Source organism: Micromonospora sp. NPDC051300, assembly GCF_044455315.1.
Lineage (GTDB): Bacteria > Actinomycetota > Actinomycetes > Mycobacteriales > Micromonosporaceae > Micromonospora > Micromonospora robiginosa.
Genome location: NZ_JBITEP010000003.1, coordinates 131,415 through 187,987, shown reverse-complemented (window position 1 = coordinate 187,987; position 56,573 = coordinate 131,415). Strand labels below are relative to the sequence as shown.

The following is a 56,573-nucleotide window of genomic DNA, read 5'->3' as shown; positions in this document are numbered from 1 at the left end:
TCTGCCCCGGCGGCACCACCACCTCGGTGAACTGCCGGGACCGGCACTCCTTGGGATTGGGCGGCAGGTCGACCGGGGAGTCCTCGGAGACGTACGCCTGCTCCTCCAGCGGCGTGCCGTTGACCACGACCCGACCCTTGTCGCAGCACCAGACCTTGTCGCCGGGCACCCCGATGACGCGCTTGATGAAGTCCTTCTCGCCGGGCCGGCTGACCCCGACCAGGTCGCCGAAGGTGCGACCGATCTTCCCGGCCAGGTTGGTCGGCGGGGCCGGCGCCTCCTGGGCGACCCAGCGATCGGTGCCCCGGAACACCACGACCTCGCCGCGGATCGGGTCGCGCATGTCGTAGACGACCTTGTTGACCAACACCCGGTCACCGACGAGCAGCGTGTTCTCCATCGACCCGGAGGGGATGAAGAAGGCCTGGAGCAGGAAGGTGCGGATCAGCACCGCCAGGCAGAACGCCACCACGAGCAGCAGCGGCAGCTCCTGCCAGAGCGGCATCTGCCGGCGGGTGCGCCGAGCGCGTCGGCGCCAGGGATCGGCGGTGCCGTCCTCGTCAAGCATCTGCACCATGCCACTCTCCGGTCCGCGGAAACGACACTACCGCCCGGGAGTCTCCTCGCGGAGACCCCACGGGCGGCAGTGGACCGCTTCGCGCCGTCCGGCTGCGCCCGTACCGACCAGGGTAATGCGATCCGGTCGATACGACATCCGCGCAGCCCGGGCGGCGTGGCGAAGGGAAGGTCAGTTCGTCGGCAACTTCTCGCGCAGCTCCTTGATCTTGGCCTTCTTGCCGCGCAGCTCGCGCAGGTAGTAGAGCTTGGCGCGCCGCACGTCACCGCGGGTCACGATCTCGATCCGGTCGATGCCCGGGCTGTTCAGCGGGTAGGTCCGCTCCACACCGACACCGAAGCTGATCTTGCGAACGGAGAAGGTCTCGCGCAGACCGTCACCCTGGCGACGGATCACGACGCCCTGGAAGATCTGGACCCGGGACCGGCTGCCCTCGACCACCCGCGCGTGCACCTTGACGGTGTCACCGGCACGGAAGTCGGGCAGGTCGGAGCGCTTCGACTGGGCGTCAAGGGCGTCCAGGATGTTCATCGCGGTGTCCTCGTGAGGCTCACGGCGCATCGTCAGTCGATGCGCGAACGGGTGATTCTGACCCCCGGGTGGTGGCCGGCGACGCCGACCCCGGTCGAGGGCCCTCGCGGCCCCCCACGGCGTGGGCGGACGCGGCAACCCCTCTACTTTGCCACATGCCCCGGCGGCGGGGAAAATCCGCCCCGGTCCAGCGCCGCCCGGTCCCGCGCGTCCAGGCTCTCCGGGGGCAACGCGCCGGCCAGGTCGGGGCGGCCCGACGCGGTCCGCCGCAGCGACTCGTCGCGCCGCCAGCGGGCGATCCGGGCGTGGTCGCCGGAGCGGAGCACCTCGGGCACGTCCAGGCCGCGCCAGGTCGCCGGCTTGGTGTAGAGCGGGGCCTCCAGCAGCCCGTGCGCGTGCGACTCCTCGTCCAGCGAGCCGGCGTTGCCGAGCACCCCGGGCAGCAGCCGGGTGACCGCCTCCAGGATGACCAGCACGGCCACCTCGCCGCCGAAGAGCACGTAGTCGCCGAGGGAGACCTCGGTCACCGGCATCCGCGTCGCCGCGTGGTCGAGCACCCGCTGGTCGATGCCCTCGTACCGGCCGCAGGCGAAGAGCAGGTGCGACTCGGCGGCCAACTCGTACGCCATCGCCTGGGTGAACGGGACACCTGCCGGCGACGGCACGAGCAGCCGGGGCAGCGTGTGCCCATCCGGGCTCAGCTCGTCGGGGGCGAGGGCGTCCAGCGCCTCACCCCACGGCTCCGGCCGCATGACCATGCCCGGCCCGCCGCCGTAGGGCGTGTCGTCGACCGTGCGGTGCACGTCGTGGGTCCAGGTCCGCAGATCGTGTACGGCCAGCCGCAGCAGCCCGTTCGCGCGGGCCTTGCCGATCAGCGACAGGTCCAGCGGGGCGAAGTATTCCGGGAAGATCGACACGATGTCGACGCGCATGCGACGGCTCCAGCCGGCTACAGGTCGAGCAGACCGCCGGGCGGGTCGACGACGACGCGACCGCCGGCGAGATCCACCTCGGGCACGATCGCCTTGACGAACGGGATGAGCGCGGTGCGCCCACCGGGACGCCGTACGACCAGCAGGTCGGAGGCGGGGGCGTGGTCGACGCGGTCCACCTCGCCGAGTCGCTCCCCGTCCGGGGTGACCACGGCGAGACCGACCAACTGGTGGTCGTGGAACTCCTCCGGGTCCGCCGGGGCGTCGACGTCGGCGCTGTCCACGCCGACGAGCGTGTTGCGCAGCCCTTCGGCGACGTCGCGGTCCGGCACGCCGGAGAACACGACAAGCAGCCGGCCCTGGTGCCAACGCGCCGACTCGACGGTCAGCTCCGGCGGCACCTGCCAGGCGCCGGGCTCGGACGGGACCACCCCCGGCTCGGTGACCAGCACCGAACCGGGGGCGAACCGTGCTTCGGGCTCATCGGTCCGCACCTCCACGGTGACCTCACCGCGGATGCCGTGCGGCTTGCCGATCCGGCCGACGACGAGAAGCATCAGTACGAGTCGACGATGTCGACGCGTACCCCACGTCCGCCGATGGAGCCGATCACCTGGCGCAGCGCCTTGGCGGTCCGGCCGGACCGCCCGATCACCGTGCCGAGATCCTCCGGGTGCACGCGGACCTCGAGCCGCTTACCCCGACGGGAATCGACCATCCGCACCCGGACGTCGTCCGGGTGGTCGACGATTCCCTTGACCAGGTGCTCCAGGGCGGGACGCAGCGGCATGTCAGGCCTGCTCGCCGGACTCGGCGCCGGTCTGCGCCTCGGCCTTGGGCTCCTCCGCCTTCGGCGCCTCGGCGGCCTCCGCCTTCGGGGCCTCCGACTTGGCGGCCTTCTTGGCCGGCTTGGCGGGGGTGTCCGCCACGCCGGCGGCGGCCTTCGCCTCGGCCTCGTACGCCGCCTTGCGGTCGGCCCGCTCCGGGGCGACCTTCAGCGGCGGCGGGGCCGGCAGGCCCTTGAACTTCTGCCAGTCACCGGTCAGCTCCAGCAGGCGCTGCACGGCCTCGCTCGGCTGAGCGCCGACGGACAGCCAGTACTGGACCCGCTCCGACTTGACCTCGATCACCGAAGGGTCTTCCTTCGGCTGGTACACACCGACGAACTCGATCGCACGACCGTCACGCTTGGTGCGCGAGTCGGCGATGACGATGCGGTACTGCGGGTTGCGGATCTTGCCCATCCGCAGGAGCCGGATCTTTACGGCCACAGTTGTTTCGCTCCTGTTGCGATCTCACCGGCCCGTGCGGGCGGTGTGGCGGGTGAGCGCCGACCGGCACAGTGGGGTTTGGGCCGGAGACTGCTCGGTGAACTGGCGACGCGCCCGGGTTAGAGGGCGCCGGACGCGCGCCGGATACCAGCGGTCCATTCTGCCAGATCCGGCCCGGAACTCTCACACCGGACCCGCAAGGGGCGCCGGGATCGGCCCCGGACGTGACGGACGACACCCGCTCAACGCGCCGACGGCCGGTCCCACCCGGGCGGCAGCGCGTCCGGTACGTCCCATTCCGCCGGTGGGGTGAAGTCCTGCCACGTCCCGTCGAACGGGAACGCGCCCGCATCGGCGAGCCGAATAACCCGCTCCCCCTCCGCGCGGACCGCCTTCTCGTCGGGCACCCAGTAGTGCTCCGGATAGGCGAGCCGCTCGGCGAACTCGTCCTCGTCCTTCCACTCCCAGGTCAGGTCCGGATGGACCACCACGTCGAGGTCCTGGTCGACGATGTCGACCCCGGCCACCGCACCGTCGTCCCACCGGACGCCGGGCTCCTCCAGGTTCACGTACCAGTTCTTGAACCGGCCCCGCTCGTCGGAGAACCACCACACCGAGTGGGCGGCGCCGACGGGCAGGAACTTGAGCACCGGCGGCCCGTTCCAGGTGCCGACCGCCAGGGCGTACGACGAGACGATCCACTCGGCGAACGGCACCGCGCGCATGCCCAGGCCGGCCACGGTCACCTCGTGCGCCGCCGGCGCGCCCCGGGCCACCCAGAGCAGCAGTCCGCGCTCGTCGTCGGAGACCACGCGGGCCGACCGGACCCACCCGATCCGCCCGTGCCGCACGTTGCGGTGCAGGACCGGCCGCCCTGGCGCGAACCGCACGCTCACCCTCCCCGAGTGGTTAAAAGGGGCCCCCTCCTCTACCGGAGGCGTTAACAGGGGGCCCTTCCTTACACCTCAGTAGGCGCGGGCGAGGATGGCGACGAGGTCGGGCTCGTCCTCGGTGTCCGGCACCGAGCCGTCGGCGCGCAGCAGGCAGCGCACGGTCACGCCCTGCGCGTTCGCCTTGCCCTCACCCTCGACGCCGACCGCCGACCACGGCACCATCGCCCAGCCGGTGGCGGTCGCCTCGATCGCCTCGGCAAGCGTCGACACCTCGACGGTGCGGGACCGGCGGAACTCCAGCGCCTGGTCGTGCAGCGCCCGCTGGTCGGCGTCGAGCGCGGCGAGCACCGCGTCGACCACGTCGGCGACCGGCGTGGGGGCCTTCGAGCCGTCCGTGCGCCGGACCACCACCGCGTTGCCGGCGGCCAGGTCGCGCGGGCCGACCTCGACCCGGACCGGGTAGCCGCGCAGCTCGGCGTCGACGGCGCGGCGGCCGAACGCGGTGTCGGTCCGGTCGTCCAGCCCGACCCGGACGCCCGCGTCGCGCAGCGCGTCGACAAGCTTTCGGGCCGCCTCACCGACGCCCTCGCCGTCCTTGACGACCATCACGTACGCCTGGACCGGCGCCAGCTTCGGCGGCACCCGCAGCCCGTTGTCGTCGCCGTGGCACATGATCAGACCGCCGAGCATCCGGGTGGAAGTGCCCCAGGAGGTGGTCCACGCGTGCTCCCGGCCGCCCTCGGCCGAGGAGTAGCTGATGTCGAACGCCTTGGCGAAGTTCTGGCCCAGCTCGTGGCTGGTGCCCATCTGCAGCGCCTTGCCGTCACCCATCATGCCCTCGCACGTGTAGGTGGCGGTGGCGCCGGCGAAGCGCTCCCGGGCGGTCTTCAGGCCGACCACCACCGGGATGCCCAGCACGGTGACCATCAGGTCCTCGTACGCCTCGTGCAGGATCCGCCGGGCGTAGGCGCGGGCGTCCTCGCGGGTCGCGTGCGCGGTGTGCCCCTCCTGCCAGAGGAACTCGCTGGTGCGCAGGAAGATCCGCGGGCGCAGCTCCCAGCGGACCACGTTGGCCCACTGGTTGAGCAGCAGCGGCAGGTCCCGGTAGGAGTCGATCCACTTGGCCATGAACTCGCCGATCACCGTCTCGCTGGTGGGGCGGACCACCACCGGCTCGGCGAGCTGCTTGCCACCGCCGTGGGTGACCACGGCCAGCTCCGGCGAGAAGCCCTCGACGTGCTCGGCCTCGCGCTTGAGGTAGCTCTCCGGGATGAACAGCGGGAAGTACGCGTTCTCCGCGCCGGCCGCCTTGATCCGGGAGTCCATCTCGGCCTGCATCCGCTCCCAGATGGCGTAGCCGGCCGGTCGGATGACCATGGTGCCCCGAACCGGGCCGTTGTCGGCCAGCTTCGCCTTGGCGATCAGGTCCTGGTACCAGCGGGGAAAGTCCTCCGCACGGGGAGTGAGCACGCGTGCCATGACCGCACATCCTATGCGCTGCGTGACCCGCCGCTGCGCCGGGGAGCCGGGCCGCGCCGGGTGACCCCGGCGGGCCGTAGACTTCGACGGCTATGGGTGAGGCACGCAACGCGATCGTCGAGGCCGCCCGGGCGCAGGCGGTGGCCGGCGGCTGGGACGGCGTCCGGATGGGTGTGGTGGCCACCGCCGCCGGGGTGAGCCGGCAGACGGTCTACAACGAGTTCGGCACCAAGGCGGGCCTGGCCGAGGCGCTCGCCCGGCACGAGGTGGACCGGTTCGTCGGGGAGGTCCGGGCCGCGCTGGACGAGCACGGCCCCGACGTGCGCGCGGCCGCGTACGCGGCGATCCGCCGCACGCTCGCCTCGGCCGCCGACAACCCGCTGGTCAAGGCGATCCTGACCAGCGCCCGGGGTGGCTCGGACGAGCTGTTGCCCTACCTGACCACCCGCGCCGACCTGGTGCTCGCCGAGTCGACGGCGGCGCTGCGGGAGTGGGCGGGGCGGCACCTGCCGGGGGCCGACCCGACGGCGCTGGCGTTCGCGGCGGACAGCATCGTCCGGCTGGTGGTGAGCCACATCGTGCTGCCCCAGGCGCCGGTGGACGAGACCGCCGACAAGCTGGCCGACCTGGCCGTGCACCTCTTCCTCGCCGCCGCCACGCCACGCTGAGCGAGCCACCGGGCGCGGCCCGGGGCGGGGCGCGGCCGACGGGTCAGCGGACCACCCGGCCGCGCAGCACGATCCGGCTGGGCGACCGCACCACCCGCAGGTCACGGCGCGGGTCCTCGGGATAGACCACCAGGTCGGCGAGGCCGCCCTCGACCAGCCCGGGGAAGCCGAGCCACTCCCGGGCCCGCCAGGAGGCGGCGGCGAGCACGTCCTCGGCGGCCATCCCGGCCTGCTCGTGCAGCAGCAGCATCTCCTCGGCGGCGAGCCCGTGGTCGATGCCGCCGCCGGCGTCGGTGCCGACGTAGATCGGCACGCCCGCCTCGTGGGCGGCCCGGACCACCTCGGGGAAGCGGTCGCGCAGGGCGAGCATGTGGTCGGCGTACCCGGGGAACTTCGCCCGGGCCTGCTCGGCGATGTGGCCGAAGGTCCGAATGTTGATCATGGTGGGGACCAGCGCGGTGCCCTGCCGGGCCATCAGGTCGATCAGGTCGAGGCTCAGCCCGGTGCCGTGCTCGACCGAGTCGACCCCGGCGCGCACCATGATCTCGACGGCCGACTCGGAGAACGTGTGCACCGCGGCGCGCGCCCCGGCGGCGTGCGCGGCGGCGACCGCCGCGGTCATCGTGTCCGCGTCCCAGGCCGGCGCGAGGTCGCCCACCCCGCGGTCGATCCAGTCGCCGACCAGCTTGACCCAGCCGTTGCCGGCGGCGACCTGCGCGGCAACTGTCGCGGCCACCTCCGCCGCGCCGACCTCCACGCCGATGTCGCGCAGGTAGCGCTTGGGCGGCGCGACGTGCCGGCCCGCGCGGGCCAGTCGCGGCAGGTCCGGCTCGTCCTCCAACTCGGGGTACGGGTACGGCGAGCCGGCGTCGCGGATCGCCAGCACGCCGGCGTCCCGGTCGATCCGGGCCAACTCCCGGGCCTGGTCGAGCGAGGTGATCGGGGCGCCGCCCCGGGCGATGCCGATGTGGCAGTGCGCGTCGGTCAGGCCGGGCAGCACGAAACCGCCGTCGGCCACCGTCTCGGCGCCCGGCACCGGTTCGAAGGTGACCCGGTCGCCGACCAGCCAGACGTCCCGGACCTCGTCGTCGGGGAGGAACACGCCGCGCACATGCAGAGCCATGTGCACAGTCCTACCCGATCAGCCGTCCTCGCCGGCCAGCAGGTCGTTGCGACGCGCGGTCAGGGCCGGCAGGTCGACCGAGACCTTCCACGGCCGCTCCGTGACGAACAGGTCCTCGGTGTGGGTCACCTGCTCGTACTCGCGGGTGCCGCCGCCCAGCGTGTACTCGGTGAGCGCGATCCGCTCGTGCTGCGGGTCCACCACCCAGTAGGAGGCGACCCCGGCGCGGGCGTAGACCCTCGCCTTGTCGTAGAGGTCGCGGAAGTGCGACGTCGGGGAGACGACCTCCACCGCCAGCAGCGTGTCCTCGATCGGGACCGGCGAGCGACCGGCGTGCTTGCGCCGGATCACCACCACGTCCGGCCTCGGCTCGTTGCGGCGGTCGACCCGCATGGACAGGTCGATGCTCACCAGGAACTCCGGCGGGCAGTTGACTTCGAGCGCGAGCAGCAGGCGGACACACAGGTCCTGGTGCATGGCGGTGGGGGACGGCACGATCAACCTTCCGTTGATCAGTTCGTACGGAAGGTCCTTGGGCAGGTCGCCCAGGTCGTCGACCGTCCACTCGTGCCGCTCCGGCAGGATCGGGGCCGCGGTCATTGACATCTCCTTCCAGGGGGCGACGTCACCCTACGAGAGAACGACGTCGCCCACCGTCACCGACACGCGTCAGCGGGGGCCCTTGTCGCCGCCCTTGCCGAGCTTGTTGAAGTCGATCTTCGGCAGCTTGAAGCCGGGCGGCAGACCCTGGCCGCCGGCCAGGTCGCCCGGGTCCAGGCCCGGCGGGAGCTGCGGCATGCCGCCGGGGAAGCCGCCCGCCGCGCCGGCCCCGGTGCGCGGCCGGTTGCCACCCTTGGTGCCCTTGCGCTTGTTCTTCGGCGACTTGGTCGCCTTGCGCCGGCCGCCGCCTGGCAGGCCCATCATGCCGCCCATCTGCTTCATCATCTTCTGCGCGTCGGCGAAGCGGTTGAGCAGTTGGTTGACGTCCATCACGGTGACGCCGGAGCCGCTGGCGATGCGGGCCCGCCGGGAACCGTTGATGATCTTCGGGGTGGTGCGCTCGGCCGGGGTCATCGACCGGATGATCGCGGTGACCCGGTCGAAGTGCTTGTCGTCCAGCTCGGCGATCTGGTCCTTCATCTGCCCCATGCCGGGCATCATGGCCAGCACGTTGGCGATCGGCCCCATCCGCCGGACCGCGATGAGCTGATCGAGGAAGTCCTCAAGCGTGAAGGTCTCCCCGCCCATCAGCTTGGCGGTCATCTTCTCCTTCTGATCCGAGTCGAAGGCCGCCTCGGCCTGCTCGATCAGGGTGAGGACGTCGCCCATGCCGAGGATCCGGCTGGCCATCCGGTCGGGGTGGAAGACGTCGAAGTCCTCCAGCTTCTCGCCGGTGGAGGCGAACAGGATCGGCTGGCCGGTGACCTCCCGGACCGACAGCGCGGCGCCACCGCGCGCGTCGCCGTCGAGCTTGGACAGGACCACGCCGGTGATGCCGACACCGTCGCGGAACGCCTCGGCGGTGCGGACCGCGTCCTGGCCGACCATCGCGTCGATGACGAAGACGACCTCGTCGGGCTGGACCGCGTCGCGGATGTCCGCGGCCTGCTGCATCATCTCGGCGTCGATGCCGAGGCGGCCGGCGGTGTCCACGATGACGATGTCGCGGGCGGCCCGCTTGGCGTGCTCGATCGAGTCGCGGGCCACCTGCACCGGGTCGCCGACGCCGTTGCCGGGCGCCGGGGCGTACACCTCGACGCCGGCGCGCCCACCGAGCACCTGGAGCTGCCCGACGGCGTTGGGGCGCTGGAGGTCGGCGGCGACCAGCAGCGGCTGGTGCCCCTGGCCCTTGAGCCAGCGGGCCAGCTTGCCGGCGAGGGTGGTCTTGCCGGAACCCTGGAGGCCGGCCAGCATGATCACGGTCGGCGGGTTCTTGGCGAACTGGAGCCGCCGCCCCTCGCCGCCGAGGATGTTGATCAGCTCCTCGTTGACGATCTTGACGATCTGCTGGGCCGGGTTGAGCGCCTGGGAGACCTCGGCCCCCCGGGCCCGCTCCTTGACGTTCGCGATGAAGCCCTTGACCACCGGCAGGGCGACGTCGGCCTCCAGCAGCGCCATCCGGATCTCGCGCGCGGTGGCGTCGATGTCGGCGTCGGTGAGCCGACCCTTGCCGCGGAGCTTGGTGAAGATCCCGGACAGGCGGTCACTCAAGGTGTCAAACACGCGAACATCCCGTTTGTCGTTTTCGGCGGGCACAGCGGCCGGGCCGGCTGTCCAGCCCACCGTTAGGGTAGCCCGCCGCCCGTAGCCCCGCTCCGACCCGGCCGGAGCCTCAGGAGACGACCAGGCCCGACTGGTAGGCGAAGACCACCAGTTGGGCCCGGTCCCGGGCGCCCAGCTTCACCATGGCCCGGCTGACGTGGGTACGCGCGGTCGCCGGACTGACCACCAGCCGCTCGGCGATCTCGGCGTTGCTCAACCCCTCGCCGACCAGCCCCACCACCTCCCGTTCCCGGTCGGTGAGCGCGTCCAGCCGGGGATGCGGGCGCGGCACCCGGGTCGGCCGCGTGGCGAACTCCCGGACCACCCGGCGGGTCACCGACGGGGACAGCAACGCCTCCCCCTCGGCGACCAGCCGGATCGCCCGCAGCAGCTCGACCGGTCGGGTGTCCTTGGTGAGGAAGCCGCTGGCGCCGTGCCGCAGCGCGTCGAACACGTACTCGTCCAGCTCGAACGTGGTCAGCACCACCACCCGGGTGTCGGCAAGCGTCGGGTCGCCGACGATACGGCGCGTCGCCTCGATGCCGTCCACACCGGGCATCCGCACGTCCATCAGCACCACGTCCGGGCGTTCCCGACGGGCCACCGCCACGGCGGCGAGCCCGTCCGCCGCCTCCCCGACCACGGTCAGATCGTCCTCGCTCTCCACCAGCGCCCGCAGCCCGATCCGGACCAGGTCCTGGTCGTCGGCGAGCAGCACCCGGATCATGTGGCCTCCCCGGTGGGCAGCGTGGCGAGCACCCGGAAACCGCCGGACGCGGCCGGGCCGGCGTCGAACGTACCGCCGAGCGCGGTGACCCGCTCGCGCATGCCGGCCAGGCCGGAGCCGGTGGACCGGTCCACCGGGGCGGGCCGGCCCCGCCCGGTGTCGGTGACCTCCACGGTGACCTCGGCCGGCCGGTAGCCGACGCGGACCTCGGCGGTGGCCGGGCCGGCGTGGCGCAGCACGTTCGTCAGCGCCTCCTGCGCCACCCGGTAGGCGGCCAGGTCCACCGCCACCGGCAGCGGGCGCGGCTCGCCGTCGGTGGCGACGGTGACCGGCACCCCGGCGCCGGCCAGCCGTTCCCGCAGGTGCCCGAGCTGCGCCAGCCCCGGCACCGGCGCGCGCTCGTCGGTCATCTCCTCGCGACGCACCACGGTGAGCGTGACCCGCAGCTCGTCCAGCGCCTCCTTGCTGGTCCGGCTGATCGCGGTGAGCGCCGCCTCGGCCTGCTCGGGCCGGCGGGCCAGCAGGTGCAACGCGACCTCGGCCTGGAGGTGGATCGCGGCGAGCCCGTGGCCCACCACGTCGTGCACCTCCCGGGCCACCCGAAGCCGCTCCGCGTCGGCCAGCCGGCGCGCCTCGTCGGTCCGGCTCCGGGCGGCGGCCTCCCGGCTCAGCCGCACCGACACCCCGACCGCGAACGGCACCACCACCCAGGCGGCGACCGGCATCAGACCGGCCAGGCCGGGTGGCCGCACGCCGACGAAGACGTGGCCGACGAGCGCCGCCGTCGCGACCGCGCCGGCCACCGCCGCGGTCCGCACCGGCAGGTGCGCGGCCACCGTGTAGACCGCGACGAAGAACGACAGCAGGATCGGACCGTACGGCTGGCCGAGCATCAGGTACGCGGTGGTCGCCGCGACCACCACCGCCAGGGTGGGCAGCGGCCAGCGCCGGCGTACCGCCAACGCGAGCGCCGCCACCACCACCGGCGGGTAGGCGACTCCGCCCGCGTGCACGCCCTGGTTCTCCCCGGCCGGCGCGGTGCCGGCCAGCCCGATCGCCAGCAGCGCGGCACAGAGCAGGCCGTCGAGCAGCCACCGCCGCCGGTCGTCGCGCCCGCGGTCCACGTCCACTCCCCCGTCCCGACTCAGCCGATGTCCCGCCGGCGCAGCAGCGCCGCGCCGACCGCCGCGAAACCGACCAGGTACGCGCCCACCACCACGGCCGCCTGCCCGCCGCCGACGGTGGACGCCACGCCCGGAGTGTCCCCGGGCGCGCCCAGCGCCGCCGCCAGCGCACCGGCGTTGGGGCCCGGCAGTCCCCGCTGGGCGGTCGCCACCCAGTGGACGAGCGGTGCGGCGATCGCGGCGAGCAGGTTCTGCACCGCGAGCATCCACACCAGACCGAGGCCGACCGGAAGCGCCACCGCGCGCAACGCGACCGCGAGCACGGCACCGAGCATGGCCCACATCGTCGCGATGAGCCACCCCGCGCCGATGCCGACCACCAGGTCACCGACGGACGGCCAGCGCACCGGCTGGGCCTCGGCGGACGCGATGAGCGAGGCGGCCACCGCGCCGACCGCGAACACGGCGAGCACCACGGCCAGCGCGGCGAGCGCGAGGGCGAGCAGCTTGCCGGCGTACACCTCGATCCGGGTCGGCCCCTGGGTGAGCACGGTCTTCCAGGTGCCCCAGCCGTACTCGCCGCCGACCGTGAGCACGCCGAGGATCAGCAGGATCGAGCCGAGGAAGACCGGCAGGCCGCCGATCGAGTTGCCGACCAGGTGGTCGGGGAGCATGGCGGGCAGCGCCCGGTCGGTGTTCGGGCCGTCGGCGCCCCCGGCCGCCCCGGCGTACGGGAAGAGGTAGGTGAAGATCAGCGACAGCGCCAGCGTGATGGCCAGCAGCAGCCAGACGGCCGGCCGCCGGACCAACTTGACCAGTTCGGCGCGGAAACTACGCGACATCGGCCGTACCTCTTTCCACCAGGTCGAAGAAGATCTGCTCCAGGTCCCGCTCCCGGGGCCGCAGCTCGCGCACGGCGAGCCCGGCGCCGACCAGTTCGGCGTTCAGCCAGGCCGCCCGTTCCGGCTCGACAGCCAGTTCCAGCCCGCCGTCGACGACGCGTACCCGGTCCGCGCCGACGAGTTCCCGGGCCCGGCTCGCCGCCTCGTCCATCGGGTCGGCGAGCAACCGCAGCCCGGCCGCGCCGCGCAGCTCGTCGACGCTGCCCTCGGCCACCAGCTCGCCCCGGGCGATCACGCCGACCCGGTCGCAGACCTGCTCGACCTCGCCGAGCAGGTGACTGGAGACCAGCACCGTCGACCCGGCCGAGCCGAGCCGCCGGATCAGGGTCCGCATGTCCGCCATGCCGGCCGGGTCGAGGCCGTTCGTGGGCTCGTCCAGGATCAGCAGGCGCGGGTCCTTCAGCAGCGCGGCGGCCACCCCGAGCCGCTGCTTCATGCCCAACGAGTAGCCGGCGTACCGGTCGCCCGCCCGGCCGGCGAGGTCGACCAGGTCCAGCACCGTGTCGACCCGGTCCGCGCCGACCCCGGCGTAGCGGGCCATCACCCGCAGGTTGTCCCGGCCGGACAGGTAGGGGTAGAACGCCGGTCCGTCGATCAGCGCGCCGACGCCGGTGAGCCGCCCGGCGCCGGGGGTGCGGCCGAGCAGCCGTACCGTCCCGGCGCTGGGCCGGACCAGGCCGAGCAGCATGCGCAGCGTGGTGGTCTTGCCGGCGCCGTTGGGGCCGAGGAAGCCGTACACCTCGCCGGCCCGCACGGTCAGGTCGAGATTCCGTACGGCGGTCAGGCCGCCGTACCGTTTGGTGAGCCCTTCGGTCTGCACTGGCAGGTTCATGCCGTCGAGCGTCCCGCCGCCGGCCTTCCGGCGCGTCGGCCCGGCGACGGCTCCCCGCGTACGTCAGCGGGCGTAGCTCCGATGTCGAGCGGGGCGCGTTTCTCTACCGGAGGCGTTAAGAGGGGGCCCTTCCTTACACCGCGGCGAGCACGGCGGCCTCGATGCGGGCGCGCTGCTCGTCGGGGGGCCAGCCGCCGACCAGGTAGAACGCGTCGACCACGTCGCCGCCGAGGGTGGAGATCCGGGCGGCGCGCACCTGGGCGCCGGCCTCGTCCAGCGCGCAGGTGACCCGGTAGAGCAGGCCGGCCGCGTCGGCGGCCCGCAACTCCAGCAGCACCGCGTCGGTGGCCGCCTCCCGGTGCCAGACCACCCGGGGGGCCGCGCCCCGGCTCCGGGCCGCCAACGCCCGGCCCCGCAGCCGCTGGATGACCGACACGTCGCCGCCGACCGCGCGACGCAGGTCGGCGCCGAGCGCGATCGGATCGGGGGCCAGCCCGTAGCGCGGCTGCACCCGGCACTCGACCAGGGCCCGGCCGTCGACGGTGGCGGCGTCCGCGGAGATCACCTCCAGCCGGTGCAGGGCCAGGCAGCCGGCGACCGTGGCGAGCAGCCCCCGCCGGTCGGCGGCGGCCACCGCCACCCGGTCCTCCCCCAGGTGTACGACCGGAAGCGGCCCGGCGACGAGCGCCGGGTCGGGGGCCGGCGGGGCGGGCACCACGCCGGTGTCCAGCGTGGTGCGCACCCGGGCGACGAGGTCGGCGATCAGCCGGCCCTTCCAGCCGGACCAGGCGGCCGGGCCGGTGGCGGCGGCGTCGGCCCGCACCAGGGCGTGCAGCAGGTCCAGGGTGCCGGTGTCGCCGACCCGCTCGGCGACCCCGGCGATCGTCTTCGGGTCAGACAGGTCCCGTCGGGTGGCCACGTCGGGCAGCAGCAGGTGCAGCCGGACCAGCGTGCCGATCAGCGCCACCTCGGCCGGGGGCAGGCCGATCCGGGTGGCGACCGCCTCGGCCACCGGCGCGCCGACAGTCGAGTGGTCACCCGGGAGTCCCTTGCCGATGTCGTGCAGGAACGCGCCGAGCAGCAGCAGGTCCGGTCGGTCCACGTCGCGGGTGTGCCGGCTCGCCTCGTACGCGGTCTGCACCAGGTGCCGGTCGAGGGTGAACCGGTGCACCGGGTTGTGCTGCGGCAGGCTGCGCAGCCGGGTCCACTCGGGCAGCCAGCCGTCGACCAGCCCGTACCTGTCGCAGGTCTCCCACGCCGGCACCAGGCCGGGACCGGCGCCGAGCACTGTGGTCAGCGCGGCCCGGGCGGCCGGCGGCCACGGCGTCGGCAGCGGCGGGCAGTAGGCGGCCAGCCACTCGCAGGTGGCCCGAGCGATGGGCAGCCGGGTGGTGGCCGCCGCGGCCGCGATCCGCAGCGACAGGCTCGGGTCGGGGCGGGCCCCGATCGCGGTGCGGGCGAGCACCAGCTCGCCGTCCTGCTCGACAACGTCCCTGGCGACCGGGCGGCGCAGCGGCCGGCCGGGCGCGGCGCGGTGCCGGCCGGAGCGCAGCCGGTCGGCGGCCCGCCAGGCGTCGTCCAGGGCGTGGCTGACGGTCCGCGCGTCGCCGGCCACCAGCCGCAGCAGCGCGTCCCCCTCGTCCAGCGTGAGCTGCGCGGCCACGCCGTCGCGTTCCTGCGCGAGCAGCCTGTCGACCCGGCGGCCGACCTGCTGGTGCAGGGCGTCGCGGGTGTCCAGCAGGCGCCGGTGCGCGGCGTGCACGGCCGGGCGGAGCGCGTCGGTGACGCCGGCGGTGGCGATGGCCCGCAGGATGCCGACGTCGCGCAGCCCGCCGGCGGCCTCCTTGAGGTCGCCCTCCAGCAGGAAGGCCAGCTCGCCGTGCGCCTCCCAGCGGGCGGCGGTGATCTCGCGCAGGCCGGGGAGCTGGCGGATCGCGGTGCGCCGCCAGTGGTCGGTGGCGGTGCGGGCGAGCTGGTCGGTCAGGGCCGGGTCGCCGGCCACGTGTCGCGCGTCGAGCAGTCCGAGGGCGACCTTGACGTCGTCCTGGGCCACGGACAGCGCCTCGGCGACGGTCCGCACCGAGTGGTCGAGCCGCAGCCCGGCGTCCCAGATCGGATACCAGAGCGAGGCGGCCAGCTCGTCCACGCCGGCGACCCCGGCGTGCAGCAGCACCAGGTCGAGGTCGCCGTAGGGGGCGCACTGGCGGCGGCCGAGGCCGCCCACCGCGACAAGCGCGACGCCGGGCCGGGCCGGGAGGAGCCGGCGCAGCCAGGCGTCGAGCGCGTCGGCGCGGGCGGTCCGGGCCGCCTCGCCGATCCCCCCGGGAACGCCGACGACCTCGTTGACCACGGGCACGCCCGGCCCGGTGGGGCCGGTGGCCGTGGTCAACGAGGTCACGTCGGCGGGTTCCGTCGTCAGAGGGCGTCGAGCCCGCGCTCGCCGGTACGCACCCGGACGACCTCCTCGACGCCCGTCACCCAGACCTTGCCGTCGCCGATCTTGCCGGTCCGGGCGGCACTCACGATCGCGTCCACGATCTTGTCGACGTCGATCTCGTCGGTGAGCACCTCGACCCGGATCTTGGGCAGGAACTCGACCGTGTACTCGGCACCCCGGTAGACCTCGGTGTGCCCCTTCTGCCGGCCGTAGCCCTGCACCTCGCTGACGGTCAGCCCGGCCACGCCGAGCGCGTGCAGGGCCTCCTTCACCGCGTCCAACTGGTACGGCTTGATGACCGCGGTCACCAGCTTCATGTCCAACCCCTCCATCCCTGGAACGTTAACCGGCGACCTTCTCGCTGACCGGGGCGGACTCGTCCGCCTCGTCGGCGGGCTCCGGGCTCGGCCTGGTGCCGCCGATCCCGGCCATGGCGAACGCGCTCGTGCTGCTGCCCGTGGTGGGCGACAGGTCGTACGCGCTCTCCGCGTGCTCGGCCACGTCGATGCCGTCCACCTCGGCCTCGGCCGACACCCGGAAGCCGATCGTCTTCTGGATCGCGAAGGCGAGCAGCCAGGCGATCCCGGCCGACCAGACGGTGACGATCAGACCGGCCAGCGCCTGCCGGCCGAGCTGGGTCAGGCCGCCGCCGTAGAACAGGCCGTCGGAGGCGCCGACCACGTCGCCGATCGCGCTGTTGACGGAGTTGGTGGCGAACAGGCCGAGCCACAACGACCCGATCCAGCCGCCGACGAAGTGCACGCCGACCACGTCGAGCGAGTCGTCGTAGCCGAGCTTGTACTTCAGGCTGATCGCGAGCGCACAGACCGCACCGGCCACGCCGCCGAGCAGGACTGCCGCCCAGGGGGCGATGAAACCGCAGGCCGGGGTGATGGCGACCAGACCGGCCACCGCGCCCGACGACGCGCCGACCATGGTCGGGCGGCCGTCCTTGATCCGCTCGACCAGCAGCCAGCCGAGCACCGCCGCGGCGGTGGCGAGCTGGGTGTTGAGGAACGCCAGGCCGGCCACCGAGTCGACGGTCAGCTCGGAGCCGGCGTTGAAGCCGAACCAGCCGAACCAGAGCAGACCGGCGCCGAGCGCGACCAGCGGGATGTTGTGCGGCTTCATGCCCTCGCGCGGCCAGCCGACCCGCTTGCCGAGCACCAGCGCCACGCCGAGCGCCGCCGCACCGGCGTTGATGTGCACCGCCGTGCCACCGGCGAAGTCCAGCGCGTGCAGCTTGGCGCCGATGACGCCGCCGCCCCACACCCAGTGCGCGACCGGGAAGTAGACCAGGGTGGCCCAGCCGAACGCGAACAGCAGCCAGCCGGAGAACTTGGCCCGGTCGGAGATGGCGCCGCTGATCAGCGCGACGGTGATCACCGCGAAGACCATCTGGAACGCCATGAACACGTAGAGCGGGATGCCGATGCCGCTGGGGTTCTCCGCCGTGGCGCCCCAGAGGTCGGTCTCGGCGAGGAACGTCTTGGTGCCGAGGTAGGCGCCCGGGTCACCCCAGAGCCCGTTGACGTCGCTGCCGAACGCGACGCTGAAACCGTAGAACCACCACAGAACTGAGATGAGCCCGATGGCCGAGAAGCTCATCATCATCATGTTGAGCACGCCCTTGGACCTGTTCAGACCGCCGTAGAACAGCGCCAGGCCGGGGGTCATGAGCAGCACGAGAGCGGTCGAAACCAGCAGCCAAACGGTGTTGCCGCCGTCGATCGTCGGTGCTTCAGGCACGCTGGCCTCCTAAAGGTGAAGTTCCCTCCTTCGCGGCTTCCGGGGCAGCGTCGCCCGTACGCCGGTTGCGCGGAAGCTTGGTCGGCCGCTGTTTCCTTCACCGACACCGCTCGATTTCCGACACGTGACGGGTTGTTTCCGGCGTGTGAAGAACGCCGATCTTGCTCAGCGCAGCGCGTACTCCAGGTGGTGCCGCTCGTAGTCGAGCAGGCGCAGGTCCCGCATCGGCCGGCGGAGGTGGCCCTTGTGCACGATCCGGACGAACGCCGGCTCGCCGGCGGCGGCCATCCGCCGGATGCCCTCGACGTGGTCGACGATGCGCTTGCGGATGGTGCGGATGAGCCGGTGCCTGTCGCGCGGGATCAGCCCGTACGCGTCGGCGAACAGCCGCAGCCGGCGGGGCCGGTCGGGGCGCTTCCAGCCGAGCGTGATCGAGTCCCGGTCGGAGAAGATCGGCACCCAGGTCCAGGCCGCGTACGCCACGTCGTAGATGCGGGCGCCGGGCGAGGCGAGGTCGAAGTCGATCAGCCCGAGCGTGCCGTCGGGACGCCAGATGACGTTGTGCGGGGCCGCGTCGTGGTGGCAGATGACCTCGGTGTCCGGCGGGGGCGGCCCGAACGAGCGCCAGACGGCGCCGGGCGGCGGGGTGAAGCCGTACTGCGCGTCGTGGAACATCCGCAGCATGGTGGCCACGGTGACCAGGGCCTCGTCGGTGACCCAGTGCGGGGCGAGCGGATATTCCCCGCACTCCCCCTCCAGGTATGACAGGACCTCCCGGTTGCGCTCGTCCATGCCGAGCGCGCGGGGGGCGCCGGTGAACCCGACGTATTCCAGGTGGCGCAGCAAGGCGTGGACCGAGGGGGTCCACGGCCCGGCGTTGCGCCGGACCGTGTCGCCCACCCGGACCACGGTGCTCACGTTCCCGCCGTGCAGCGGGATCTCCTGCGAAGTCACGTACGGTCTCCCGAGGCGTGGCGACGGGTGGCTGGGGTCGCGCCACCCCGCGTAGGCGCGATCGTCAGTCGTCACGGGAGAGGCTACGCGTCCCGGCCGAGCGGCTCGGTGCCGAGCAGCGCGTCGACGAACTGCGCCGGGTCGAACGGGGCCAGGTCGTCCTTGCCCTCGCCCAGGCCGACCAGCTTGACCGGGATGCCCAGCTTGCGCTGCACGGCGATCACGATGCCGCCCTTGGCCGTGCCGTCGAGCTTGGTCAGCACCACGCCCGTCACGTTCACCGCCTCGGTGAAGACCCGCGCCTGCTCCAGGCCGTTCTGGCCGGTGGTGGCGTCCAGCACCAGCAGCGTCTCGTCGATCGGGCCGTGCTTCTCCACCACCCGCTTGACCTTGCCCAGCTCGTCCATCAGGCCGACCTTGTTCTGCAGCCGGCCGGCGGTGTCGATGAGCACGGTGTCGACGCCGACGTCGATGCCGCGCTTCACCGCGTCGAACGCTACGCTCGCCGGGTCGGCGGCCTCCGGTCCGCGGACCGTCTCCGCGCCCACCCGGCCGCCCCAGGTCTCCAGTTGGTCGGCGGCGGCGGCCCGGAACGTGTCGGCCGCGCCGAGCAGCACGGTGCGGCCGTCCGCCACCAGCACCCGGGCGATCTTGCCGCAGGTGGTGGTCTTGCCGGCGCCGTTGACGCCGACCACCAGCACCACCGCCGGGACACCGTCGGTGGACGCGGTCCGCAGCGACCGGTCCAGGCTCGGGTCGAGCGCGTTGACCAGCTCGGTGGCGAGCAGCGTCCGCAGCTCCTCGCCGGTGCGGGTGCCGAGCACCCGGGTCCGCTCCCGCAGCCGGTCGACGATCTCCCGGGTGGAGTCGATGCCGACGTCCGCGGTGATCAGGCTGTCCTCGATCTCCTCCCAGGTGTCCTCGTCCAGCCGGTCCCGGCTGAGCAGGCCGAGCAGCCCCTTGCCGAACGCGTTCTGGGAGCGCGACAGCCGGGAGCGCAGCCGGACCAGGCGGCCGGCGGTCGGCTCGGGCACCTCGATCGGCGGCGCGCCGACCGGCGGCGCCTCGACCACCACGCCGGTGCTCAGCTCCGCCTCCGGGGCCTCCACCGGCGGTCCGGCCAGGTCCTCCTCGGTGCGGGTGTCGACCTCGGTGCGCGGCAGCGGTGGCTCCGGGCGCCGGCGCAACCGGGGCACCACGAGGCTCAGGCCGCCGATGATGAGCACGCCGAGCAGGGCGAGAGCGACGAGGAGGTATTCCTTCATGCCCGAAATCCTGTCAGATGCCGGCGACGGCGTCCCACTCACGGCCTCGGCACGCGAACAACCTGCGGGTACGCTCGCTGCTGGAAGGCGTACCGCAACCGCCGGCCGGGTAGGAAGACCGAAACGATCTTGTCGGAGGTAGACGCCGTGCCCGGTTCCCGCCTGCTCATCGGCCCACTGCTGCGCCGGGTCGTCGACACGCGGGCGACCGTCTGGGTGGAGACGAGCGCGCCCGCGGTGGTCACCGTCCGCACCGCAGACGGCGCCACCGGCAGCTCGCCCACCTTCTCCGCGTACGACCACCACTACGCGCTCGTGGTCGTGTCCGGGCTCGCCCCGGACAGCGCCACCTCGTACGAGGTGCTGATCGACGACGAGGTGGCCTGGCCGCTGCCGGGCGACACGTTCCCGCCCAGCGTGATCCGCACCCGCGCGGCCGACGACGGCGACCAGCCGGTGCGCCTCGTCTTCGGTTCCTGCCGGGAGACCACCCAGCACTCCACCGCGCGCAAGCTGCCGCCGGACGCGCTCGACGCGTACGCCCGGCGGGTGATGGCCGCGCCCGACGAGGTCACGCTGCCCGACCTGCTGGTGCTGCTCGGCGACCAGGTCTACGCCGACGAGACCTCGCCGACCGTGCGCAAGCTGCTCAAACGGCGCCGGCGGCGGCCGAAGGACGCACCGGCGACCCAGGTGGTCAGCTTCGACGAGTACACGAAGCTCTACCTGGAGTCCTGGCGGGACCCGGAGATCCGCTGGCTGCTCTCCACCGTGCCGAGCGTGATGATCTTCGACGACCACGAGGTGATCGACGACTGGAACACCTCGCAGTCGTGGCGGGCGGACATGCGCGAGGAGCCGTGGTGGGCCGAGCGGATCCGCAGCGGCCTCGCCTCCTACTGGGTCTACCAGCACCTGGGCAACCTGAGCCCGGACGAGATCGCCGCCGACCCGGTCTACGCCAAGGTGATGGCCGCCGAGGACGCCACGGGCGTGCTGCACGAGTTCGGCGAGCGGGTGGACACCGAGGCCGACCTGGCGCACGACACCGAGCGCTGGCGGGCCGTGCAGTACCAGTGGAGCTACGCGCTGGACCTGGGGCGGACCCGCCTGGTGATGCTGGACAACCGGTCCAGCCGGGTGCTGCTGCCGGGTAGCCGGGCGATGCTGCCGCCGGGCGAGTGGTCGTGGTTCCTCGACCAGGCGCACGGCGCGTACGACCACCTGGTGGTGGGCACCTCGCTGCCGTGGCTGCTGCCGCCGGGCATCCACCACGTGGAGGCGTGGAACGAGCGCCTGGCCGACTCCGGCCGGCCCTGGGTGGCCAAGCTGGCCGAGCGGATGCGCCGGGCCTGGGACCTGGAGCACTGGGCCGCGTTCCGGCGGTCCTTCGAGGCGCTCGGCGAGCTGTTCGCCCGGCTGGGCAGCGGCGCCGAGGCGCGCACCGGCGCGCGGGTGGGCGCCGGTCCGGCGTACCCGCGCCCAGCGTCGATCAGCGTGCTCTCCGGCGACGTGCACCACTCGTACGTGGCCCGGGCCCGGTTCGCCGACCGGTCGGTGAAGACCCCGGTGCACCAGCTCACCTGTTCGCCGATCCACAACCAGGTGCCGGCCGGGATGCGCCCGCTGATGACGCTGGGTTGGAACCCGGGGCCGACCACGGCGACCCGGGCGCTGGCCCGCTCGGCCGGGGTGCGGCGGCCGCCGGTGCGGTGGCGGAAGCTGGCCGGGCCCTACTTCGGAAACGCGGTGGCCACGCTGACGCACCGGGGCCGGGCGGCCACCGTGGTGATCGAGGGCACTGTCAAGGACGGCTCGCTGCGGCCGGTGGCGCGCCAGCAGCTCAGCGACGAGTCGTGACTATCCTCTGACCGTGGACGAGACGCTGCGCGCCGTGGAACACGAGTTGACCGCGCTGCTGCGCCGGGGCCGGGCGCTGTCCTGGGAGATCGCCCGCGAGGTCCACCCGAACCTGGAGCCGAACGCCTACGGGTTGCTGCTCTGGCTGCGCCGCTCGGGCCAGATCCGGCTCACCGACCTGGCGGTCAAGCTGGGCATCGGCAAGGGCACGTTGAGCCGGCAGATCGGCGGCCTGGAGGCGCTGGGCCTGGTGCGGCGCGACCCGGACCCGTCCGACCGGCGGGCCGCGCAGCTCAGCCTCACCGAGGAGGGCACCCGGCGGTTCGACGCGGCCCGCGCGGCCCGACTCGGACAGATCAGGCGTTCGCTGGAGGACTGGCCGAAAGAGGACGTGGCGGCCTTCGCCCGGCTGATGCACCGGTTCAACGAGACGTTCTGACCGACCCCCCGGGGAATAGGAGCCGCACCACTCGCGGTTGTTGCTCAAGGCAACCAAGTCATACGGTTGCCCCAGGCAACCCGCACCCCTCTCCCCTCCGGAGGCACTCCACGATGACGCAGGCGACAGCGCCCAGCCGGGCGACCGCCGTCGACATGTCCCACCGGCAGATCCTGGAGGCGCTCTCCGGCCTGCTGCTGGGCATGTTCGTCGCGATCCTCTCCTCCACGGTCGTCTCGAACGCGCTGCCGCGGATCATCACCGACCTGCACGGCACGCAGTCCGCGTACACCTGGGTGGTCACCTCCACCCTGCTGGCGACCACCGCCACCACCCCGATCTGGGGCAAGCTCGCTGACCTGACCAGCAAGAAGATCCTGGTCCAGCTCGCGCTGGTGGTCTTCGTGCTGGGCTCGGTGCTGGCCGGGCAGGCCCAGTCCACAGGCGAGCTGATCGCCTGCCGGGTGGTGCAGGGCGTCGGCGCGGGCGGCCTCACCGCGCTGGCCCAGGTGATCATGGCGACGATGATCGCCCCGCGCGAGCGCGGCCGGTACAGCGGCTACCTCGGCGCGGTGATGGCGGTCGGCACCATCGGCGGCCCGCTGATCGGCGGCGTGATCGTGGACACCGACTGGCTCGGCTGGCGCTGGTGCTTCTACGTCGGCGTGCCGTTCGCCGTGCTCGCCCTGATCGTGCTCCAGAAGACGCTGCACCTGCCCGTGGTCAAGCGCAAGGTGACGATCGACTGGTGGGGCGCCACCCTGATCACCGCCGCCGTCTCGCTGCTGCTCGTCTGGATCACCCTGGCCGGCGACAGGTACGACTGGATCTCCTGGACCAGCGCGGTCATGGTGGCCGGCGCGGTCCTGCTCGGGGCGCTCGCGGTCCGGGTCGAACAGCGGGCCGCCGAGCCGATGATCCCGCCGCGGCTGTTCCGCAACCGCACCATCACGCTCGCCGTGGTGGCCAGCGTGGCGGTCGGCGTCGGCATGTTCGGCGCCTCGGTCTTCCTCGGCCAGTACTTCCAGATCAGCCGCGGCGAGAGCCCGACCATGGCCGGCCTGATGACGCTGCCGATGATCGGCGGCCTGCTGGTCGCCTCGACGGTGGTCGGCCGGATCATCACCAGCACCGGGCGGTGGAAGCGCTGGCTGGTCGCCGGCTCCACGCTGCTCACCGCCGGCTTCGCGCTGATGGGCAGCATGCGCGCCGACACCCCGTACTGGCGGCTCGCGATCTTCATGGCGCTGATCGGCCTGGGCCTCGGCATGACCATGCAGAACCTGGTGCTGGCCGTGCAGAACACGGTCGGCACGCACGAGCTCGGCGCGGCCAGCTCGGTGGTGGCGTTCTTCCGCAGCCTCGGCGGCGCGGTCGGCGTGAGCGCGCTCGGCGCGCTGCTCGGCCACCGGGTGACCGGCTACCTGTCCGACGGACTGAGCCGAATCGGCGTCCCGGCCCCCGCCTCCGGTGGCGGCGGCGCGCTGCCGGACGTGCACGCGCTGCCCGCCCCGATCCGGGCCGTGGTGGAGTCCGCGTACGGGCACGGCGCCGGCGACATCTTCCTGGCCGCCGCGCCGTTCGGGCTGCTCGCCCTGCTCGCGGTGGTGCTGATCCGGGAGGTGCCGCTGCGCCGCGCCAACACCGACCCGGTCCCGACCGCTGTCGAGGAGCGGGAGGCGACGGTGGACGCCGACGCGGTGGTCGGCACGGGCCGGAGCCACTGACCATGGACGCACCGGAGCGTGAGCGGTACGGCCCGCAGGCCCGGCTGCTGCCCTTCGAACGGGGCACCGACGGGCCCCGGGTGGTGCTGGTCGGCGTGGACGGCAGCCGCACCTCGCTGCGGGCCGCCGCCTACGCGGCCGGGCTGGCCCGTCGGCAGGGCGCCGGACTGGTGGTGGTCTTCGTCAGCTCGCCGGCGCCGTACAGCGGGATCATGTCCGGGGTGGTGGCCGGCGCGGTGCAGCGGACCCACGACGAGCTGGCCGACGAGCTGCGCGCGGAGTGCCGGCGCGGGGCCGAGGAACTGGACCTGCCGGTGACGTTCCTGTGCCGGCGCGGCGACGCGTACACCGAGCTGGGCCGGGCCGCCGACGAGCACCGGGCCGACCTGGTCGTGGTCGGCTCCTCCGAGCAGGCCGGGCACAGGCTGGTCGGCTCGGTCGCGACCCGCCTGGTGCGCGCCGGCCGCTGGCCGGTCGTCGTCGTCCCCTGAGAGTGCAAGGAGGGGCCCCCGGTTAACGCCTCGCGAGGTGGAGGGGGCCCCGCTTAACATCATGATCATGACTTGGAGAGCACCAGAGGTCGAGAGACGCCACGAGCCCTACGTCGCCGACGAGCGCGCCATGCTGCAAGGCTGGCTCGACACCCACCGCGACACGCTGCGCCTCAAGTGCGCCGGGCTGACCGCCGAGCAACTGCGTACCCCCAGTGTCGAACCGTCCGGGCTGACCCTGCTCGGGCTGGTGCGGCACATGGCCGACGTGGAGCGCTGGTGGTTCCGCCACCACGCGGCCGGCCTGGATCTGCCCGACATGTACGACTACAGCGTCGACCCGGACGCCGACCTCAACGACATCGCCGACGCCGACCCGGCCGAGGCGCTCGCCGTCCTGCTCGACGAGATCGACGCGGCCGACCGGGCGGTGGCCGACCTGCCGCTGGAGCACACGTTCGTCAGCCGCCGGCGAGACGGCAGCAGCCACGAGATCAGCCTCCGCTGGGTCTACGTGCACATGATCGAGGAGTACGCCCGGCACAACGGCCACGCCGACCTCATCCGCGAGCGCATCGACGGCGTCACCGGCTCCTGATCCCGCCGTCACCGGGTACGGAACGTTACCGGCCGGTTGGCGGAGAGCTGATAACGTTCTATCGATGAACACCGTGCTGTTTCAGTTCGTCACCTTCGATGACGACGAGGACTCGACCGAGGCAGCCACCCACCGCCTGCACCGCGAACTGCACCAGCTCGACGGCGTCCGCTCGGTCCGGCCGGCGGAGTCCGTCACCGTCGCGCCGGACGGCGCCCGGGCCGGCGAGGTCGCCGAGCTGGGCACGTTGCTCGCCGCCCTGGCCGCCCACGCCGGCCTCGTCGCCGGGGTGCTCCGCGCCGTCGGGGACTGGCAGCGACGGCGCGGGCGGGGCCGGGTGGAGGTGCGCATCGGCGAGGACGAGCTGGTCCTCGACAGCGCCACCGCCGACGAACAGCGCCGGCTGATCGAGGTGTTCGTCGACCGGGTGTTACCCCCGGAACGATGAGACGCGCGCTGATCATCGCGAACGAGGCCTACGCGGATCCTCAGTTCGTCTCCCTTCCCGGCGCCGTGGCGGACGCGGACTCCCTCCGCGAGGTGCTGGAGAACCCGGCGATCGGCGCCTTCGACGACGTCCGCGTGTTGCGCAACCGCACCGTCCACGACATCGGTCGCGCGGTAGCCAACTTCTTCCACAAGACCGAGCCCGACGACCTGCTGCTCCTGCACATCTCGGCGCACGGGCTGAAGGACGCGGCCGGCGACCTGTTCTTCGCCGCCGCCGACTCCGAACACGACAGTCACCTGATCCGGGCCACCGCGTTGTCCGCCGCCGACATCCGGCACGAGATGGCCGACAGCCGGGCCAAGCAGATCGTGGTGCTGCTCGACTGCTGCTACAGCGGCGCGTTCGCCCGCGACGAGCGGGCCCGCGGCGCGCGCGACGCCGACCTCGCCGGCCCGTTCCGCGGGCGCGGGCACGTCGTCCTCACCTCCTGCGCCGGCACCGAGCTGAGCTTCGAGCGGGACGGTCAGGGCGTCTTCACCCGCGCGGTGGTCGACGGGCTGCGCAGCGGGCGGGCCGATCGCAACGGCGACGGGATCGTCGACACCGACGAGCTGTACGAGTACGTCGCCGACCGGGTCCGCGAGGTGAGCAGCCGGCAGCGTCCCACCCTCTCGGTGCACCGCAAGGAGGGCGTGATCCGGGTGGCCTGGGCCGGCCGGGAGGCTCCCCCACCGCCTCCCGGGGACGACCCGCCCGGCCGGTGGCGGCGCCTGGCCGCCGCGGTGACCCCGGGACGCGCCACCGGCGGCGCGCTGCCGCGACGGGTGGCCGTGCCGATCCTCGCGGTCTGGACGATGCTGTGCGCCTCGGTCGGCTACGCCGGCCCGGTCCACGCGGTCGGCGCCGGCTGCTTCCAGCCGCCGCAGGTGCGGGTGGCCACCTCGGTCGCCGGGCTGGCGCCCTACCGCGAGGTGGCGGACGCGTTCGAACGCTGGTCCGCGCGCCAGCACCGGGGCTGCCCGCTGGCCCGGATCTACCTCTATCCCGCCGCCGCCGAGGACGTCCGGGCCGGCATCGGCGCCGGCTGGGACTCGTCCGGCGAGCCGGGTCGCCGCTACCTCCAGGACGTCGGGCCGCACCCGGACCTGTGGCTGCCCGAGTCGGCGGCCGACGTGACGCGGCTGGGTCCCGCCGGCGCGGGCGTGCTCGGCCGGGTCGACGAGATCGCCGCGACGCCTGTGGTGCTCGGCGTGCCGCAGGCGCAGGTCGCCGCCGGTGACGCCGTAGACGCCGCCCGGCGGATGGGCCGGACCTGGCGGGAGCTGTTCCGCGACGCCGCCGCCGACCAGGGCGTGGTACGCGCCGACCCGACCGTGTCCGCCCCCGCCCGCCTGGCCACCTACGCGCTCTACGGCGGCGAGCGGGGGCCGGTGTCCGCGTCGACCGCCCGCCAGGACGTCGAGGGCCGGGTGGACCGGGCGCTCGACGCGGGTTCGTACCCGATCGGCGACGACCTCGCCGTGCTCTGCCGGCAGCGCACGCGCGCCACCTCCGCCCCGGCGGCGGAGGCCCGGACACCCGCCGTGGTGCTCACCGAACAGGCGCTGGTGCGCTACAACCAGGGTCGGCCGCTGGGCGCCGGCTGCCCGGCCCGACAGCCGCCCCCGGCGGCCGAACGGTTGCAGGCGTTCTACCCGTCCGACTCTCCGCTGCTCTTCCTCACGGTCGCCCGCCTCTCCTGGCCGGCGGCGGTGCAGAGCCCCGCCGTCCGGGCCGGGGCGTCGAACTTCGTCCGCTGGCTGATCGACGAGGAGGCGGGCCAGCAGGCGCTGGTCCGGGTCGGCCTGCGACCGCCGGGAGTGACCGCCACCGCGCCGGTGGACCGCGCCAACGGCGCGTTGTTCGACTGGCCGTTCGGCCGGGTCCGCCCGCTGCGCGAGCTGGTCGCCGCCGACCAGGACCGGGTACGCGAGGTCTACCGCCGGGCGCACCGGCCGGGCCGGGTCCTGGTCGCGTTGGACGCGTCCGGCTCGATGCGCGAGCCGAGCGAGGACCGGCGCCGCAGCCGGTTCGAGGTGGCGGTGGACGGGGTCGGGCGGTCCCTGGAGCGGGTGGGCCGGCGGGACGAGTTCGGCCTCCGCACGTTCTCCACGGTGACCGCCAACGCCCGCCAGATCGTGCCGATCGGTCCGCCCGGCCCGACGGTCGCCGATGGCCTGCGCGCCGAGGTGCGGCGGATCCGGCCGTCCGGTGACACGCCGCTGCACCAGACCGTGCGGCAGGGCGCGGCGCAGCTCCGGGGCGGAGGCGGCGACCCGCTGCGCGCGCTGGTGGTGGTCACCGACGGCCAGGACACCTCCCGGCAGCCGCCGCCCACCCCGGCCGAGCTGGCCGGCGTACGCCTCTACGTCCTCGCGGTGGGCGACGCGGCCTGCGCCGGCTCGCCCCTGGACCGGCTCGCCCAGGGCACCGGGGGCGACTGCTACGACACCCGGGCCGACCGTCTCGACGGCACGCTGGACCGGCTGTTCACCGCGCTGTGGAAGGGAGCGGACTGATGCCGTCGACGCGGAGGGTCAGGTCGACGCCGGGCGGGGACCGCCGGCACTGGTGGCGGGCGTTCGGGGTCGGCCTGCTGAGCGGCGTGTTGCTGGCCGCGTCGGGTGCCCTCCTGCTGTGGCGGGTCGCCGGGCCGGAGCGCCTGGAACCGGGTGACCTGGTGATCCTCACCGGCCGCGACGACAGCGAGGGTCAGCAGCGACAGGCGCTCATCCGGCTCTGGAACGCGGCGAACCCCCGCAACCAGGCCCGGATGATCAGCCTGAACGAGGCGGCGGACGCCCAGTACGCCGAGATGATCAATCGAGGCGAGCACGAGAAGGCGGAGGACATCGACGTGTTCAACCTCGATGTCACCTGGACCGCCGCGTTCGCGGAGAAGGACCTGCTGCGCCCGATCGACGAGTCCCGGCTCGCCGAGCGCCCGGCCGGGTCGTTCCTGGAGAAGCCGCTGCGCACCTGCCGCTACCAGGACCGGCTGTGGGCGCTGCCGTTCAACACCGACGCCGGGTTGCTCTACTACCGCCGGGACCTCGGGCTGGCGCCTCCGTTCGACTGGCCGAAGATCGAGGCCGAGTCCACCCGGCTGCTCCGGGAGGGGACCACCGGGCTGAAGGCCGGCTTCACCAGCCAGCTCGACAACTACGAGGGGTTGACCGTCAACGCGCTGGAGGCGCTCTGGGCCCACGGCGGTGACCTGCGCGTCGACGACCAGGGGAAGGTCTCGGTCGACACGAGGCGGCTGGCCGACGCGCTCCGGTCGCTGACGCCGTCGACCACCGGGCCGTCCGTGGTGTCGACAGGCGCGCTCGACCAGAACGAGGACCAGAGCCGGGAGGCGTTCGCGGTGGGCGAGGTCGCGTTCATGCGCAACTGGCCTGTCGCGTACCGCAAGTTGACCGGCGGCGACGCGTCCGCGCCGTCGCCGGCGGCGACCCGGGTCGGCGTCACGGCCCTGCCCGGGCCGAGCGTGCTGGGCGGGCAGAACCTGGCGGTGGCCCGGCAGAGCAGGCAGCCCCGGGCCGCCCAGGCGCTTATCGAGTATCTGACCGGGGAGGAGAGCCAGCGCACGCTCTTCGAGAAGGGCGGCTTCGCCGCGACCCGGGCCGTCGTCTACGCGGACGCGGCCATCAGGGAGAACCACCCCTACCTGCCGCTGTTGCGGGACGCGGTCGACCGGGCCCGGCTCCGGCCGGTCTCGCCGCACTACGTGACCTTCAGCCGGGTGCTGCGCGGTTACGTCCGGGACGTGCTCGAGGGTCGCACGCTCCCGGACGACCTGGCGGCCCGGCTCACCGACGCCCTGCGCGGCATGACCCCGACCGGCCCCGCCCCGGACTAGCCGTTCCGCTCAGTAGGCCAGCGCGGCGCGCAGGTACCGCAGGTCGGCGGGACCGCTCCAGCGGTGCGCGGAGAGCCCGGCGACCCGGGCGCCGGCGACCGCGCGGTCCTGGTCGTCGACGAAGAGCACCCGGGCCGGCGGGGTGTCCAGCGCCGTGCAGGCGGCCTGGAAGTATTCCTTCGCCGGCTTGTGCACGCCGACGACCGAGGAGTTGACCACCACGTCCAGCTCGTCGGTGAGCCCGAGCGCGGCCAGGTCGGCGTCGAGCAGGTCGGTGGCGTTGGTGCCCAGCCCCACCCGGATGCCGGCCGCCCGCGCCTCGCGGACGAACGCCAGCACGTCCGGGTCGACCTCGCCCCGGTAGCGCTGCCACTCGTCGACCGCCGCGCGGGCCCGCGCCGGGTCGCCGAGCGAGGGAGTCAGCGCGTCGGCCACGCTCGCCATCCACGCGGCGTGGCTCATCTGTCCGACGAGCACCGGCTGGAGCAGCCCCCAGGACATCGCGATCTCGCCGAGGACCCCCTCGCTCAGCCCGTACTCCCGCTCGACGCCGGCGGCCACCGCCGGGTCCCAGCGGCGCAGCACGCCGTCGAAGTCCACCAGGAGCGCCGTGGCGCGTTCCCGACTCACTCTTCTGTCTCCTGCCCGTCGTCCTCGGCCCGGTTGAGCCGCTGGCTGATCACCTGGGTCACGCCGCTGCGCATGGTCACGCCGTAGAGCGCGTCGGCGATCTCCATGGTCCGCTTCTGGTGGGTGATCACGATGAGCTGGCTCTTCTCCCGCAACTGTGCCAGCAACGTGATCAGTCGGCCCAGGTTGACGTCGTCGAGCGCCGCCTCCACCTCGTCCATGATGTAGAACGGGCTGGGCCGGGCCCGGAAGATCGCCACCAGCATGGCCACCGCGGTCAGCGAGCGCTCGCCGCCGGAGAGCAGCGAGAGCCGCTTGATCTTCTTGCCCGGCGGCCGGGCCTCCACCTCGACGCCTGTGGTGAGCAGGTCCTCCGGGTCGGTGAGGATGAGCCGCCCCTCGCCGCCGGGGAAGAGCACGGTGAAGACCTGCTCGAACTCCCGCGCGGTGTCGGAGAACGCGCTGGCGAAGACCTCCAGGATCCGCTCGTCCACGTCCTTGACGACGGTGAGCAGGTCACGCCGGGTCGCCTTGAGGTCCTCCAACTGTTCGGAGAGGAACTTGAAGCGTTCCTCGAGCGCGGCGAACTCCTCCAGCGCGAGCGGGTTCACCTTGCCGAGCAGGGCCAGTTCCCGCTCCGCCTTGGCGGCCCGCTTCTCCTGCACCGGCCGCTCGTAGCGGACCGGCTCGGGCACCGGCCGGCCGTCGGACTCGGCGAGGGCGACATCCGCGTCGGTGGGCGGGACCGGCTGGTCCGGCCCGTACTCGGCGACGAGCGTGGACACGTCGAGCCCGAAGTCCTCGGCGGCCTTCGCCTCCAACTGCTCGATGCGCAGCCGCTGCTCGGCCCGGGCCACCTCGTCCCGGTGCACCTGGCTGGTGAGCCGCTCCAGCTCGGCGGCGAGGCGCTTGGCCGCGCCGCGTACCTCGGACAGCTCGGCCTCGCGGGCGGCGCGTTCGCGGGCGACGGCGTCGCGGTGCTCCTCGGCCCGGGCGATGGAGACGGTGAGCCGGGTGAGCGCCTCGCGGGCGCCGCCGACCACGGCCCGCGCGATCTCCGCGCCCCGGGTGCGTGCCGCGCGCCGGGCGGCGGCGCGCTCCCGCGCCGCCCGCTCGGCGGTGGCCTGCCGGGCCAGCGAGTCGGCCCGGCCGGCGATCGAGGCGACCCGCTCCTCGGCGGTACGCACCGCGAGCCGGACCTCCATCTCGTTCTGCCGGGCCTGCGGCACCATCGCGGCGAGCTGGTCACGTTCCTCGGTGGACGGTTCGGCGTCGATCGGAGTCGTCTCGGCCAGCCGCAGCCGCTCCTCCAACTCGGCGAGCGTCGTCAGGTCGCGTTCCCGGGCCGCCTCGGCGCGGGACCGCGACTCGCCGAGCCGGTCGGTCTCGGCCTTGGCCGACCGGGCCGCCGCACCCAGCTCGGCGAGCCGGCGGGCGGCGGCGTTGCGGTGGCTCTCCGCCTCCCGCTTGGCGGCGGCGGCGTGCTGCACCGCTTCCTTGGCGGCGGTCACCTCGGCGCGCGCCTCGGTCAGTCGCTCCCGCAGCTCGGCGGCGGTGCCCTCGGCGGTGGCCCGGTTGGCCCGGGCCTCCTCGACGGCGGCCTGCACCTCGATGAAGCTGGGCGCCTTGGCCGAACCGCCGGCCGCCGCGTACGCCCCGACCACGTCGCCGTCCGGGGTGACCGCGCGCAGCTCGGGGTTCGCCGCGACCAGGTCGGCCGCGGCGGCGAGGTCGTCGACGAGCGCCACGTCCCGCAGCGCCCGGTGCACGGCCGGGCGGATCTGGGCGGCGCACTCCACCAGGTCCGGCGCCCAGCGGGCACCCTCGGGCAGCTTCGGGCGCAGCGCGTCGGCGGGGCCGTCCATGCCGGGACCGGCAGGGCTGCCGACCAACAGGCCGGCCCGGCCGGCGTCGGAGATCTTGAGCAGCCGCATCGCCTCGACGGCCTCGTCCACCCCGCTGACCGCCACCGCGTCGGCGAGCCCGCCCAACGCGGCGGCGAGCGCCGCCTCGTCGCCGGGGGCGACGGTGAGCAGCCCGGCGAGGCTGCCGAGCAGGCCGGGCACCTGGTCGGCGCGGGCCAGCAGCGCGCCGGCGCCGTCCTTGCGACGCAGGCCGAGCGCGAGCGCCTCCTCGCGGGCCTTCCAGGTCGCGGCGTCCTTCTCGGCGGCGCGTTCACCGTCGGTGAGGCTGCGCACCGCCGCCTGGGCCTGCTCGTGCACGGCCACCGCCTCGGCGTGCCGGGCGTCCAGGTCGGCGTTGTCCCGGTCGGCCTCGGTGGACTGCTCGGCGACCGCGTCCAGGTCGGCCTGCGCCTTGTCGGCCCGGCCGAGCGCGTCGGTGTGCGCGGCGGCGAGCCGTTCGATCTCCTCGCTCGCGCTCGTGGTGCGGGCCCGGGCGGAGTTGACCTGACCGGTCAGCCGGGCCAGCCCCTCCCGCCGGTCGGCGATGGCCTTGGCGGCGGTCACCAGTTCCCGTTCGGCGGCGGCGAGCTGCCGTTCCAGCTCCTGCCGGTGCTCGACCGCCTCGGCGAGCCGGATCTGGTCCTCGGTGAGCGCGGCCCGCAGTTCCTCCTCCTGCTCGCGGACCCGCCGCGACTCCGCCTCCAGTTGCTCCGGGTCGCGGCCGGGGCGCTCGTCGTCGCCGGTGGCGCTGAGGTGGCGCAGCCGCTCCCGGGCGAGCTGCTCGATCGAGCGGAAGCGCTCCTGCAGCGCGGAGAGGCGGTACCAGGTGTCCTGGGCCGCCGCGAGCAGCGGGGCGTCCTCGGCCAGCGCCGCCTCCAGCTCGCCGAGCCGGCCCTGCACCTCGCCGTGCTCGCCCTCGATCTGCTCACGCCGCTCACGCAGCGCCGTCTCGTCGGCGATCTCCTTGTCCAGCGTGGTCCGCAGCGTGTGCAGGTCGTCGGCGAGCAGCCGGAGCCGGGCGTCGCGCAGGTTGGCCTGGATGGCGGCGGCGCGCCGGGCCACCTCGGCCTGCCGGCCGAGCGGCTTGAGCTGGCGGCGCAGCTCGGCGGTGAGGTCGGTCAGCCGGTTGAGGTTCACCTGCATCGCGTCGAGCTTCCGCAGCGCCTTCTCCTTGCGCTTGCGGTGCTTGAGGACGCCGGCCGCCTCCTCGATGAAGGAGCGGCGGTCCTCCGGCTTGGCGTGCAGCATGCCGTCGAGCCGGCCCTGACCGACGATGATGTGCATCTCCCGGCCGATGCCGGAGTCCGACAACAGCTCCTGGATGTCGAGCAGGCGGCAGGAGTCGCCGTTGATCTCGTACTCGCTCTCGCCGGAGCGGAACATCCGGCGGGTGATGGAGACCTCGGTGTACTCGATCGGCAGCGCGCCGTCGGTGTTGTCGATGGTGAGGGTGACCTCGGCCCGACCCAGTGGCGCCCGGCCGGCGGTGCCGGCGAAGATGACGTCCTCCATCTTGCCGCCGCGCAGCGCCTTGGCGCCCTGCTCGCCGAGCACCCAGGCGATGGCGTCGACGACGTTCGACTTGCCGGAGCCGTTCGGGCCCACCACGCAGGTGATCCCGGGCTCCAGCTTCAACGTCGTGGCGGAGGCGAAGGACTTGAAGCCCTTCACCGTCAGGCTCTTGAGATGCACCTTCTCGATCCTCGTCCGGTGGTCGCCGTACCGTCGCCGGCTGCGCGGACCTGGTGAACCCGCAGACTAACCCGCGCCCGGGACCGTACCGGCACGCGACCCACCCGGCGGGGGCGCCGTCCGCTTTCCGCACCGGCCGGCCCGCTCGGGCGAAAACCGCAAGATCACAATTTCCGGACGCAATTTCCGGAACCATCCGCAAGATCGAAAATTGCGGACAACGGCGAAAAGGGTACGCACATGGCTGCGCGCCGGCACTGCGGTGTCGGCGCGCTTTTCGGTGAGGTGCGATTCAGTTTTCCGACGACCGGAACTCAGGTCAGCGCGGGCTCGGCAAGACGGAGGAGGTCGTCCGCCTCCGCCGCAGCCGCCGCGAGCCGATCGTTGTCGGCACGCAGACGCGTGATCTCGAACTCCAGTGCCTGAACCCTGGCACGCAGTCGGGTGACCTCGTCGAGCAGACGCCTGTCGGACGCTGCACCTACGTGGCCGTAGAGGGCCTTCGCCATGCTGAACTCCTCGATATGCGCTGCCGGAAAGGCCGGCCAACGCGCGCCCACAATGTTCGCGGCTGCCGTTACCCCGGTGCATCGGGGCATGACTGGGCGCGACTGGCGACACCTATATATTGAGCCGAACCCCCCTCCTTCGTCAAGTTGACGCAGGCCGTAGATCATCTCCACGTCGGCCGGGCCACTCGCCGGGGGGCTGCCAGAAGGCGCGGACACGCTCTGTCCGGACGCCTTTACTGTACGCCCCGAGAATGTGTGAACGCCTCATCCTTGCCGTCGGGTTCGCCTTAACTCTTTCTTAGCCACGTTGCCGCAGCTCGGGCCGCGCCGTAGCGTCACCCCGGCCCGCAACCGACCCGTGGAGGGGACAGGCGTGTACCGCTGGACCGACCCGATCGACCCGGACGACGCCTCCCGGCGCCCGGAGCCGCCGACCGACCAGGCTCCGGCGTGGCTCACCGACCGGCCCGAGCCGCGGTCGTCGTACCTCTTCGGTGACGAGCCGGCCCAGCCGCCCGCCGGCCAGTTCCCGCCCACCCTCGACGCCGGCCGCTACGGCGACGTCGACGGGCCCGGCCACGCCCCGGTCGGGTACGAACCCGCCGCGCGGCAGGGCTACCCCGCCGAGCTGCCCGGGTACGCCACCGAGCAGCCGGGATACGCCGACGAGCGGACCGGACACCTCACCGCGCAGCCGGGTTACGCCGCCGCCGCGCCGGCCCACGGCCACGACGCCGCCGGGACCGGCTACGGCCACCCGGCGCCGTTCGCGCCGGCCGCTCCCTACCCCACCGACCGGGACCGCTGGAACGGCGAGGAGCAGCGGGACCGCTGGAACGGCGAGGAGCAGCCGGGCGGCGCCTGGGCGCCGCCCACGGCGGCCTGGCAGCCGGTGACCGACACCCCGCCCGACGACAGCCGGCACCGGCAGAAGCGGCGGCTCTCCCGCCCGCTGGTGATCGGCGTGGCCGCCGCGGCGGCCACGCTCGTGGTGAGCCTGGGAGTGGGCGCCGTGCTGCTGCCCGGCGGGGACGGCCCGGCCGAGCGCACCGCCGCCGACGCGCCGGCCGTCGTCGCCCCGGACGGACCGGAGCAGACCGACAGCGCGCCGCCCGCCGACGCCCTCGTCCCGGAGTCGGCCAGCCCGTCGGCCAGCCCGACCACCGTCAAGCCCAGCCCGACGAAGAAGGCCACCCCGCGGCCCAGCCGGACCCAGGCCCCGTCGCGGCAGCTCCAACGCAGCAGCGCGCCGAGCGGCACCACCGCCCGGACCACCTCCTCCGGCGGCCTCAGCTCCGAACTCCAGCAGGTCGTCGACATCGTGAACCAGGAGCGGGCGAAGGCCGGCTGCAAGGCGCTGACTCTCAACTCCAAGCTGACGCTCGCCGCCCAGCGGCACAGCCAGGACCAGGCCGACCACAAGAAGATGTCGCACGACGGCAGCGACGGCAGCGACGTGGGCCAGCGGCTCGACCGGGTGGGCTACGCCTGGCGGGCGTACGGCGAGAACGTCGCCTGGAACCAGCAGAGCCCGGCCGCCGTGATGGACGCCTGGATGAACTCCGAGGGTCACCGGGCGAACATCCTGAACTGCTCGTTCACCCAGATCGGGGTGGGCGTGGCGCGCAGCAACGGGCCGTACTGGACGCAGGACTTCGGCACCCCGCGCTGAACCGGCGCGTCGTGACCGGCCCGGCGCTCGTTGACCGGGCGAGGGCGGCGTCGGGCCGCCCCCGTCCGGGGAGCTGTCGATGCGGATCCGGCCGGCGTGTGCCGGGCCGCGCTCCCGGCCGGCCCGCGTCCGCCGACGAGGGCCGCGCCGGGGCGTGGCGCTGGCGCTGACCGCGCTGCTCGTCGCCCCGGTCCCGGCCTGCCGGGAGCGGGTCACCGTGCCGCCCGGCGCGCCGACCTCCTGGCCGGCCGCGCTGGCCCGCCGCTGGACGTGGCAGTGGCAGCTCACCGGCCCGGTGGACGTCTCCGTGGACGCGGCGGTCTTCCTCCTCGACCCGGTCCGGACCACCTCCGCCGAGACCGCCGCGCTGCGCGCCCGCAGCCGGCGGCTGGTCTGCCACGTCCGGGTCGGCACGTACGCGGCCGGCGACCCGGACGCCGCCCGCCTTCCCGCCGCCGTGCGCGGCGCGGCGGTGCCGGGCCGGCCCGGCAGCCGGTTCCTCGACGTCCGGCGCTGGGACGCGTTGTCGCCGGTGCTGGCCGACCGGTTCCGGCTCTGCCGGGGCAAGGGGTTCGGCGCGGTGGCGCTCGACGACGCGGACGGCTACCGGCGCCGCTCCGGCTTCCCGCTCGACTTCGACGAGCAGTTGCTGTTCAACCGCCGGCTTGCCGCGTTGGCCCGGCGGCTCGACCTCTCCCCCGGGCTGGTGGACGACGTCGCGCAGGTGGCGGCGCTGGCCCCGGACTTCGACTTCGCGGTCAACCAGGAGTGCGTACGCCGTCGGGAGTGCGCGAAGCTGCTGCCCTTCGTCGACGCGCGCAAGCCGGTCTTCCACGTGGAGTACGCCGGCGACCCGGCCGCCTCCTGCGTCACCGCCACCGGCTACGGCTTCGCCTCGATCCGCAAGGACCGGGCGCTCGACGCCTGGCGGGAGCCCTGCCCGCTGCCGTGACACGACGCACCGCCCCCGCCTGGAGAACCGGCGGGGGCGGCGTGTCGTCGTAGGGTCAGCCGGCGGTCGCGCCGGTGGTCGAGGTCGAGCTGTCGGCGCCGCGCTGCGACGGCACGCCTGCGTGTTCCGCGCTGAGCGGGGTGGCCAGGTCCTCCAGGGACTTCCCCTCGGCCTTGACGCCGAGCGCCAGCTCCACCAGACCGCCAATGATCATGATGGAGGCGCCGATGACGAAGGCGAGCACGGTGTCGCCCACCTGGCCGCTGCCGACCAGCTTGGCGAAGAGCAGCGGGCCGGTGATGCCGCCGGCCGCGGTGCCGATCGCGTAGAAGAACGCGATCGCCATGGCCCGGGTCTCCATCGGGAAGATCTCGCTGACCGTCAGGTACGCCGCGCTGGCGCCGGCCGAGGCGAAGAAGAGGACCACGCACCAGCACGCGGTCATGGTCACCGCGCTGAGCACGCCGGAGTGGAACAGCCAGGCGGTGCCGAGCAGCAGCACGCCCGAGCCGATGTAGGAGCCGGCGATCATCGGCACCCGGCCGACCGTGTCGAAGAGCTTGCCCAGCAGCAGCGGGCCGAGCAGGTTGCCGACCGCGATGACCGCGAAGTAGTAGCCGCTGTTGCCCGGCGGCACGTCGAAGAAGGTCTGCAGGATCTGGGCGAAGCCGAACGTGATCGCGTTGTAGAGGAATGCCTGACCGATGAAGAGCGAGAAGCCCAGCGTCGCGCGCTTCGGGTAGCGGCGGAACAGCGTCTTGGCGATCTCCAGGAAGTTGGTGCTCTTCCGCTGCCGGATCTCGATGTAGCTGTCGGCCTCGGCGAGGTCCTTGCCGGTCTCCCGTTCGACCTCGGCCTCGACCGAGTCGACGAGGTGGTTCGCCTCGTCCGCCCGGCCGTGGATGAAGAGCCAGCGTGGACTCTCCGGCACGTGCCGGCGGACCAGCAGGATCACCACGCCGAGCACCGCGCCCAGGCCGAACGCCACCCGCCAGCCGAGGTTCGTCGGCAGCCCGTTGAGCAGCGGCACGGTCAGCAACGCGCCGAGCGCCGCGCCGAGCCAGAACGTGCCGTTGATGATGATGTCGATGCGGCCGCGGTGGCGGGCCGGGATCAGCTCGTCGATGGCCGAGTTGATGGCCGCGTACTCGCCGCCGATGCCCATGCCGGTGAGGAACCGGAACAGGAAGAACCACCAGGTGTCGAACGAGAGCGCGGTCAGCGCGGTGGCGACCAGGTAGAGGCCGAGGGTCAGCAGGAACAGCTTCTTGCGGCCGAACCGGTCGGTGAGCCACCCGAAGAAGAGCGCGCCGACGCAGGCGCCGGCCACGTAGAGGGCGGCGGCCAGGCCGGTGACCTGGCTCTGGGTGATGTCCAGGCCGCTGCCCGGCTCGGCCAGCTTGCCGGAGAGGTTGCCGACGATGGTCACCTCGAGGCCGTCGAGGATCCAGACCGTGCCGAGGCCGATCACGATCATCCAGTGCCAGCGGGACCAGGGGAGCCGGTCGAGGCGTGCCGGGACGTTGGTCCGTACGGTGCCGGTCCGCACGTCGGCGCTCATGACGCGCTCCGGCTTGTCGGGGAGGCCGGAGCGGTCGTAAGCGCCTCCGGCGAGAGCTCTTCGTCCATGGCCGCCCAGATGCCCCGCCGCCAGCGGCGTCAATCCTGCTCGGGGGTGTCCGGCTGAGCGTCGGCTGAGCGCCGGGTGGGAGCCGGCTGGGGGCCGGATCAGGACGATCCGGCCCCCGTCGGTCAGCGGGCGCCGACCAGCTCCGGCGCCGGGGCGGGCGGCGGCTCGGCCGGCGGGGTGGTCGGCCGGCGGCGCAGGAAGCGCGGCGCCCACCAGTTCGCGTCGCCCAGCAGGGTCATCACCGAGGGCAGCACCACCGCCCGGATGATCGTGGCGTCCAGCAGGATCGCCGCCGCCAACCCGATGCCCATCTGCTTGAAGTCGATCATGCTGAGCGTGGCGAAGATCGAGAAGACCCCGACCATCACGATCGCCGCGCTGGTCACCACGCCGGCCGAGGAGGTGATCCCGTGCGCCACCGCGTCCCGGTTGGGCATGCCGCGGTCGACCGCCTCGCGGATCCGGCTGACCACGAAGACGTGGTAGTCCATGGAGAGCCCGAACAGCACCACGAACAGGAACAGCGGCAGCCAGGTGACGATCGCGCCCATCGAGGTGAAGCCGAGCAGTCCCTCCGCCCAGTGGCTCTGGAAGACCAGCACCAGCAGGCCGTACGCGGCGCCCGCGGAGAGCAGGTTCAGCAGGATGGAGGTGAGCGCCACCACCACCGACCGGAACGTCCAGGCCATCACCAGGAACGTCAGCACCAGCACGAACGCCGCGACCACCGGCAGCTTCGCCCAGATGTGGTCGGCGTAGTCCTCGCTGGCGGCCACCCCGCCGCCGACCGCGTACTCCACGCCGGGGATGCCGTCCAGCGCGGCCGGCACCAGGTCCCGGCGCAACTCGTGCAACGACCGGGACGCCTCGTCGGAGCGGCCGCCGTACGGCGTGGCCACCTCCAGCACCGACACCCGCCGGTCGGCCGACACCTTGATCTCCGGCCCGTCCCCCTCGGCCGGCACGAAGAGCGGGTCGGTGGCGGTCCGGCCGGCCAGTCCGGTGAGCGCGGCCCGCACCCGGTCGGCCTGGTCGGCGGGCGCCCGCACGGCGACCGTGTGGCTGGTGCCGTTGCTCGGGAAGGCCGCGGTCAGCCTGTCGTACGCCTGCATGGCGGGCGTGCTGCGCGGCACGTCCTCGGCGCCCGGGAACTTGAGCTCCATGCCGAGCGCGGGGGCGGCCAGGGCGAGCAGCAACCCGACCGAGACCAGCAGCGTGGCCACCGGCGCGCGCAGCGCCGGCCGCAGCACGGCCGGCCAGAACCGGGGACGCGCCGGCTGCCCGGACCGCCCGCGCGGTGCGGTGAGCCGCCACAGCAGCGGCACCCGGGGCCGGTCGACCCAGCGGCCCAGCTTGGCCAGCAGCGCCGGCAGCACGGTCAGCGAGCCGATCACCGCCACCGCGACCACCAGGATCGAACCGACCGCCAGCGACGAGAAGATCGCGTCCTGGGCGAGCAGCAGGCCGGCCATCGAGATGATCACGGCGGTGCCGGAGACCACCACGGCGTGCCCGGAGGTCTCCGCCGCGATCTCCACCGCGTCGAGGCCGGACCGGCCCTTCGCCCGCTCCTCGCGCTCCCGGCGCACGTAGAACAGCGAGTAGTCCACGCCCACCGCCATGCCGATCAGCAGGATGACGCTGGCCGTGGTGTCGGTCGCCGGCACCAGGTGCGAGGCGAGCGTGGAGAGGCCCATCGCCGCGGCCACCGAGGAGAGCGCCAGCAGCACCGGCACGCCGGCCGCGATCAGCGCCCCGAACGCGATGATCAGGATCGCCAGCGTCACCGGCAGGCTGAGCAGCTCGGCCCGCTTGAAGTCCTTGCCCAGGGTGTCGTCGAGCGCCTTGTCGATCGACGGGCCGCCGACCTGCTCCACCCGCAGCTCGGGGTGCGCCTGCTGGACCTGGGCGGTGGTGTCGCGCAGCGGCTGCACCCGGTCCCCGGCGGTCTCCGGGTCGCCGGACATCGTGACCGGCAGCAGCAGCGCGGCGCCGTCCCGCGACGGCATCGGCGTACCCACCGACGCCACGCCCTCGACCTGCCGCAACCGGCCCGCGGCGTCCTGCGCGGCGGCCGTCGCGGCGGCCTGGTCCAGCGTGCCGGAACGCGCGGTGATCAGCACGTTCTCGGTGGCCGGATCGTGGAAGCCACCACTGTCGACGATCAGCTCGGCCCGCCCGAACTCGCCGATCGCCTGATCCGCGTCGGTGGCCTCGTTCAGTCCGGCGGCGTTGCCGCCGACGAAGCACACCGCGACGAACACCACCCACAGCGCGATGGCCCGCCAGGGATGCTCCGCACTCCACCGCGCCAGCCGCACGGTCACCGGTCGCCTGCCCATATCCGGGTTCCCCCTCCAGAGGTCGGCCCCGTGCCGACCTCTGGAGACGTTAGGCAGCCGGCGCGGTCCGGACATCGGGGAACGGCCCCGGCTCCTCCCCGATGGGGCAGGCCCTACCGGGCGGCCGGAACCGGCCGCGCCGGTCGGGCGAAAAAGGGCATTTCAGGGTACGTCCCGGCGGGCCACCGGACCCCGCCCGGCCCAGCACACCGGCGCAACCCCGAACCGGCTCCGGGTCATCCCCGGAGGCTGCCCCGAGGGCGCGGCTGGCAGCGCGGGCAACTGTAGGAGGACCGGTTCATGAACGCCTCGCGCCGGATCGGCGCGCCGCAGCGCGGGCAGGGCTCGCCCTCCCGGCCGTACGCGTTCAGCGACCTGTCGAAGTAGCCGCTCTCGCCGTTGACGTTGACGTACAGCTCGTCGAAGCTGGTGCCACCCTGCTTGATCGCCTCGCCGAGCACGTCCCGCACGTGGCCGAGCAGCCGCGACGCCGCCGGCCGGGTCAGCGCGTCGGTCGGCCGGGCACCGTGCAGCCTCGCCCGCCACAGCGCCTCGTCGGCGTAGATGTTGCCCACCCCGGAGATCAACGTCTGGTCGAGCAACGCCCGCTTGACCTCGGTACGCCGGCGCCGCAACGCCGCCACGAAGTCGTCGTCGGAGAACTCCGGGTCCATCGGGTCCCGGGCGATGTGCGCGATCTCGGCCGGCAGCTCCGCGCCGCCCTCGGAGACCGACAGCCCGCCGAACGTGCGCTGGTCGACGAAGCGCAGCTCCGGCCCGTCGTCGGCGAACCGGAACCGGACCCGCAGGTGCAGCTCGTCGGCCGCGCCGGACGGCTGGAGCAGTAACTGGCCGGACATGCCGAGGTGACCGATCACCGCGTCCCCGCTGTCCAGCGGCAGCCACAGGTACTTGCCCCGGCGGCGCACGTCGGTGATCGTCCGGCCGGCCAGCACGTCGGCGAAGTGCGACCCGCCGGGCGCGTGCCGGCGTACCGCCCGGGGATGGCGCACCTCGACGGTGGTGATCCGGCGGCCGACGACCCACTGGGCCAGCCCCTGCCGGACCGTCTCCACCTCGGGCAGCTCAGGCACGGCCGGCGCCCGCCCCGGCGTCCTGCGGGTCGGCCGCCGCGGCCTCGGCCTCCGCCCGCGCGGTGGCCTCCGCCTGCTCGGTCAGCATCCGCCAGGCCGACTCGGCGGCCCGCTGCTCGGCCTCCTTCTTGCTGCGCCCCTCCGCGCCGCCGTACCGGTTGCCGGCCACCACCACCCAGGCGGTGAACGTCTTCAGGTGATCCGGGCCGGTGCCCTCGATCCGGTACTCCGGGACACCCAGCCCGAGCGCGGCGGTCAACTCCTGGAGGCTGGTCTTCCAGTCCAGCGCCGCGCCCCGGCCGGCCGACTCCGCCATCAGCGGGTCGAACAGCCGGTGGATCACGATGGCGGCGGTGTCCAGGCCGTACTGGAGGTAGATCGCGCCGAGCAGCGCCTCAAGCGTGTCCGCGAGGATGCTCGCCTTGTCCCGGCCGCCGGTGGCCTCCTCGCCCTTGCCCAGCAGCAGGTAGGCGCCGAGCCCGTCCGGGCCGAGCCCGCGGGCCACGTCGGCCAGCGCGCGCATGTTGACCACGCTGGCCCGCAGCTTCGCGAGCTGCCCCTCCGGCAGGTCCGGGTGGTTGTGGAAGAGCGCGGTGGTGATCACCACGCCGAGCACCGAGTCGCCCAGGAACTCCAGCCGCTCGTTGGTGGGCAGGCCGCCGTTCTCGTACGCGTACGAGCGGTGGGTCAGCGCGCGCTCCAGCAGCTCCGGGTCGAGCGACACGCCGAAGGCCGCCTCCAGGTGGCTGACGGGAGCACGCCGCCGCTTCTCGTTGGTCATGGTGCTACCTCGGTGTCGTTGCGGTCAGGTGCGGGATCGTGCGGAATGTCGGCGAGCAGGGCACGGACCGTGCCGGCGGCGTCGCGACGCCAGAGGTGGGCGGCCAGGGCGATGCCCGAGGCGACGTCGTCCGGGCCGGCGGCGCCGTGACAGACGACCACGGTGCCGGACACCCCGAGCAGGGCCGCCGCGCGGGGCGCGCCGCCGTTCGCCGGCGGGCCGCCGGCCATCGCGTACGCGCCCTCGATGGCCTTCAGCAGGACGTTGCCGGTGAAGCCGTCGGTCACCACCACGTCGGCACGGGTGCCGAGGGAGATGTCGTACCCCTCGACCAGACCGACGTAGCGGGCGCCGCAGGGCAGCGGCACGGCCGCGAGGGCGGGGTCGGCGGCCCGGCGCAACCGGTCGCCCTTGCCCGCCTCGTGGCCGACGGAGAGCAGCCCCACCCGGGGCGCGGCGACGGCGTGGGCCACGGCCGCGTAGGCGGCGCCGAGGACGGCGTGCCGGGCCAGCGTGGCCGGGCCGGGTTCGAGCGTGCCGCCGACGTCCAGCAGCACCACCGGCCCGTCGACCGCGGGCAGCGTGGCGACCAGCGCGGGTCGGCGTACCCCCGGCCAGCGGCCCAGGCCGAGCGCGGCGGCGGTGACGGTGGCCCCGGTCGAGCCGGCGGAGACCACGGCGTCGGCGAGGCCGTCGTGGACGGCCTGCACGGCCGAGCGGACGGAACTCTCGCCGCGTGCGGCGGTCGGATGGTCGGCCATGCCGACGGCGGCCCGCACCGGGCGGACCGTGACCCGGGCGCGCTGCGCCGGGTCGAGCGCGCCGATCAGCCCGTCGGCGACCTCGGTCGGACCGACGAGCAGCAGGCGCAGGTCAGGGTCGGTGCGCACCGCCCGCAGAGCGCCGTCAACCACGACGGCGGGAGCATCGTCCCCGCCGAGGAGGTCGACGGCGATCCGCGCGGTGCCCGGCTCCGACGGCTCGCCGGCCGGGGAACGGTCGGCGGCGGAGGGAGCCGGGGCACCGGGCGTGAGCCGTGGTGCGCGCGCCACCCGAGAATCGGTCGGGGGCGTCACTCGGCGTCCAGGTCAGACCTCGAGAACCTGGCGGCCGTTGTACGTGCCGCAGACGGAGCAGGCGGCGTGCGGCAGCTTCGGCGACTTGCACTGCGGGCAGGCAACGGTCGCCACCACCGAGGCCTTCCAGTTCGCCCGGCGGGCGCGGGTGTTGCTGCGCGACATCTTGCGCTTGGGGACGGCCACGGTTCCTACTCCTCTGTACGGTTCAGTTGCGACAGGCCCGCCCAACGCGGGTCGATCTGCTGGTGACTGTGGTCGGCCGGCAGATCGTCCCAGTGCACCCCACACTCGGGGCACAGGCCTGGGCAGTCCTCCCGGCAGAGCGGGTTGGTCGGCAGCGCGAGCACCACCGCGTCCCGCAACGCCGGCTCCAGGTCGATCAGATCGCCCTGCATCCGGCCCACCTCGTCCTCGTCGGTCGTCTCGTCCGTGGTGCTGTCCTCGTACGCGTACAGCTCCTGGACGTTGACGACCACCGAGTCGTCGATCTCGCGCAGGCAACGGCCGCACTCGCCCCTGGCGGAACCGGTGACGGTCCCGGAGACGAGCACGCCCTCGGACACCGACTGCAACCTCAGGTCGAGGTCGAGGTCCGCGCCCTCCGGCACGCCGATCAACTCCACGCCGAGGTCCGCCGGTGCCGCCACGACCCGCCGGAGCTCACGCAACGCTCCAGGGCGACGCGGCAGGTCCCTCGTGTCGAGGACCAGCGGCGCCCTGGGGTCGAGTTGGCGAGGCGAATGTTTGGGCATAGTCAGACTCCGGCCGTGAGAGGCCGACAAAAAAGGTTACCTGGCAGGGGTGCGGACCGTCGAACCGGGGGCGTGTCCCGCCCCGGCCCGGCGGCAGCCGGCTGTCGGCGACCGGCCCGTGCGCCGCTCAGAAGGGTAGCGGGCGCTCCGCCTCGTCCCCCGCGAAGGTGCCGATCTCGCGCAGCGCGTGCATCTTGTCCCGGCCACGCTCTATCGAGGCCAGCGCCCGGGTCAGGAACTGCTCGAAGTTGGCCAGCGCGGTGTCGACGTAGTCGTCCACCTCCTCGCGGAGGCGCTGCGCCTCGGCGCGCGCCTCGGCGATGATCCGGGCGCCCTCGTGCTCGGCCGAGACGGTGATCTCGTTCACCGAGACGAGCCGGGCGTGTTCCGCCTCACCCTCGCTGATGATCCGGTCGGCCTCGCGCTTGCCGGCCTCCATGATCTTGTCCCGCTCCTCCAGGAGGGCGGCGGCGCGGCGCAGGTCGGCGGGGAGGTCCGCGCGCATCTCGTCGAGCGCCGCGATCATCTCGCCGCGGTCGACCATGCAGTTGTTGCGCGACATCGGGACGGAGCGGGCCTGCTCCACCATGGCGATCAGTTCGTCGATGCGATCGAGCGGGTCCACCGGCGCCTCACTCCTGTCTTCGTCGGCCGCCCTCCATCATGCGGCCTGCGCCCGGTTTCGGCGCTGTCCCCATCATGTCGCGCCCCGACCACTCCCGCCCCACCCGCCCCCGCCCGGCGCGTCGCCCGCGCCCCCGCCCAACCTCGTCGATCTTGGACTTTCCGCCCCGGCATTCCGGTCGGAACGGACGAAGGGCGGGCCGCAACCGCAAGATCGGCGGGGTGGGGCGGGGCGTGTCAGGGGCGCAGGCGGGTGACCAGTTGCTCGCGGACCAGGTCGGGGACGTGGGCGGAGATGTCGCCGCCCCACTTCGCCACGTCCTTGACCAGGCTGGAGGAGAGGAAGGAGTAGAGCGGGTTGGTCGGCATGAAGAGCGTCTCCACGCCGGCCAGACCGACGTTCATCTGGGCCATCTGCAACTCGTAGTCGAAGTCGCTCACCGCGCGCAGGCCCTTGATCAGCACGCTCGCCCGCTGGTCCCGACAGAAGTCGACGAGTAGGCCGCGGAACGACTCCACCCGCACGTTGTCGTACGAGGCGGTCACCTCGCGGAGCATCTTGATCCTCTCCTCGACGCTGAACAGCCCCTGCTTCGACTGGTTGATCAGCACTCCGACGATCACCTCGTCGAAGAGCCGGCTCGCCCGGCCGATGATGTCGAGGTGACCATTGGTGACCGGGTCGAACGAGCCCGGGCAGACCGCACGTCTCATGATCGGCGACCGTACCAAAGGGTGGTCTCGCCGTAGCGACGACTGCGCTCCGGCGTGACGCCCTCCACCCAGCCGGGCGGGCCGGTGCGGCTGGACCGTTCCACCACCACCAGGGCGTCCTGGGCGAGCCAGCCGCCGTCGACGAGCGCGGCAAGCATCGCGGTGAGCTCCGCGTCCGGCACGGCGTAGGGGGGATCGGCGAAGACCACGTCGTACGGCCCGTCGTCCGGCCCGCCCGCGAGCACCCCGCCCACCCTGCCGGTGACCAGACGGGCGGCCGGGGCGGCCCGCAGCGCGGCGATGTTCTCCCGGATCACCCGGGCGGCCCGGGGGTCCGACTCGACGAGCAGCACGTGGGCCGCGCCCCGGGACAGCGCCTCCAGGCCCACCGCGCCGGAGCCGGCATAGAGGTCGGCGAACCGCGCGCCGGCCAGGTCCACGTCGGCCTGCACGGCGCTGAACAGCGCCTCCCGCACCCGGTCCGAGGTCGGTCGGGTGCCGGCGCCGGGCGGCGCGGCGATCCGCCGCCCGCCGAGCGTGCCGGCCACGATCCGGGTCACCGTCGTTCCCTGCGCATGCCCCGACGCTACGCGACGCGGGAAACCGGCCGGGGACCACCCGGAGCGACGGTCGGTGACCCGGTGTACATCAATGATCTCGGATTCATAACGGACCCTTTACGACCCGTAGATCGCGGTAACGCCCGCGCTGTCGATCTCGCTAGGGTCTGCCCGGTTGCTGTGCGGACGCGCGACTCCGGTCCGTCCGCCGCGCCCTCTCCCATCCTCCCCTCCTCAGGAGAAGACGTGAACCGTCTCCACCTCCGGCGTGCCGCCGTCCTCACCGCCGGCGCGCTGATCGGCCTCGCGGGCGTGGCCACCGTCGCCGCCCCGGCCTCCGCCCACCACCCGGAGCCGTCCGGCAGCTACTGCGCCGCCAAGGACGGCACGGTCACCGTCACCTGGTCGGTGATCAGCAGCGAACGCGACATCTCCGGCCGCATCACCAAGCTCGAGTCCACCGTGCCCGGCGACATCACCGGCGGCCTGGCCGTGGGCGCGGAACTCAAGAAGCAGAGCGAGGGGCCGCTGACCGGCACCCAGACCCACACGTTCACCGGTGCGATCCCCGAGCTGAAGCTGACCGTCGGGGCGCACTGGGAGCGGGGCCGCCAGTCGCACGACGGCGAGCGCACCGTCATCGCCCAGCCCAGCCGCGACTGCGAGGTCGAGGAGAGCCCCTCGCCGTCGCCCTCGTCGCCGACGCCGTCGCCGAGTGCCACCCCGGAGCCGACCGAGTCGCCGGAGCCCACCCCGACGCCGTCCGCCTCCACCCCGCCGAGCCCGTCGGCCACCCCCTCCGCCCCGGCCGAGCCGATCTTCAAGCTCGACCAGGACTGCGACTCGATGACCTTCATCGTGGAGAACCCGGCGAAGGGCGTCCCCTTCTCCGCCACGCTGACCACCGAGAAGGGCGTCACCAAGAAACTCGTCTCCGAGCCGGGCAAGACCACCTCGGTCGAGTTCGACGCCTACCGGGGCCTCAAGGTCACCGTGAAGTACGACGTGGTCGCCGACTCCGAGACCATCCCGTACACCCAGCCGGAGGACTGCTCCGGCCAGGGCGGCGGCCTGCCGGTGACCGGCCCCGCCGCGGGCGCCATCGCCGGTGGCGCGGTGCTGCTGCTGGCCGCCGGCGCGGTGCTCTACGTGGTGGCCCGTCGCCGCCGGATCAGCTTCACCGCCTGACCCGACCCGAACCGCCACGAGGGCGCGTCGACCACCCGGTCGGCGCGCCCTCGCCGTGCTCAGGCGGCGTCCGGGTCCAGGACCGAGGTCACCGCCGTCGGGTTGACCTCCGCCTGGTTGGACAGCAACACGAGCCGCCGGTCCTCCTCGGGCAGCCAGGCGGCGAACGCCTTGTAGCCGCCGTTGTCCCCGGAGTGGTGGACCGCCCGCCGGCCGGCCAGCGGCCCGACGAAGAACCCGTAGCCGTACGCCTCGCCGGGCCGGCCGGTCGGCGCGTGCGGCGCGGTCATCGCGGCCACCGACGACGCGCTGAGCAACCGGCCCCGGCGCGGCACGTCGAGCCAGGTGAGCAGGTCCGCCCCGGTGCACCAGACGTCACCGGCGCCCATGCTGACGGTTGCCAGGTCCCACGACGGCACCGGTCGCCCGCCCTCGTGCCCGACCGCCACGTCCGGCCGCCCGGCACCCGACCCGGCGAAGCTGCCCGTCATGCCGAGCGGCGCGAAGACCTCCTCGGCCAGGAAATCGGCGTACGGCCGGCCGGACGCCCGCTCGACGGCCCGGGCCAGCAGCACGTAGCCGGGGCTGCTGTAGTGCCACCCCGCGCCCGGCCGGAACAGCGGCGGCACGGCGGCGAACGCGGCGAGCAGGTTGTCCGGCCCGGTCGGCGCGACCAGGTCGACGGCCGGGTGCTCCTCCCAGTGGCCCAGCCCCGAGGTGTGGGTGAGCAGGTGGTGCAGCGTGATGCCGGACCACGACGACGGCGGCGGGTCGGGCAGCCACCGCACGACCGGATCGGTCAGGCGGAGCGTGCCCCGCTCGGCGAGCAGCAGCACCGCGACGGCCGCCATCTGCTTGCTGATCGACGCGATCTGGAACCGGGTGGCCGGGGTGCAGGGCGCGCCGGTGGCCTCGTCGGCGGTGCCGGCGACCCGGTCCACCAGAAGCTCGTCGCCACGGGCCAGCAGCAGCACACCGCGATCGTGCGTGAAGATCGACATCTGCCGGAGCCTAGCCGAGCACGGCTCAGCCCTTCTCCAGGTATTCCGCCCGCTCCTCGTCGACCAGCGCGGCCACCGACGCCGCAAGCGCCGGATGCCGGGCCAGCTCCGGGTCCTCCTCGACCAGGGTGACGGCCTCGGCCCGGGCGTCCCGGATCAGGTCGGTGTCGCGTCGCAGCGACAGCAGCCGCAGGTGCGAGCGCCGGCCGGACTGGGTCGCGCCGAGCACGTCGCCCTCCCGGCGCTGCTCCAGGTCGAGCTCGGCCAGCTTGAATCCGTCGGTGGTGGAGGCCACCGCGTCCAACCGCTCGCGAGCGGACGAGCCCTCGGCCGCCTCGGTGACCAGCAGGCAGAGACCGGCGGCCGAACCACGGCCCACCCGCCCGCGCAACTGGTGGAGCTGGGAGACGCCGAACCGGTCGGCGTCCAGCACGATCATCACGGTGGCGTTGGGCACGTTGACGCCCACCTCGACCACGGTGGTCGCGACCAGCACGTCCAGGTCGCCGGCGGCGTAGGACCGCATCACCGTGTCCTTCTCGTCGGCCGGCAACCGCCCGTGCAGCACCCCGATCCGCAGCCCGTGCAGCGGCCCCTCGGCGAGCAGCGGCGCCACCTCGGTCACCGCGAGCGGCGGGCGGCGGCCGTTGTCGTCCTCCCGGGGCGGCTCCTCCTCGCTCTGCGGCCCCTCGCCGATACGCGGGCAGACCACGTACGCCTGGTGGCCCTTGCCGACCTCCTCGCGCAGCCGACGCCAGGCCCGGTCGAGGAAGGCCGGCTTGTCGGCGGCCGGAACCACGTGCGAGGCGATCGGCGAACGGCCCTGCGGCAACTGGGACAGCGTGGACGTCTCCAGGTCGCCGTAGACGGTCATGGCGACCGTGCGCGGGATCGGGGTGGCGGTCATCACGAGCACGTGCGGCGGCTGGTCGGCCTTGGCGCGTAACGCGTCCCGCTGCTCCACGCCGAACCGGTGCTGCTCGTCCACCACCACCAGGCCCAGGTCGGCGAAGTCGACGCCCTCGTAGAGCAGGGCGTGCGTGCCGAGCACGATGCCGGCGCGCCCCTCGGCCACCTCGGCCAGCGCGCGTCGCCGGGCCGCCGCGCCCAGCGAGCCGGTGACCAGCTCCACCCGTGTCGCGTCGTCGGCGGCGCCCAGCTCACCGGCCCGACCGAGCGGCCCGAGCAGGTCGAGGATCCCGCGGTGGTGCTGGGCGGCGAGCACCTCGGTCGGGGCGAGCAACGCGGCCTGACCGCCCGCGTCCACCACTTGGAGCATCGCGCGCAACGCCACCACCGTCTTGCCGGAACCCACCTCGCCCTGCAGCAGCCGGTGCATCGGGTGCGGGGTGGCCAGGTCGGCGGCGATCTCCCGGCCGACCGTCTGCTGACCGGACGTCAGCTCGTAGGGCAGCCGGGCGTCGAACGCGTCCAGCAGGCCGCCCGCCGTCGCCGGCCGGGCCCGCGCCGGCCACGCCGCCGCCCGGTGCTTGCGCTGCACCAGGGTGAGCTGGACCGCGAACGCCTCGTCCCACTTCAGCCGGCGGCGGGCCCGGTAGAGCGCCTCCTTGCTGGTCGGCCGGTGGATCTCGCGCAACGCGTCGCCGATGCCGGCCAGGTTGCGGGTGGCCCGCACGCCTGTAGGCAGCGGATCGTCCGGCGGGGTGAACGTGTCCAGCACCACCCGGACGCAGCGGGCGATCACCCAGGTCGGCACCGCGGCGGCGGCCGGGTAGACCGGGATCAGCGCCCCGGCGAACTCCTCGACCTCCTCGTTGGCCGCCGCCTCGCCGTCGCCGCCCTCGCCGAGCAGCACGTATTCCGGGCCGTTGAGCTGCCGCTTGCCCCGGAACTCGGTCACCTTGCCGGCGAACAGCCCCCACCGGCCCGGGCGCAGCTCCCGCTCGCGCCACGCCTGGTTGCCGAAGAAGGTGCAGGTGAGCACGCCGCCCGAGCCGTCGCCGACGGTGACCTCCAGCAGGTTGCCGCGCCGCTGCCGCATCGGGCGGACCGCGGTGCGCTGCACCTGGGCCAGCACGGTGACCTGCTCCCCCACGTCCAGCGAGCGGATGTCGGTGTGCTCTCCGCGCTCGTCGTAGCGACGCGGGAAGTGGTAGATCAGGTCGCCCGCGGTGTGCAGGTCGAGGTGGCCGGCCAACGCCTTCGCCGTCTTCTCCCCCACCAGCTTCTTCAACAGGGTGTCCACCGTCGACGGTTCGCTCGTCATTCGACCCCCAGCAGGAGCGGATAGTGCGGCTGGCCGCCCTCGTAGGCCTGCACCTCGACGAACGGCCAGGACCGCTCGACGTGGTCGCGGACCCGGTCGGCCAGCCCGGCCGGGGCGTCCGCCCCGCAGAGCAGCGTGACCAGCTCGCCGCCGCCGCCGAGCATCCGGTCGACAACTGCCGTGCAGGTGTCGGTCAGATCGTGCCCGATCAGGTGCACCTCGCCCTCCACCAGGGCCAGCACGTCACCCGGGCGGCACGGGCCGGCGACGGTGAGCGCCTCCCGGCCGGCGTGACAGACCTCGGCGTAGCGGCAGGCGCCGGCCGCCTCGGCCATCGCGATCACGTCGTCCTCGAAGCGCCGCTTCGGGTCGCGCACGGCAAGCGCGGCGAGCGCCTGCACCGGCGAGCGGGTCGGCACCACGCTCACCTTCACGCCCAGGCCGTGCGCCTCCCTCGCCGCCGCGCTCGCCACCGACTGCGTGTTCGGGTCGTTCGGCAGCACCACCACCCGGGCCGCGCCGGTGGCCCGGATCGCGTCGAGCAGCTCGCCGGTGGACGGGTTCGCCGGGACCACCACGGCGCCCTCGGCGGCGAACAGCTCGGCGATGCCGGCCCCGGTCGCCACCACCACGGCGGCCCGGCCGTCCGGCCGCGCCGCCGCCGGAGCGGTCCGGTCGGCGAAGCGGGTCACCGCGATCCGGTGCGGCCGGCCGGCGACCACGCCCGCCTCGACGGCCGCGCCGACGTCGTTGACGTGCACGTGCACGTTCCAGGTGCCGGCGCCGTCACCGACCACCGCCAGCGAGTCGCCGAGCGCCGCCAGGTCCTGGCGCAGCCGGGCCACCGCCTCGTCGGAGGCGTCGAGCAGGTATTGCACCTCGTAGGCGTACGCCTCGGAGCCGGCCTCCCGGACGGCGGTGCCGGGCCGGCGCAGCGCGGGTGGCGCGGGCGCCGGCTGCCCGGGGCTCTCCCCGGTGACCACCTCGACGAGCGCGTCGAGCAGCAGGCACAGCCCGCGCCCGCCGGCGTCGACCACGCCGGCGCGGGCCAGCTCGGGCAGTTGCTCCGGGGTGCGGGCCAGCGCCGCGGCGGCCGCCTCGGCCGCGGCCCGGGCCACCGCGCGCAGGTCGTCGCTGTCCACCCGCTGGGCCGCGCCGGCCGCCGCGGCGACCACGCTGAGCAGGGTGCCCTCGACCGGTCGGGCGACCGCGGCGTAGGCGGCGGCGGTGGCGTCGGCCAGCGCGTCGGCGAGTTGGCGGCCCCGGACCTCCGGCGCGGCGCCGAGCGTGTCGGCCAGGCCACGCAGGATCTGCGAGAGGATCACGCCGGAGTTGCCCCGCGCGCCGAGCAGCGCACCCTGGGCCATCAACCGCAACGCGTGCCCGTGCGGGGTGTGCCCGTCGTCGGGCAGCGTGCCCAGGTCCATCGCCAGGGCCTGCTGCGCGGAGGTGAGCGTGAGCACCAGATTGGTGCCGGTGTCGCCGTCCGGCACCGGATAGACGTTGAGATCGTCGATCTCGCCCTGGTGCCGCCGGAGGGCGGCCAGCCCGCTCGTGCACCAGCGGCGCACCGCGGCCGCGTCGAGGGTGTCCAGCACGTCGGGAAGCCTACTGGCGCGCACCGACACGTGCCGGGGTCGTCCGGCGTGTCCGCACCGGCGGGGCGGTCCGGCCCGGCCGGCCGGTACGCTGGGCGGGCTCGCGAAGGGCCGGTTGGGCGTACGGATCGGCATCGGGTAACCTGACCAGGTTGCCCGGGCTGCGCCTGGCGGCGACCTCATGAACGTATCAATCCCAGGAGTATCCCGTGGCTAGCGTGTGCGACGTCTGTGGCAAGGGGCCGGGCTTCGGCCACAACGTGCCCTGGTCCAAGAAGAAGACCAACCGCCGCTGGAACCCGAACATCCAGTCGGTGCGGACCCCGGCCGGTGGCGGCACCACCAAGAAGCTTCAGGTGTGCACCTCCTGCATCAAGGCCGGCAAGGTCACCCGCGCCTGACGCGGCGGCACCACCGGACATCGTCGGTCGCCGGCGGCCCCCTCGGGGTCGCCGGCTTCTGTCGTGTCCACCGACAGGCGACGACGGCTGACCGACCGTACGGCGACCCGCTGGCATCCGCCGGTTAGGGTGCTGCTGCGCCGGCCGTCCGGTTCCGGCGCGGGCCGTGGGGAGGAACGACCGGTGGACCTCGATCTGGGTCGCGAGCACGTGGTGGTGGTCGGTGGGTCGTTCGGCTCGCTGCGCTGGTTCGACCAGGAGCTGCCGGCCGGCAGCGTGGTGCTGGTCGAGGAGCCGGACGTGATCGACCGTCGCGGCCTGACCCGGTTCGCCGAGGAGCTGCCGCTGATCGGCCGGCTGGTCGCGGCCGAATACCAGACCGGCTTCGACGCCGACGACCTGCTCGCCCGGGAACCGGGCCTGGCCGGCGCTCGGCTGGTCCTGCCCGGCCTGGAGTACGCGGTCGGCGCCACCGCCCGGCTGGCCGACCGGCTCGGCCTGCCCGGCGCCGGGGTGCGGGCCGCGGACGTCTTCTCCGACAAGCACCGGATGCGTCTGCTGGCCGACGAGATCGGCCTGGCCAACCCCGCCTACGAGCTGGTCGACGACCCGGACCGGGCGGTCGCGTTCGCCCGGGCGCACGGCGGCCGGTGCGTGCTCAAGCCCACCCGCCGCTCGGGCAGCCTGGGCGTGCAACTGGTCACCGACCCGGCCGAGCTGCCGGGCCGGTGGGCGGCCAGCGCCACCCCGCCGGAGCCGGCCGAGGCCACCGCGCGCGGCCTGCCCACCGGCGTGCTTGTCGAGGAGCTGCTGGTCGGCTCCGAGCACAGCGTGGAGCTGCTGGTCGCCGACGGCGAGGTGCTCTTCGCCAACGTCACCGACAAGCGGGTCGCCGGTGGCCGCTACCCGGTGGAGACCGGGCACACCGTGCCGTCCGCGCTGCCCGCCGCCGAGCACGACGCGCTGCGGTCCGCCGCGGTCCGCCTCGCCGAGGCGGCCGGCTTCCGCAGCGGCATGCTGCACAGCGAGTGGATCCTGGTCGACGGCGTGCCGACGCTCGTCGAGTGCGCGGCCCGGATGCCCGGCGACATGATCACCGCGCTGATCTCGATCGCCTACGAGCGCGACGTCATCGAGGCGTACCTGCGGGTGTTGCGCGGCGAACGCCCGGCGCTGCCGCACCGGGCGACCGGCGCGGCGGCGATCGAGTTCCTCATCGCCCCGCCGGGCCGGGTCACCGCGGTGGACGGTCGGCGGGCCGCGCTGCGGGTGCCGGGCGTGCTCGACGTGCAGGTCGACACGAAGGTCGGGCAGACCGTGCCGGAGCTGCTCTCCTCGGCGCACCGCAGCGGGCACCTGATGGCCTGGGGCGCGACGCCGGACGAGGCGGCGGTCGCCGCCCGCCGCGCCGCCGGGGAGATCCGCATCACCGTCGGCTGACGGTCAGAGGGTACGGCCGAACGACAGGCAGCCCGGCGCGTCCCGGTAGTAACCGAAGTTCGGGATCCGCTCGTAGCCGGCCGAGGTGTACATGGCGATCGCCTCGGGCTGCTTGTCGCCGCACTCCAGCACGATCCGCTTGCGGCCGGCGTCGCGGGCGGACCGTTCGACCGCGGCGAGCACCGACCGGGCGACGCCCCGGCCCCGGGCGTCCGGCGCGGTGTACATCCGCTTCAGCTCGGCGCAGTCCCCGTCCTCGCCGTGACTGCGCCAGCCGCCGCACCCGACCGGCCGCCCGTCCAGGTAGGCGACCAGGAAGGCGCCGGCCGGCGGGACGAACTCGTCCGCGTCGACGGGGGTCTCGTCGCCGCTGCCGCCGTACCGCGCGCCGAGGTCGGCGAGCGCCGCCCGGATCAACGCCTGCGACTCGGGCGCGTCGAAGCGCCGCGGGAGGATCTCGATCTCGCTCACCGGGTCAGGTTACGACCGGCCCCGCCGCCCGGCCCGCTCCCGCCGCCGAGGTCGGACGCAGATCACTGCGGGTCACCGGAAGTGGTCCCAGCCGGGCGGGCCGTCGTAGCCGGCGCCGTCGACGGTGACCCCGCCGCCCTCGCCGACCCGGCCGACCCGCCGCCAGCCGTCCGGCAGCGCCGCGTCCGGCGGGAACGTCGCGGCCAGGGCGTGGTCGTCGCCACCGGCCAGGATCCAGGTGTACGGGTCGACGCCGAGCGCCTGCGCGGCGTCGCGCATCTGCCGGGGCACCTCGAACGCGTCCCGGTGCAGGTCGATCGCCACCCCGCTGGCCGCCGCCACGTGCCCGAGGTCGGCGAGCAACCCGTCCGACACGTCGATCATCGAGGTGGCCCCGGCGCCGGCCGCCGCCGGTCCCGCCGGGTAGGGCACCTCCGGCCGACGGAACGCCTCGACCAGCAGGCGGGGCGTGCGGAAGCCGCGGGACAGCACCGTGTAGCCGGCCGCCGCCCAGCCGGTCCGCCCGGCCAGCGCCACCACGTCACCCGGCCGGGCCCCGGAGCGCACCACAGGCGGCCGGCCGGCCAGGTCGCCGAGCGCGGTCACCGCGACGGTGAGCGTCGGGCTGGCCGACATGTCCCCACCGACCACGCTCGCGCCCACCCCGGCCGCCTCCGCGCCCAGCCCGTCGGCCAGCTCCTCCGCCCAGGCCGGGTCCAGCTCGGCCGGCATGCAGAGCGCGACGAGCAGCGCGGTCGGGGTGGCGCCCATGGCGGCGATGTCGGCGAGGTTGGCCGCCGCCGCGCGGTGTCCCACGTCCCGCGCCGACGACCAGTCCCGCCGGAAGTGCCGCCCCTCGACCAGCACGTCGGTGGAGGCGACCACCCGCCGGTCCGGCGCCGCCACCACCGCACCGTCGTCGCCGGGGCCGAGCAGGCAGCTCTCCCCGTACGACAGCCGGGCGGTCACCCGGTCGATCAGTCCGAACTCCCCGACACCCGCGACCGTCATGCCGTCCCCTCGTCTGGCTCCGTCGTCCCGCACGTCCCACCCCTGTCCCCGTACCGGCGTCTGCTCGCTCACCGCGTCCACCCGGCGACCGATAGGGATCACCCCCGGGCGGTGCGGTAGTTTCACCCTTCGGGCCGCCCCAGGCGGCGACGGACGGAGGTCGAGTCGTGGTACAGGCGTACATCCTCATCCAGACCGAGGTCGGTCGGGCGCGTGACGTGGCCGGTCTGATCGCGGACCTTGCCGGCGTGGTCCGGGTCGACGCCGTCACCGGGCCCTACGACGTGGTCGTGCTCACCGAGGCGAACACGGTCGACGAGCTGGGCAAACTCATCGTCAGCAAGGTGCAGATGGTGCCCGGCATCACCCGCACCCTCACGTGTTCGGTGGTGCGGCTGTAAGTGGACGAGACGGACGACACCCCGCGCCGGGACCACGGCGCCCGCCGGGCCGCGCTCTGGGCGACGCTGGTGGCGGTGCCGGTGACCGTGGCGGTGGCCGCCTTCACCCTCGCCAAGCTGGCCCCGGAGTCGCCGGACGCGGCACCGAGCGCCTCGGCCAGCCCCCGGGCGCAGTCGAGCGCGCCGGTCGAGCTGCCCGCCCCGGCGTTGGCCCAGCGCCCGGCCGTGCTCTGCCGCGCGCTGGTGTCGCAACTGCCCGACAGCGTGCGTGACCTGCCGCAGCGCCCGGTCACCGCGGGCCCGGAGCAGAACGCCGCCTACGGCGACCCGGCGCTCACCCTGGCCTGCGGCGGGAGCGCGCCGCAGGTGCCGCCCACCGACGAGGTCTTCCGGGTCAACGGCGTGTGCTGGCATCCGGTGCAGGAGGCCGACGCCACGGTGCTGACCACCGCCGACCGGGAGACCCCGGTCCGGGTGCGGGTGCCGAAGACCTACGAGCCGCCGTTGCAGTGGGTGGTGCAGATCTCCGACGCGATCGTCAGCGCGGTGCCCTCGGCGAAGACGGCCCCGTCGGGCTGCTCCAGCTCCGGCTGACCGGGCGGGGGGGGGCGGGCCGCCGCCGCGCCGCCCCGCCCGGGGGGGGCGCGGGGGCGGGTGGGGGGCGGACGGGTTGTAAGACCCCCGGCCCCCCCCCCCCCCCCGGG

The 56,573-nt window shown here is 74.0% G+C and carries 54 protein-coding genes (1 of these 54 only partly in view); 16 read left to right on the top strand and 38 right to left on the bottom strand.

What is annotated here, in order from left to right:
• The 8 genes from lepB to proS all read right to left on the bottom strand — a co-directional run.
• Positions 1-577: the 5' portion of a signal peptidase I gene (gene lepB / locus ACIA5A_RS05820; RefSeq protein ID WP_396756822.1), read on the bottom strand. The gene continues 305 nt to the left of window position 1, outside the view; the window shows 577 of its 882 coding nt (coding positions 1-577); the start codon lies at positions 575-577; its stop codon lies off the left edge, out of view.
• A 171-nt stretch (positions 578-748) separates the two neighbouring features.
• The gene (rplS, locus tag ACIA5A_RS05815; RefSeq protein WP_396757080.1) at positions 749-1,108 is read right to left on the bottom strand and encodes a 50S ribosomal protein L19; all 360 of its coding nucleotides are present in this window, start codon (positions 1,106-1,108) and stop codon (positions 749-751) included.
• 143 nt (positions 1,109-1,251) lie between these two features.
• Positions 1,252-2,040, bottom strand: coding sequence for a tRNA (guanosine(37)-N1)-methyltransferase TrmD (trmD, locus tag ACIA5A_RS05810; RefSeq protein WP_396756820.1), 789 nt, complete (start codon positions 2,038-2,040; stop codon positions 1,252-1,254).
• A gap of 17 nt (positions 2,041-2,057) precedes the next feature.
• Positions 2,058-2,597: a ribosome maturation factor RimM gene (gene rimM / locus ACIA5A_RS05805; RefSeq protein WP_396756818.1), complete on the bottom strand. Its 540-nt coding sequence runs from the start codon at positions 2,595-2,597 to the stop codon at positions 2,058-2,060.
• A complete protein-coding gene (locus ACIA5A_RS05800) occupies positions 2,597-2,830 on the bottom strand; it encodes an RNA-binding protein (protein ID WP_013284588.1) in 234 nt (77 codons plus the stop codon). Before ACIA5A_RS05800 ends, rimM begins: the two co-directional genes overlap by 1 nt.
• A 1-nt stretch (position 2,831) precedes the next feature.
• Positions 2,832-3,311 (bottom strand): 30S ribosomal protein S16, encoded by a 480-nt coding sequence (gene rpsP / locus ACIA5A_RS05795; RefSeq protein ID WP_396756816.1) that lies wholly within the window; start codon positions 3,309-3,311, stop codon positions 2,832-2,834.
• Positions 3,312-3,553: 242 nt separating this feature from the next.
• Complete coding sequence (locus ACIA5A_RS05790; protein ID WP_396756814.1) at positions 3,554-4,201, bottom strand: DUF402 domain-containing protein; 648 nt, start codon at positions 4,199-4,201, stop codon at positions 3,554-3,556.
• A gap of 75 nt (positions 4,202-4,276) precedes the next feature.
• Positions 4,277-5,683, bottom strand: coding sequence for a proline--tRNA ligase (gene proS / locus ACIA5A_RS05785; protein ID WP_396756812.1), 1,407 nt, complete (start codon positions 5,681-5,683; stop codon positions 4,277-4,279).
• Between the two features lie 92 nt (positions 5,684-5,775).
• On the opposite strand from proS, the gene ACIA5A_RS05780 reads away from it, so the two are divergent.
• A complete protein-coding gene (locus ACIA5A_RS05780) occupies positions 5,776-6,351 on the top strand; it encodes a TetR family transcriptional regulator (RefSeq protein ID WP_396756810.1) in 576 nt (191 codons plus the stop codon).
• 43 nt (positions 6,352-6,394) lie between these two features.
• On the opposite strand, the gene ACIA5A_RS05775 is transcribed toward ACIA5A_RS05780, so the two are convergent.
• The 12 genes from ACIA5A_RS05775 to ftsY all read right to left on the bottom strand — a co-directional run bounded on the left by ACIA5A_RS05775 (position 6,395) and on the right by ftsY (position 19,726).
• The gene (locus tag ACIA5A_RS05775) at positions 6,395-7,474 is read right to left on the bottom strand and encodes an amidohydrolase family protein (RefSeq protein ID WP_396756808.1); all 1,080 of its coding nucleotides are present in this window, start codon (positions 7,472-7,474) and stop codon (positions 6,395-6,397) included.
• Between the two features lie 18 nt (positions 7,475-7,492).
• Entirely contained in the window at positions 7,493-8,074 is a 582-nt protein-coding gene (locus tag ACIA5A_RS05770; protein ID WP_396756806.1) for a Uma2 family endonuclease, read from the bottom strand.
• Positions 8,075-8,143: 69 nt separating this feature from the next.
• Entirely contained in the window at positions 8,144-9,697 is a 1,554-nt protein-coding gene (ffh, locus tag ACIA5A_RS05765; RefSeq protein WP_181572164.1) for a signal recognition particle protein, read from the bottom strand.
• Between the two features lie 109 nt (positions 9,698-9,806).
• Positions 9,807-10,463, bottom strand: a complete 657-nt coding sequence (locus tag ACIA5A_RS05760; protein ID WP_396756804.1) for a response regulator — start codon at positions 10,461-10,463, stop codon at positions 9,807-9,809.
• On the bottom strand, positions 10,460-11,587 hold the full coding sequence (locus ACIA5A_RS05755) for a sensor histidine kinase (RefSeq protein WP_396756802.1): 1,128 nt from the start codon (positions 11,585-11,587) through the stop codon (positions 10,460-10,462). The genes ACIA5A_RS05760 and ACIA5A_RS05755 overlap by 4 nt, the downstream gene beginning before the upstream one ends.
• Positions 11,588-11,607: 20 nt before the next feature.
• Positions 11,608-12,429, bottom strand: coding sequence for an ABC transporter permease (locus ACIA5A_RS05750; RefSeq protein ID WP_396756800.1), 822 nt, complete (start codon positions 12,427-12,429; stop codon positions 11,608-11,610).
• Positions 12,419-13,321 (bottom strand): ABC transporter ATP-binding protein, encoded by a 903-nt coding sequence (locus ACIA5A_RS05745; RefSeq protein ID WP_396756798.1) that lies wholly within the window; start codon positions 13,319-13,321, stop codon positions 12,419-12,421. Before ACIA5A_RS05745 ends, ACIA5A_RS05750 begins: the two co-directional genes overlap by 11 nt.
• A 133-nt stretch (positions 13,322-13,454) precedes the next feature.
• A complete protein-coding gene (locus tag ACIA5A_RS05740; protein WP_396756796.1) occupies positions 13,455-15,719 on the bottom strand; it encodes a [protein-PII] uridylyltransferase in 2,265 nt (754 codons plus the stop codon).
• 17 nt (positions 15,720-15,736) lie between these two features.
• The gene (locus ACIA5A_RS05735) at positions 15,737-16,075 is read right to left on the bottom strand and encodes a P-II family nitrogen regulator (RefSeq protein ID WP_347405425.1); all 339 of its coding nucleotides are present in this window, start codon (positions 16,073-16,075) and stop codon (positions 15,737-15,739) included.
• Between the two features lie 25 nt (positions 16,076-16,100).
• Positions 16,101-17,507 carry an ammonium transporter gene (locus ACIA5A_RS05730; RefSeq protein ID WP_396756794.1) on the bottom strand — a complete coding sequence of 469 codons (1,407 nt, stop codon included), beginning with the start codon at positions 17,505-17,507 and terminating at the stop codon, positions 16,101-16,103.
• A 165-nt stretch (positions 17,508-17,672) separates the two neighbouring features.
• Positions 17,673-18,536, bottom strand: a complete 864-nt coding sequence (locus ACIA5A_RS05725; RefSeq protein ID WP_172967835.1) for an aminoglycoside phosphotransferase family protein — start codon at positions 18,534-18,536, stop codon at positions 17,673-17,675.
• Positions 18,537-18,544: 8 nt separating this feature from the next.
• Positions 18,545-19,726, bottom strand: a complete 1,182-nt coding sequence (gene ftsY, locus ACIA5A_RS05720) for a signal recognition particle-docking protein FtsY (protein ID WP_396756792.1) — start codon at positions 19,724-19,726, stop codon at positions 18,545-18,547.
• A gap of 147 nt (positions 19,727-19,873) precedes the next feature.
• Here ftsY and ACIA5A_RS05715 point away from each other — a divergent pair, with 147 nt between their 5' ends.
• From ACIA5A_RS05715 to ACIA5A_RS05680, 8 genes are all read left to right on the top strand, one after another.
• The gene (locus ACIA5A_RS05715; protein ID WP_396756790.1) at positions 19,874-21,586 is read left to right on the top strand and encodes an alkaline phosphatase D family protein; all 1,713 of its coding nucleotides are present in this window, start codon (positions 19,874-19,876) and stop codon (positions 21,584-21,586) included.
• A 13-nt stretch (positions 21,587-21,599) separates the two neighbouring features.
• Positions 21,600-22,025 carry a MarR family winged helix-turn-helix transcriptional regulator gene (locus tag ACIA5A_RS05710; protein WP_091064121.1) on the top strand — a complete coding sequence of 142 codons (426 nt, stop codon included), beginning with the start codon at positions 21,600-21,602 and terminating at the stop codon, positions 22,023-22,025.
• Between the two features lie 113 nt (positions 22,026-22,138).
• Entirely contained in the window at positions 22,139-23,752 is a 1,614-nt protein-coding gene (locus tag ACIA5A_RS05705; RefSeq protein ID WP_396756787.1) for an MFS transporter, read from the top strand.
• A gap of 2 nt (positions 23,753-23,754) precedes the next feature.
• The gene (locus tag ACIA5A_RS05700; protein ID WP_396756785.1) at positions 23,755-24,243 is read left to right on the top strand and encodes a universal stress protein; all 489 of its coding nucleotides are present in this window, start codon (positions 23,755-23,757) and stop codon (positions 24,241-24,243) included.
• A 67-nt stretch (positions 24,244-24,310) separates the two neighbouring features.
• Positions 24,311-24,841: a DinB family protein gene (locus ACIA5A_RS05695; protein ID WP_396756783.1), complete on the top strand. Its 531-nt coding sequence runs from the start codon at positions 24,311-24,313 to the stop codon at positions 24,839-24,841.
• Between the two features lie 64 nt (positions 24,842-24,905).
• A complete protein-coding gene (locus ACIA5A_RS05690) occupies positions 24,906-25,289 on the top strand; it encodes a hypothetical protein (RefSeq protein ID WP_396756781.1) in 384 nt (127 codons plus the stop codon).
• The gene (locus tag ACIA5A_RS05685; protein WP_396756779.1) at positions 25,286-27,850 is read left to right on the top strand and encodes a caspase family protein; all 2,565 of its coding nucleotides are present in this window, start codon (positions 25,286-25,288) and stop codon (positions 27,848-27,850) included. The genes ACIA5A_RS05690 and ACIA5A_RS05685 overlap by 4 nt, the downstream gene beginning before the upstream one ends.
• Complete coding sequence (locus tag ACIA5A_RS05680; RefSeq protein ID WP_396756777.1) at positions 27,850-29,193, top strand: extracellular solute-binding protein; 1,344 nt, start codon at positions 27,850-27,852, stop codon at positions 29,191-29,193. The genes ACIA5A_RS05685 and ACIA5A_RS05680 overlap by 1 nt, the downstream gene beginning before the upstream one ends.
• 9 nt (positions 29,194-29,202) lie before the next feature.
• Here ACIA5A_RS05680 and ACIA5A_RS05675 read toward each other — a convergent pair whose 3' ends face one another.
• The 3 genes from ACIA5A_RS05675 to ACIA5A_RS05665 form a co-directional block, all read right to left on the bottom strand.
• The gene (locus ACIA5A_RS05675; RefSeq protein ID WP_396756775.1) at positions 29,203-29,823 is read right to left on the bottom strand and encodes an HAD family hydrolase; all 621 of its coding nucleotides are present in this window, start codon (positions 29,821-29,823) and stop codon (positions 29,203-29,205) included.
• Positions 29,820-33,419, bottom strand: coding sequence for a chromosome segregation protein SMC (smc, locus tag ACIA5A_RS05670; RefSeq protein WP_396756773.1), 3,600 nt, complete (start codon positions 33,417-33,419; stop codon positions 29,820-29,822). The genes ACIA5A_RS05675 and smc overlap by 4 nt, the downstream gene beginning before the upstream one ends.
• A gap of 314 nt (positions 33,420-33,733) precedes the next feature.
• Positions 33,734-33,928: a hypothetical protein gene (locus ACIA5A_RS05665; RefSeq protein ID WP_278110057.1), complete on the bottom strand. Its 195-nt coding sequence runs from the start codon at positions 33,926-33,928 to the stop codon at positions 33,734-33,736.
• Between the two features lie 376 nt (positions 33,929-34,304).
• Between ACIA5A_RS05665 and ACIA5A_RS05660 the strand changes: the two genes are divergently transcribed.
• Together ACIA5A_RS05660 and ACIA5A_RS05655 are read left to right on the top strand one after the other, a co-directional pair.
• Entirely contained in the window at positions 34,305-35,603 is a 1,299-nt protein-coding gene (locus ACIA5A_RS05660; RefSeq protein WP_396756771.1) for a CAP domain-containing protein, read from the top strand.
• Positions 35,604-35,682: 79 nt separating this feature from the next.
• Positions 35,683-36,555, top strand: coding sequence for an endo alpha-1,4 polygalactosaminidase (locus tag ACIA5A_RS05655; RefSeq protein WP_396756769.1), 873 nt, complete (start codon positions 35,683-35,685; stop codon positions 36,553-36,555).
• A 55-nt stretch (positions 36,556-36,610) separates the two neighbouring features.
• Here the strand turns inward: ACIA5A_RS05655 and ACIA5A_RS05650 are convergent, their stop codons facing one another.
• The 10 genes from ACIA5A_RS05650 to rsmD all read right to left on the bottom strand — a co-directional run bounded on the left by ACIA5A_RS05650 (position 36,611) and on the right by rsmD (position 46,131).
• A complete protein-coding gene (locus tag ACIA5A_RS05650; RefSeq protein WP_396756768.1) occupies positions 36,611-38,116 on the bottom strand; it encodes an MFS transporter in 1,506 nt (501 codons plus the stop codon).
• Between the two features lie 191 nt (positions 38,117-38,307).
• Positions 38,308-40,527 (bottom strand): MMPL family transporter, encoded by a 2,220-nt coding sequence (locus ACIA5A_RS05645; RefSeq protein ID WP_396756766.1) that lies wholly within the window; start codon positions 40,525-40,527, stop codon positions 38,308-38,310.
• A gap of 236 nt (positions 40,528-40,763) precedes the next feature.
• Complete coding sequence (gene mutM, locus ACIA5A_RS05640) at positions 40,764-41,621, bottom strand: bifunctional DNA-formamidopyrimidine glycosylase/DNA-(apurinic or apyrimidinic site) lyase (protein WP_396756764.1); 858 nt, start codon at positions 41,619-41,621, stop codon at positions 40,764-40,766.
• On the bottom strand, positions 41,614-42,402 hold the full coding sequence (gene rnc / locus ACIA5A_RS05635) for a ribonuclease III (RefSeq protein WP_396756762.1): 789 nt from the start codon (positions 42,400-42,402) through the stop codon (positions 41,614-41,616). Before rnc ends, mutM begins: the two co-directional genes overlap by 8 nt.
• On the bottom strand, positions 42,399-43,358 hold the full coding sequence (locus ACIA5A_RS05630; protein WP_396757078.1) for a phosphate acyltransferase PlsX: 960 nt from the start codon (positions 43,356-43,358) through the stop codon (positions 42,399-42,401). Before ACIA5A_RS05630 ends, rnc begins: the two co-directional genes overlap by 4 nt.
• Before the next feature lie 132 nt (positions 43,359-43,490).
• The gene (rpmF, locus tag ACIA5A_RS05625) at positions 43,491-43,664 is read right to left on the bottom strand and encodes a 50S ribosomal protein L32 (RefSeq protein ID WP_089156974.1); all 174 of its coding nucleotides are present in this window, start codon (positions 43,662-43,664) and stop codon (positions 43,491-43,493) included.
• Between the two features lie 5 nt (positions 43,665-43,669).
• The gene (locus ACIA5A_RS05620; protein ID WP_181572141.1) at positions 43,670-44,233 is read right to left on the bottom strand and encodes a DUF177 domain-containing protein; all 564 of its coding nucleotides are present in this window, start codon (positions 44,231-44,233) and stop codon (positions 43,670-43,672) included.
• 127 nt (positions 44,234-44,360) lie between these two features.
• The gene (locus ACIA5A_RS05615; protein WP_088946596.1) at positions 44,361-44,858 is read right to left on the bottom strand and encodes a hypothetical protein; all 498 of its coding nucleotides are present in this window, start codon (positions 44,856-44,858) and stop codon (positions 44,361-44,363) included.
• 236 nt (positions 44,859-45,094) lie between these two features.
• Positions 45,095-45,571: a pantetheine-phosphate adenylyltransferase gene (gene coaD / locus ACIA5A_RS05610; protein WP_396756759.1), complete on the bottom strand. Its 477-nt coding sequence runs from the start codon at positions 45,569-45,571 to the stop codon at positions 45,095-45,097.
• Positions 45,568-46,131 (bottom strand): 16S rRNA (guanine(966)-N(2))-methyltransferase RsmD, encoded by a 564-nt coding sequence (gene rsmD / locus ACIA5A_RS05605; protein WP_396756757.1) that lies wholly within the window; start codon positions 46,129-46,131, stop codon positions 45,568-45,570. Before rsmD ends, coaD begins: the two co-directional genes overlap by 4 nt.
• 246 nt (positions 46,132-46,377) lie before the next feature.
• Here rsmD and ACIA5A_RS05600 point away from each other — a divergent pair, with 246 nt between their 5' ends.
• Positions 46,378-47,319, top strand: a complete 942-nt coding sequence (locus ACIA5A_RS05600; protein WP_396756755.1) for a cell wall anchor protein — start codon at positions 46,378-46,380, stop codon at positions 47,317-47,319.
• Positions 47,320-47,378: 59 nt separating this feature from the next.
• Here ACIA5A_RS05600 and ACIA5A_RS05595 read toward each other — a convergent pair whose 3' ends face one another.
• The 3 genes from ACIA5A_RS05595 to ACIA5A_RS05585 are packed head-to-tail and all read right to left on the bottom strand — an operon-like array spanning position 47,379 to position 52,145.
• Complete coding sequence (locus ACIA5A_RS05595) at positions 47,379-48,320, bottom strand: serine hydrolase domain-containing protein (protein WP_396756753.1); 942 nt, start codon at positions 48,318-48,320, stop codon at positions 47,379-47,381.
• A gap of 25 nt (positions 48,321-48,345) precedes the next feature.
• Positions 48,346-50,547 carry an ATP-dependent DNA helicase RecG gene (recG, locus tag ACIA5A_RS05590; RefSeq protein WP_396756751.1) on the bottom strand — a complete coding sequence of 734 codons (2,202 nt, stop codon included), beginning with the start codon at positions 50,545-50,547 and terminating at the stop codon, positions 48,346-48,348.
• The gene (locus ACIA5A_RS05585; RefSeq protein WP_396756749.1) at positions 50,544-52,145 is read right to left on the bottom strand and encodes a DAK2 domain-containing protein; all 1,602 of its coding nucleotides are present in this window, start codon (positions 52,143-52,145) and stop codon (positions 50,544-50,546) included. The genes recG and ACIA5A_RS05585 overlap by 4 nt, the downstream gene beginning before the upstream one ends.
• Positions 52,146-52,354: 209 nt before the next feature.
• Between ACIA5A_RS05585 and rpmB the strand changes: the two genes are divergently transcribed.
• Positions 52,355-52,546: a 50S ribosomal protein L28 gene (rpmB, locus tag ACIA5A_RS05580; RefSeq protein WP_046569512.1), complete on the top strand. Its 192-nt coding sequence runs from the start codon at positions 52,355-52,357 to the stop codon at positions 52,544-52,546.
• A gap of 183 nt (positions 52,547-52,729) precedes the next feature.
• Positions 52,730-53,986 (top strand): ATP-grasp domain-containing protein, encoded by a 1,257-nt coding sequence (locus ACIA5A_RS05575; RefSeq protein ID WP_396756747.1) that lies wholly within the window; start codon positions 52,730-52,732, stop codon positions 53,984-53,986.
• A gap of 3 nt (positions 53,987-53,989) precedes the next feature.
• Here the strand turns inward: ACIA5A_RS05575 and ACIA5A_RS05570 are convergent, their stop codons facing one another.
• Both ACIA5A_RS05570 and ACIA5A_RS05565 read right to left on the bottom strand, forming a co-directional pair.
• Positions 53,990-54,457, bottom strand: a complete 468-nt coding sequence (locus ACIA5A_RS05570; RefSeq protein WP_396756745.1) for a GNAT family N-acetyltransferase — start codon at positions 54,455-54,457, stop codon at positions 53,990-53,992.
• Between the two features lie 72 nt (positions 54,458-54,529).
• Positions 54,530-55,468, bottom strand: a complete 939-nt coding sequence (locus ACIA5A_RS05565) for a thiamine-phosphate kinase (protein WP_396756743.1) — start codon at positions 55,466-55,468, stop codon at positions 54,530-54,532.
• 167 nt (positions 55,469-55,635) lie between these two features.
• Between ACIA5A_RS05565 and ACIA5A_RS05560 the strand changes: the two genes are divergently transcribed.
• Together ACIA5A_RS05560 and ACIA5A_RS05555 are read left to right on the top strand one after the other, a co-directional pair.
• Positions 55,636-55,869 carry an Lrp/AsnC ligand binding domain-containing protein gene (locus tag ACIA5A_RS05560; RefSeq protein ID WP_013284547.1) on the top strand — a complete coding sequence of 78 codons (234 nt, stop codon included), beginning with the start codon at positions 55,636-55,638 and terminating at the stop codon, positions 55,867-55,869.
• The gene (locus ACIA5A_RS05555) at positions 55,870-56,463 is read left to right on the top strand and encodes a DUF3515 family protein (protein ID WP_396756741.1); all 594 of its coding nucleotides are present in this window, start codon (positions 55,870-55,872) and stop codon (positions 56,461-56,463) included. It begins immediately after the preceding gene.
• Positions 56,464-56,573 lie beyond the last annotated feature (110 nt).

Coding starts and splice junctions, on each gene's coding strand:
- trmD (WP_396756820.1), bottom strand. CDS start 2,040: ATGCGCGTCGACATCGTGTCGATCTTCCCGGAATACTTCGCCCCGCTG.
- ACIA5A_RS05760 (WP_396756804.1), bottom strand. CDS start 10,463: ATGATCCGGGTGCTGCTCGCCGACGACCAGGACCTGGTCCGGATCGGG.
- proS (WP_396756812.1), bottom strand. CDS start 5,683: ATGGCACGCGTGCTCACTCCCCGTGCGGAGGACTTTCCCCGCTGGTAC.
- coaD (WP_396756759.1), bottom strand. CDS start 45,571: ATGAGACGTGCGGTCTGCCCGGGCTCGTTCGACCCGGTCACCAATGGT.
- ftsY (WP_396756792.1), bottom strand. CDS start 19,726: ATGAAGGAATACCTCCTCGTCGCTCTCGCCCTGCTCGGCGTGCTCATC.
- ACIA5A_RS05565 (WP_396756743.1), bottom strand. CDS start 55,468: ATGACGGTCGCGGGTGTCGGGGAGTTCGGACTGATCGACCGGGTGACC.
- ACIA5A_RS05705 (WP_396756787.1), top strand. CDS start 22,139: ATGACGCAGGCGACAGCGCCCAGCCGGGCGACCGCCGTCGACATGTCC.
- ACIA5A_RS05680 (WP_396756777.1), top strand. CDS start 27,850: ATGCCGTCGACGCGGAGGGTCAGGTCGACGCCGGGCGGGGACCGCCGG.
- rnc (WP_396756762.1), bottom strand. CDS start 42,402: ATGACCAACGAGAAGCGGCGGCGTGCTCCCGTCAGCCACCTGGAGGCG.
- ACIA5A_RS05780 (WP_396756810.1), top strand. CDS start 5,776: ATGGGTGAGGCACGCAACGCGATCGTCGAGGCCGCCCGGGCGCAGGCG.
- ACIA5A_RS05775 (WP_396756808.1), bottom strand. CDS start 7,474: ATGGCTCTGCATGTGCGCGGCGTGTTCCTCCCCGACGACGAGGTCCGG.
- ACIA5A_RS05685 (WP_396756779.1), top strand. CDS start 25,286: ATGAGACGCGCGCTGATCATCGCGAACGAGGCCTACGCGGATCCTCAG.
- ACIA5A_RS05745 (WP_396756798.1), bottom strand. CDS start 13,321: ATGAACCTGCCAGTGCAGACCGAAGGGCTCACCAAACGGTACGGCGGC.
- ACIA5A_RS05620 (WP_181572141.1), bottom strand. CDS start 44,233: ATGCCCAAACATTCGCCTCGCCAACTCGACCCCAGGGCGCCGCTGGTC.
- ACIA5A_RS05700 (WP_396756785.1), top strand. CDS start 23,755: ATGGACGCACCGGAGCGTGAGCGGTACGGCCCGCAGGCCCGGCTGCTG.
- ACIA5A_RS05595 (WP_396756753.1), bottom strand. CDS start 48,320: ATGTCGATCTTCACGCACGATCGCGGTGTGCTGCTGCTGGCCCGTGGC.
- ACIA5A_RS05770 (WP_396756806.1), bottom strand. CDS start 8,074: ATGACCGCGGCCCCGATCCTGCCGGAGCGGCACGAGTGGACGGTCGAC.
- ACIA5A_RS05650 (WP_396756768.1), bottom strand. CDS start 38,116: ATGAGCGCCGACGTGCGGACCGGCACCGTACGGACCAACGTCCCGGCA.
- ACIA5A_RS05655 (WP_396756769.1), top strand. CDS start 35,683: ATGCGGATCCGGCCGGCGTGTGCCGGGCCGCGCTCCCGGCCGGCCCGC.
- ACIA5A_RS05690 (WP_396756781.1), top strand. CDS start 24,906: ATGAACACCGTGCTGTTTCAGTTCGTCACCTTCGATGACGACGAGGAC.
- ACIA5A_RS05695 (WP_396756783.1), top strand. CDS start 24,311: ATGACTTGGAGAGCACCAGAGGTCGAGAGACGCCACGAGCCCTACGTC.
- ACIA5A_RS05800 (WP_013284588.1), bottom strand. CDS start 2,830: ATGCCGCTGCGTCCCGCCCTGGAGCACCTGGTCAAGGGAATCGTCGAC.
- ACIA5A_RS05750 (WP_396756800.1), bottom strand. CDS start 12,429: ATGTCGCGTAGTTTCCGCGCCGAACTGGTCAAGTTGGTCCGGCGGCCG.
- ACIA5A_RS05665 (WP_278110057.1), bottom strand. CDS start 33,928: ATGGCGAAGGCCCTCTACGGCCACGTAGGTGCAGCGTCCGACAGGCGT.
- rplS (WP_396757080.1), bottom strand. CDS start 1,108: ATGAACATCCTGGACGCCCTTGACGCCCAGTCGAAGCGCTCCGACCTG.
- ACIA5A_RS05645 (WP_396756766.1), bottom strand. CDS start 40,527: ATGGGCAGGCGACCGGTGACCGTGCGGCTGGCGCGGTGGAGTGCGGAG.
- ACIA5A_RS05735 (WP_347405425.1), bottom strand. CDS start 16,075: ATGAAGCTGGTGACCGCGGTCATCAAGCCGTACCAGTTGGACGCGGTG.
- rimM (WP_396756818.1), bottom strand. CDS start 2,597: ATGCTTCTCGTCGTCGGCCGGATCGGCAAGCCGCACGGCATCCGCGGT.
- recG (WP_396756751.1), bottom strand. CDS start 50,547: ATGACGAGCGAACCGTCGACGGTGGACACCCTGTTGAAGAAGCTGGTG.